This is a genomic window from Brevibacterium sp. LAARM2_SD2, assembly GCF_057364785.1.
This window is the reverse complement of sequence record NZ_JBNFOM010000018.1, coordinates 1-57,671: the sequence shown is the minus strand read 5'-3', so window position 1 is coordinate 57,671 and position 57,671 is coordinate 1. Positions and strand designations below refer to the sequence as shown.

Here is a 57,671-nt window from a genome sequence, read left to right as displayed (position 1 = left end):
TCCCGGTTCGTCGACCGGATCGCCCCGGCGCTGCCATGGCTCGCCTCGGTGGCGATCGCCTACATCGTCGCCATCGTCGTCGCCGGTTCGGCCGGGTCGATCGCCACGGCGGGCATCCTCGTGCTGCTCGCGGTCATCACGCACAATGTGCTCGGGCTCGCTGTGGGCTACGGCGTGGCCGCCGCGTGCCGTCTCGACACGCCGACCCGCCGGGCGCTCTCGTTCGAGGTCGGTCTGCAGAACTCCGGGCTCGCCTCGACGCTCGCGACGACGTACTTCTCTCCGCTCGCGGCGCTGCCGGGTGCCGTCTTCAGCGTGTGGCACAACGTCTCCGGTGCCGTTCTCGCCTCGATCTTCGCACGTCTGCCCTACGGCAAGCCCCCGTCGGATGCGTCACACACCGCGCCCACGCGGCAGGACGCGTGAGGGCTCACATCCACTTGACGCCGTCGACCTCGAATTCGCGGATGCGATGGGCGATCATCTCGGCGAGGAGGTCAGCGGGGATCTCCTCGTCATAGGGCAGCTTGATCGAGCCCTTGCCCGTGTCGAAGCCGGAAAGCCGATCCGCGAAGGCCTCCTTCGTGCTCGGAGTGAAGACGAAATTCGCATGGTGCGTGTACCCGGCGAAGACGAAGAGGATCGAGTCGAGGAAGTACGCGGGGTTGCCCCATTTGATGCCCTCGCCGGCGGTCGGGGCGTGCTCCCGGCTGAGATCGCGCAGCTGCGTGAGAAAGTCGCGCTGGGACTCAGAGTCGAAGGTCGCGATGTATTCGTCGACGGTGCCCGGCTTGCTGAGATCGACGCGTTTGATCATCGCCGCTCCCCGTCGTCAGTTTCGCCGTCGTCTGGCGCGGTCGCGTCCGAGGGCTCAGCCGCCTCGGTGCGCTCAGCGGCCTCAGACTGCCCGGAACCGAGGGTCCCCGCCTGCTCGGATCCGAGCGTCCCCGCCTGCTCCGATCCGGGCGACTCCGGGCGCTCCGGCCCGATCGTGCCGAGGAACTCATTGTCGGGACCGGCGAGCACATGCTCGAACGCGGCGAGGTTCCGGGTCGACTCCCCGCGGCTGACCCGCCACGCCCACTCCTTCTTCATCCCCGTGAGGAACCCGATGAGGAGAAGTTCGTTGAACGATTCGTCGGCGACGGTGAGGAACTCCCCCAGCAGTCCGTCGAGGTCATCGAGCAGCCGAAGAGCGGGAACCGTGGCTCTGAGGTAGACGTCGCCGAGGTGGTCGACCCCGAACGCGGTCGCCGCGAGTTTCATGTTCTTCCGCAGCAGCCAGCGGTTGAACTCCGCGGCGTTCTCATCCGGGTGGCGGATGACGAACGCGGCGAGCTCGGCGGTCCTGGCCGAGATGACGATCGAGACCGTCGTCTTGAGCTTCCGCTCGCCGGGCAGCACGACCGCGATCGACGAGTCGTCGACGCTGTCGACCTCAACCTCGTTCGCTGACGCCCACTCGGTGATGCCGGACATGATCGCACTCGTCGGCGTCTCGCTCGTCGCCGCCGGGGTCCCCGGGTGTGCGGACTCGGGCCCTGTCATCAGCGCGATCCCCCGCACAGGCCGGGAGCGGCGAGGTCCCGCGAGGCCGGTTCGGCCGCCTCGGCGAGGGCGTCGAGCACCGTCGCCACCGTCGTGTGCCAGTCGAACCGCTGCGAACGGGCCACCGCGTGCTCGCCGAGTTCGGCGCGCAGCTGCGCGTCGCCGAGCAGCCGCTCGAGGGTGAGCGCCCAATGGCGCGGATTGTGGTCGGCGATGAGGAGACCGGAGAAGCCGTTCTCGACGACCTCCGGCAGACCGCCCACCGCCGAGGCGATCGCGGGCAGTCCCGAGGCCGCGGCCTCGGCTGCAACGAGCCCGAAGGATTCGCTGCGGGACGGGACGAGGAGGACATCGGCGGCACGGTAGTAGGTGACGAGATCGGCCGCCGGCACCGGCTGCCTGACCTCGATGCGCGGGTCGACGGCGACCGCCGCCGAGAGCGCGGCGTGGAAGTCCGCGGTGTGGAGATCAGAGGTTCGGGGATCCGCGGTCCGAAGGCCCGTCGTCCGGCGTTCGGGTGCCGCGGCCTCAGCGCCGAGGTGGTCGGAGGAATCGGCCGGTTCGGTCCACCCCGAGGCGGCGCCGAGGAGGATCCCGCGGGTGGACGCCGCCAGCGCGGGGTTGTTCTCCTGCAGGCAGGCGAGGGCATCGACGACGACGTCGGTGCCCTTGATGAACTGCATCCGCCCGACGTAGAGGACGAGATGCTCGTCGGCGGCGATGCCGAGCTCCCGCCGCGCCGCAGCCCGGGACCCGGGTGAGAAGAGATCATGGTCGACGCCCGGGCGGGCGACGATGACGGAGTCCGGAGCCGCGCCGAGCTCCCCGATGAGGTCGCGGCGTTCGGCCGGGGTGTTGGCGACGAGGAGGTCGACGCGGTGGGCGATGCGCTCCTCGGCCCGCAGGCGTCGGGGCGATTCGTCCTCGGTCTCCGAGTCCCGGTTCTTCACGGCGCCGATCGTGTGCATGCTCGCGATGAGCTGCGGGCGGGTCCGGGTGGCATCGTTGCCCGTGACGAGCGCCTGTGCCCGCAGGGCCGCCTCGGCGGAGATCCAGTAGTGCGCCCACACGAGGTCAGCGGCGGCGTACGCGGGATGCGCGGCGAGCATGCGGGCGAGGTCGTCGATCCGACCGGCGAGCGCTTCCTTCGTCGTGGCGTCCGTGCGCAGGAAGTGGAGGCGGATGTTCTCGGACAGCGTCACGGTCTCGGCGTCGGCCTGTTCGGTTCCGTTCCCGTTCGGGTCGGCGGTGAAGACGTCGACCACGTGCCCCATGGCGGCAAGTGCCCTGACCGTATGGTCGACGTAGACGTTCATCCCGCCCGCGTCGCCCTGCCCAGGCTGCGCCGCGGGTGAGGTGTGGAGGGAGAGGACGGAGATGTGCACGGTCGCCAGTCTAGCCAAAGAACTCGCTGAGGATTCGGCGGACCTCATGGCGGCCGCGCCACAGGATCGATCCGGCGGGCAGGACCTCGAGGCGTGAACCGGGGACGGCGGCGGCGATCTCCTCGGCGATGAAGACGGGGTGAGCGGGGTCGTCCTCATGGGTGAGGACGAGCACCTCGCCCGCGAACTCGCGCAGCCGGGTGAGTCCGGCATCGAACTCGGCGGGGTCGCGACGCCGGCGGCGGCGATCTCGAGGGCGAGACCGAGCCCGTCGGACATGTCGGTGTGGACGAGGTTCTCCGCCTTCGCCCGCGTCCACGCGCGGGCCGGGACGAGGTCGGCCACCTCGGCGGGTTCGCGGGTGAGCATGAGCTCGGTGATGCCGTCGACGTCACCGGCGGCGACGAGATCGCGCAGGGACTCGAGGTACGCGGTGTGGGCGTGAGCCACCTCGGCGGGGAAGCCGGCGAACGATGCGGGCAGGACGAGCGCGACCTTCTCCAGCCCGGCGACGGCCGGGTGCCCGGTGCTCAGCAGCCGGAGGAGACCTCCGGCGGACATCGAGACGCCGAGGGCGCGCGTCGCGGAGGTCGCGGTGAGAGCGTCGGCGAGCGCCTCGGCGATGAGGGCGTAGTCCCACCGGGCCCGGGCGAGGGTCGGCCGCCGTGGCCGAAGAGGTGGAGGAAGTGCTTCGTTCCCGTGATGCCGGTGCCGAACGGGCGGGTGTCGCGGATCGCGCCGGCGAATCCGTGGCTGAAGAGGGTGTGAGGCTCGCCGGTGCCGAACGTCGAGATGTACCCGGTCTCGGGACCGGGGAGGTTGGCGTCGCTCATGCGCGGGTCAGGCGTTCCGGTTCCGCGGGTCGACGGCCTTGATCTTCGGGCGCACGTCGGTGAGGTAGACGATCGCGCCGACGAGGGCGAGGAGGTTGAGGAAGATGATGCTCTGGCCCAGCGGCGGCAGGGCGATGAGGGCGAGCGCGAGGCCGACCCCGAGGAGGATCACCCAGAACTTCTTGCTCTGCTTGTCCACGGCCCGGTAATTCTCATCCTTGTACCGGAGCGCATCGACGAACGCCCACAGCTGGACGCCGAACGCAGCGACCGTGAGGGCGAGAAAGACGAGGCGCTGAAAGTCAGCAATGAGTTCCATGCCCACCAGGGTAGCAACCGCCGGTGGCGACGGCATCGGGGCAACTCACAGGATGCCCGAGACCCGCAGACCCGCGCACACGCCCATGGCGAGGACGACGCAGACGAGCATCGGCACCCGCAGGATCGCGGCGAGCACACCGACGCCGACGCCGATGAGACGCGCCGGATCGGCGAGCTCGCGACCGTCGAAGATCGCCGTCGTCGCGAAGACGGCGCCGATGAGGACGACGGTGGCCCGGTCCATCCACTTCGTCACCCGGGAGGTCGGTGCGTCGGGGACGACGTCCGCGCCGGTGGCGTCCGGGGCGTTCGCCGAGGCGGGTGTGCCCGGGGTGGTCGTGCTTGTGTTCGCCGAGGCAGTTGTGCCCTGGGTGGATGTGTTCGGGGTGGTTGTGTTGTTCGCCGAGGTGGTCGTGCCCGTCGTGGCTGCGCTCGCCGAGGCGGGGGCGTGGTCGGTGCCGACGGCGACGAGGGCGCGGCGCTTGCCGCGGGTGGCCAGGGCCGCCCCGACCTTGACCCCGGCGAAGCGCATGACGTACGTGCCGATGGCAAGCGCGGCGAGCGCGATGAGGAAGGTCGTCGCGGTCATCGGGTGGCCTCGCTCTCGGGTGCGGTCGTGGTCGGGGCGCCAGGCATCTTCCGCGAGCGGACTGCGCGGCGGACCAGCCAGCCGAGGGCGAGAACGGCGAACACCGACAGGGAGGTCACCGCGCCGAGGCCGAGCGGCAGGATCGGCGTGAGCAGCACGGCGACGAGGATGCCCGCCAAGGTCAGGCAGAGCGTCTTCCGGTTCTTCAGGTCGCCGCGGATGAGGCAGAAGAGGATGATCGGGAACGCGGCGTCGAGCCCGAGCATGTCCGCGTCGATGACGGTCCCGAGCCATTGGCCGACGACGGCACCGGAGGGCCACATCAGCGCGATCGCCGCCCCCATGAGGAGGAAGGCGTGCCAGCGCTGGCGGTCGCCGACACCGGTCCGGGCGACCGCGGTCGATTCGTCATTGATCCAGTGGGCGGCGATGAGCGCCCGCCAGTCCTGCGGGAAGAAGGGACCGACGGCCATGCCGAACGCGAAGTTCCGCGAGTTGACGAGGAGACCGGCGAGCACGGCGAGCACCGGGGCACCGCCCGCGGCGATGACGCCGACGAAGGTGAATTCGGCAGCCCCGCCGAGTGCGAAGGCCGCGAGCAGCAGCGTCTGCCACCACGCGAATCCTGCGGTCGCCGAGATCGCGCCGTAGGACAGGGCGACGGCGACGATCGTCACCGTGATGATCGCGACGGCGCGGTAGGTCGACGCCGGAAGCACGCGATCGATCGTACGGAATGGTGAACTCATGTTCACCATAGTGCACACTCGCCAGTTCGTTCGTCAACCCGAACGAGGAACCGCTCTGGTGAACACCACGGTAGGATGGTGGCATGAGTGCAGCTTCGAACGATTCGTCTCTCACCGACCACGCCGGCGACGTCGGTCGCGCCGACGTCGACCGTACCGACGAGGTCGCCGACTCTGCTGCCGATGGTTCGTCCCCAGGCGACTCCTCCCCCGGTGAGGTCGTCCCGGAGGACTCGCGGACGCCGCGGGCCCAGGTCGCTGCGGCGGTGCGGCGCGAACGCCAGCGCGCCGGCCTCTCCCTCTCGGAGGTGGCGCGCCGCGCCGGCATCGGCAAGTCGACGATGTCCGGCCTCGAGGCGGGCACCGCCAATCCGAGCCTCGAGACGATGTGGGCCCTGGCCGCCGCCCTCGACATCCCGCTCTCCCGACTGCTCGACCCTCCACAGCATGAGGTCGCCCTCCACCATGTCCGCGACATGCCGAGCCTGCCTTCGACGAGCGCGAACTACGTCGCGACGCTGCTCTCGACGTCCCCTCCGACCGCGCGGCGCGACATCTACTTCATCGCCGCCGAACCGGGCGAGTCACGCAACTCCCACCCGCATCCGGCGGGCACGATCGAGCACGTCATCGTCGGCCGCGGGGCGGCGCGGATCGAGGCGCTCGGTCAGTCGTACGAACTCGTCGCCGGCGACTATCTCGTCCATCCCGGCGATCAGCCGCACACGTTCACCGCGCTCGAACCCGGCACGAACTGCATTTTCGTCATCGAGAGCTGACGGCCTCGTCATCGAGAACTGACGGGAACTGTCATCGAGAGCCGACGACTGCCTCGGCGAACTCTGACGGGCGCCCCCATCGCGAGCTGACGGGACGCGTCACTCCACGGGCGGGCCGTCGGCGTTGTCCTCGGCCAGCGAGGGCAGCCGGTCGTGGGCGGCGTCGTTCGTCAGACCGGCCGCCTGAAGGAGATCGGCGGCCACCGGCCGCAGGAGCAGCACGAGGGATTCGTCGTGGATGTCCCAGCTCTTCTCCGCCCGCGGATCGAGTTCGCCTGCGGCCTCGGACAGGGCCACCTCGGCGAGGGAGCGGTCAGTGCCCCGCCGCAGCGCGATCTCGAGCTTCTTCGCCCCGTCGGCCAGGGATTCGACGTAGTCGGCGATGATCGGCTTCTTCACCCCGAGCTCGGTGATGCCGACGACCCTGCGCGCGATGACGCGGATCGTGCGCATCGCCCGGTCGGAGTAGGTGTGGGCGCGGGAGAGTCGGGTCACCTCGGCGGCATGGCGGCGTCCGCGCGCATTGATCTTCGCGGCCTCCTTCGACACCTGGAGCGACGACCCCCACGAATCGATGATGTCCTGAGTCTCGCGGGCACGGGTGAGCGCCCGCATCGCGAGTTCGGTGTCGGCCTCCCGCAGCGCCCGCGACATCATCGTCAGGACACTGCTCACCTCGTCGAGGAGGTTCGCCGCGAGCGCCCGCGGGACCTTGCGGGCGTCGCGGGGCATGATGAGGGCGAGGATGATCGCGAAGAGCGAGCCGACGAGGGCGTCGAGGGTGCGCGGGAACGGCAGGGTCGTCGCGGTCGCGGGAACGACGACGACGTAGACGGACTGGACGGCGATCTGCGTGATGAAGATGCCGCCGGAGTTGAGGACCGTGCCGATGACGAGACCGATGATGAGCGTGAGGGCGAGCTGCCAGATCCCGGAGCCGTAGATGTTGACGAGCACCTCGCCGACGAGCACCCCGAAGGTCGCGCCGAAGCCGATCTCCAGCGACCGGCGCAGGCGGCGGTCGGCGACGGGGCCGATGCCCACGGCCGCGGCGACGGCGGCGAGGAACGGGTAGGGATGGCCGAGGACGTAGACGCAGAACGCGTACGCGGCGGTCGCGGCGATGGGGATCTGGATGAGCTGTCCGAAGTTCGCGCCGACGCGTTTGAATCCCATGCGCAGACGGTGGGCGATGATGTTGAACCCTTGCTTGGCCAGCCCGCTGACCTCGACTTTCGCCATGCTTTCCGACCCCCTCCCGCGCTCGCTGTACTCAGATTACCGGAATTGTGACATGCTAATGTCGGTGCGCCGAGGAGGCTGAAGAATGACGACGAACCTGACCCGAGACGAAGCGCAGAGCCGATCTCATCTGCTCAAGGTCAAGACTTACACCGTCCATCTCGATGTGAGCAATGCCGAGTCCGATGCTGATACGTTCCTCTCCCGCACCGTCGTCGAGTTCAAGGCTCGCGCCGACGCCCAGACCTTCATCGACCTCATCGCCGACTCCGTCTCCCTCGTCCAGATCAATGGGGAGGACCTCTCCCCCGCCGAGGTGTTCGACGGCGCCCGCATCACGTTTCCCGTCCGTGAGGGGAAGAACACGCTGACGGTCGAGGCGAAGGCGCGGTATTCGACCTCGGGTGAGGGTCTGCACCGGTTCACCGACGCCGCCGACGGCAAGGTCTACCTCTACTCACAGTTCGAACCGACCGATGCCCGGAGGGTGTTCGCGAACTTCGACCAGCCCGATCTCAAGGCGAAGTTCGTCTTCAGCGTCACCGCACCCGAGGCGTTCCAGGTGCTGTCGAATCAGGCCGAGACGAGCCGTGAGGCCACCGGCGACGATGCCGTGACCCATTACTTCGCGCCGACGCTCAAGCAGTCGAGCTACATCACGTGCATCACCGCAGGCCCCTATGAGGGGGCGACGGACACGTGGACGGACCCGGTGACGAAGGAGACGGTCGACCTCGGCGTGTGGACGCGGGCGTCCCTCGTCGATCATCTCGATGCCTCCGACATCCTCGGGATCACGAAGGCCGGTCTCGACTTCTTCAGCGCCGAGTTCGACTACCCCTACCCGTGGGGCAAGTACGATCAGATCTTCGTTCCGGAGTACAACCTCGGCGCGATGGAGAATCCCGGGCTCGTCACCTTCACGGATGCGATGATCTTCCGCGACAAGGTCACCGACGCGATGTACGAGTCGCGGGCGAACGTCATCCTCCACGAGATGGCGCACATGTGGTTCGGCGATCTCGTGACGATGAAGTGGTGGGACGACCTGTGGCTCAAGGAGTCGTTCGCCGATTACATGGGCGGGTTGGCGCTCGCCGAGGCGACGCGGTTCACCGACGGCTGGGTGACGTTCGCGCTGCGCCGCAAGGCGTGGGCGTATATGCAGGATCTCTACCCGACGACGCATCCGATCGTCGCCGACATCCCCGACGTCGAGGCGGCGAAGCTCAATTTCGACGGCATCACGTACGCCAAGGGCGCCTCGGTGCTCAAGCAGCTCGTCGCGTACGTCGGGCGGGAGGCGTTCTTCGCCGGGTCCCGGCTCTACTTCAAGCGCTTCGCGTTCGGGAATACGGAGTTGGCGGACTTCCTCGAATGCCTCGCCGAGGCGGCTCCGGAGCGTGACATCGCCGGCTGGGCGGACGCGTGGCTGGGGACCTCGGGGGTCTCGGAGCTCTCGCTCGCCCTGACGACGGGGGACGACGCCGGGTCGACCGGCGATGCCGGGTCGGCTGGCGGTGCCGGGTCGGCTGGCGCTGCCGGATCGTCGCAGGATGGTGCTTCCGGACGGAGCGCCGCGTCATCGCGGGGCGCTGGGGCCGCGCGCGATGCTGCCCGGGCGAGCATCACGGGAGCGCGGATCTCGCAGTCGGATTCGGCGGAAGGCGCGAAGCTGCTGCGGCCGCACACTCTCGAGATCGCGACCCTCGGTCGGGCCGGGCGCGACATCGTGCCGCTCGATTCGGTGGTCTTCGACTTCGATGGGGAGTCCGCCGAGGTGGAGCAGCTCATCGGTCGCACGCGCGGTGACATCGCCCTCCTCAACTACGGCGACCACGACTATGCGCGGGTGCGCCTCGACGAAGCGTCGACGGAGACGGCGGTGACCGCGGTGTCGCGGATCAAGGATCCGCTGTCGCGGGCGCTCGTGTGGTCGGCTCTCGACAATGCGGTGCGCGACGGGCTGCTGCCGGTGCAGAGGTATCTCACGGCGTATGCGCGCAGCCTCGGCAAGGAGAGCAATCCGGGCATCATGGCCGGTCTGAGTCAGACGGCTCTGCTCTGCCTCGATCAGTGGGTGGCCGAACGCAATTTCGAGACGGCGATCTCCGGGCTGCTCGGAGCGGCCCTCGATGCGCTTGCGACGGCGAAGTCGGGGTCGGATGCACAGCTGCATCTCGCGAATCTCGTCCTCTCGCTGACCGCCCGCACGGCGCGCTGCATCGAGGCCAACCCGTCGATCGCCATGGGTCGCGCGTTCGCCACGCAGGTGCTCTCTGTGCCGGTGGGTGAGGAGATCGACAGCATGAGCCCCGAGGTCGCCGAGGAGGCGGCACCGGAGACGCCGCCCGTGGCCGAGGCAGATACTGCATCCGGTGCGAGTGCTGCCTCCGACGCCAGTGCTGCGTCCGGTGCGAGTGCTGCGTCCGACGCCAGTGCTGACGGCTCCCGCGTTGACCGCGCAGCGGCTGCCGGCAAGGGTGCGGACTCGGGCTCGGCCACTGCCTCGCGGCGCACCTCTGCACGGGCTGGGGCGAGCGGTCCCGCGGAGCATGCGGCTGCCTCGCTGCCGTTCCGGGGGCTCATCAACGATCATGCCCTGCGATGGAACGCGCTCACCGCGCTCGTCAGTCTCGGGTGGGCGGACCAGACGGACATCGCCCGGGAGACCCACCTCGACCAGAGTTCCTCGGGTCGACTGCGCGCCGAGACCGCGAGTGCGGCTCTGCCTCTGCCGATCGTCAAGATGCGCGCGTGGGAGGCGATCCTCGATGCGGCCCAGTTGAGCAACGATGTGCTCTCGGCGATCATCTCCGGATTCGTCGCCCCCTCGGCGCTGCCGATCACCGAGGTCTACGTCGACGAGTACTTCGAGCGGCTGCGCGGGTTCTGGGCGGACAATTCGATCGAGATCGCGCGGCGGCTCGTGCTCGGGCTCTACCCGCGCTGGTCGGATGACGAAGAGGGAGTCGTCGAGCGGACCGACGCGTGGCTCGAGGAGAACGCCGATGCGCCGGCAGCCCTGCGGCGCCTGCTCATCGAGCGCCGCGACGACCTGGCGCGGGCGATCTTCCTCAAGTCCCGCCAGACCTCGCGGCACTGAGCTCACCGTCGAGCGGCCAGACCGGCCCGGTCTGCGGACTGGCCCCCACCTCGGCGAACTGCCCACCACCTCGGCGGACTGGCTCCCGTCGAATGCCGGAAGCCGGCCGCGGGATGACTGCGGCCGGCTTCAGCGCGGGAACGAACGGATGCGCATCAGATGATGCGGCGGGCTCCGGAGAACTCGTTGCCCTTGTCCCAGTCCTTCCAGTCGACGACGTAGACCGTCTTCGAGGCGTTGGGCGAGTGGATCATCTTGCCGTCGCCGATGTACATGCCGACGTGGTGGACGGTGCCCGAGCTCGTCGAGAAGAAGAGCAGGTCGCCGGCCTTGAGGTCCTTCGACGACACCTCCTTGCCGACCTTCGCCTGGTCGCCGGAGTCGCGCGGGATGTCGATGCCGTGGGCGCGGTAGATGCTGTACGTGAAGCCTGAGCAGTCGAAGCCGTAGGCGGAGACACCGGCCCACAGGTAGCGGAGGCCGTCGAACTGCTTCGCGGTCTCGACGAGGTCGTCGCCGGAGGGCTTGGCGGGCTTGTCGCCAGCCTCGTAGACGGCGACGTCGTTGACGTCGATCCACGCTGCGCCGCCGCCGGGCAGCGCCACGCGCACGTCCTCGACGTCCTGGGCGATGAGGGGAAGCTCGACGTTGAAGCTCGGGTCGGCTCCCGTGTCCTTCGTGAACTCGATGCCTTCGAGCTCGGCCGTCTTCGCGGTGACGACAGCGCGCGGCTGGTCCTTCTTCAGGGAGCCGAAGCGGTCGTTCTCGACGAGCTGCTTCGTCGGCAGCCAGCCGGGGTAGCCCTTGTCGTCCTTCGGGGTGGACTGGTCGTTGACGGCGACCTTCGCCCAGTCGCCCTTGATGTCGAGGACGGTGACGGGCGAGCCGTAGACGGCCTGGGTCTCGGTCTTGCCGGTCAGGCCACGGCGCACCTCGGTGTCCTTGAGGTTGTCGTTCCATTTGTCGAGGTCGACGGGCTTGCCGAGCGCCGGTTCGTCGACCTTGCGCGGGGAGGACGTGTCCTTCCACAGCGTGGCGACGGTGACGTCGACGTAGGCGGTCTCGCCCTTCTCGATCTTGCCGTCGGTGATGGGTTCGAGTTCCTGTCCGGGCACGACGGAGGCCGCCATGGTGGACGAGGAGTTCGTCGAAGTCAGATTGCTCGAGATGGCAGGAGCGCCGGCACTGAGCACGAGCCCGAGTCCGAGCGCCGCCGAAACAGCGATTCTGGTACGCATTGATTCTCTTTCGGTCTGCGGGAACGACCCGAGGTCGCACCCGCGCGGGGGAAGCCGCCGAATGTTCATTTCTCTGCGTTCCGTCACCCCGCGCACCGACCTGTCTCGGTCGATTCTCAGGGCATCGAAACGATGCACGCAGACGATTCTACTGTCTGACCCGGATATTGTCTCGGGTCAGACGGTGAACAGTCCGTTTCTCGGACTGCCTCTCACCGTTGGAGTTCACCGCTGGGGCTCGCAGCTCGGGCTCGCAGCTCAGGCTCACAGCTCGGGCTCACCGCAGGATCTCACCGGCGAGCAGCTCGAGGGTCTGGATCCGTGCGGCATCCTCGCGCAGGCCCTCGCCGTCCATGGCGCCGGCCACGGGCTGGAGCATGACCTCATCGACTTCGAAGCGGGCGGCGAGCTCCTCGATCTGGGTCGTCGCCGACTGCGGGTCGCCGATGATCCAGTTCTTCGACAGCTCTTCGGCGACCATGCGCTCCTGATCGGTCATCACCGACCGCACGTCATCGCCGGCCAGTCGCAGCGGTCCCATCGCCCCTCCGGTGCGCAGCCGAGCCATCTGCAGCATGAAGGGTTCGGACCGCAGCCGGGCCTCCTCCTCGGTGGGTGAGACGACGGCGTTGACGGTGACGAAGGTGCGCGGCTCATCACCGTAGGCGCCAGGCGTGAAGTTGTCACGGTAGATCTTCATGCCCGTCGTCGCGCCGGCGGCGAAGTGGTTGGCGAAGACGTAGGGCATGCCGAGTTCCGCGGCGAGGCGCGCCGAGTATCCCGAGGATCCGAGCAACCATGGCAGCACCTGGGTGCCCGGGACGGGTGCGGGAGTCGCGCGCAGCGTGTGTTCGCGTCCGCCGTGCAGCGGGATGCGCACGCCCTCGGCGGTCATCAGGGCCAGGGTGTCGATGACGTGCTGGGGGAACTGCTCGACGGGGTCGATGGTCTGACCGTTCCGGTCGACCATCCGTCCTTCGCCGAGGTGGCCCCGCATCGCCGCCGAGGTGATCGGATCCGTGCCCGGTGCCCGTCCGATGCCCAGGTCGATGCGGTCTCCGTAGATCGCTGCGAGGAGGGAGAAGAGTTCGGCGACGGCGAGTGGGGCGTGGTTGGGCAGCATCACTCCTCCGGAGCCCAGCCGGATGCGTTCGGTGCCCTGGCCGAGGTACATGAGTTCGGCTCCGGGCATCGTCGAGGCGATCGACGGCATGTTGTGGTGTTCGGCGACCCAGTAGCGGGTGTATCCGAGTGCATCGGCGGCGCGGACGAGTTCGTGGGACGCGGCGAAGGTGTCCGAGGTGGTCTGCCCGACGCGGACGGGCACGAGATCGAGAAGGGAAAGCTCCATGTTCAGGCCAACAGTCGCCTTGACGCGATCATTCCATGACCTGGCTCACACACGGCGCTGACCAGGATCGTTCGACTGTCCAGGACCGATCGCCTGACCAAGATCGATCATTTAGCCAAGGGGCGCCCGTCCGACGGTCGCCTGTCCGAGGGTCGTCTGTTGGAGGGGCGACTATTAGAGCGTCGTCCGATAGAGGCGAGGGCACACCCGTCCCCTCATGCCGTGGTGGCGCTGCTATCCGAAGAGGGTGTCGGCGATGTCGTCGGCGATGAAACGGGTGTGGAGGATCGGCCGTCGCGCAGGGTCGATGGTCGCCGGAGGCACCCACGCGGCCCTGCCGTCGAAGAGCATGATCGTCTCCCAGTCGGTTCGGTCGATGAGGTGGTGGTGATAGCTGCACGCGAGGGTGAGGTTGTTGATGTTGGTCTTGCCGCCCTCGGAGAACGGCACGATATGGTGTGCTTCGCACCAGCCCGGCGGAGTCTCGCAGCCGGGGAACGTGCAGCCTTTGTCTCGTGCGGCGAGAATCGCCAGTTGGTTCTTGTTGGCGTACCGGTTCTCGGTCTCGACGCTCACTGTGCGGCCCTTCTCGCTCATGAGGTGGAAGAAGACGGTCCCGTTGAGTCCTTCGCGGACAGCGGTGTCGATGGGGAAGCTCTCGGCGGCTCCGGTTGTCGCACGACCGCTTCCTGTGGCGATGTCCTCGGCCTTTGCGGTGACGACGAGCGCGAACGGGGCACCTGCTCCGACGTGATCCATTTCGATGCTGCCGATGATCGTGGCGAACCGCTCGTAGATGCGGTTGCGCACGGACGGTTGCGCTCCGGCCATGGGCACAGCGATGCCGTCGTCGCGCATTCCGTACCCCGCAGGGACATCCGCGGCCCGCGAACTCTGGGCCGCCGCGACAGGAAGCTGCTGCGGAGTCGGATCGACGGCGTCGTAACGGTCGCCGCAGAGCACTTCGGAGAACAGTTGGACGACGTCGTCCGCCGCATCGTCGGCGCTCGGATCGCCACTGCGCCTCGGGTCTCCAATTCCGGTCGGATCACCGCTGCCGTGTGCCTCATTGTTACCGATGGCCTCACTGCTGCTGACCCCACCGCCGTGACGTGCATCGTCATCGCTGCTCGAGCCCACATCGTCACCGGCTGACTGCACGCCCGTGCCCGGCTCCTCGCCATCGGCTGGCTGAGTGCCGTCGGCGCACGAGTCGACGCCGCTCTCGGACTCGGACTGCATGCGTGACGTGAGCAGCCCGTGCATGATTCCACCGACCACGGCGTCCAAGCGACCCCTGAGATCCCAGGTTCCGTCCTTGCGGGCGCGCAGATGAACGGCGAAGTCCTCTCGGGGAGTGTCGTCCTTGGGCAGCTCGCCATCGGGATCAAGCCATTTGAGGATCTCGTCGAAGAGGATCCTTAAGTCTTTGACGTGCACGGCCGGCGCTTTGTCGACGAGGATGCTCTCCGCTTCGAGTCGCTGCGCCTCTGTGACCGAGCGTGGAAGCTCTTCGATGAAGCGGGTGATCAGACCGGCCTGCACCGTTGACAGCCGTCCGGAGCGCAGTCCCTCAGCGATCGCCGGGTTGACGGGTTCGAGCGATTCCCCTGAGGTGGTCACCCGCTTGCCCAGATTGTCGGCCAGATCGACGCGTCGTGACGCTTCTCGCGAGGACACCCCGCAGCGATCCCGCACGAGGTCCCTCGTCGACTTCGCGCCGTAGTCCCGTGGAGCACCGACCCGCTGGAACACGGAGAGGGTGACGACTGAGAGCGCTTCGGCGAGGCGGTTGATCGTCTCGATGCCGTCGAGCATCGCGATCGCCTCATCGGGACCCATCGGTCGCGCGAAGCACTCCAATTCGTCGACGAGCGTGCGCAGACTCTCGATGCTCCCGGTCATCTCCGGTGCAAGCGACGAGAGATCGGCCCATGCTTCGTCGTTGAGCAGAGGGTGGACCGCCGAGACGGTCGACTGCGCATCGTCGGCAACATCAGTGTCGACGTTCTCAGGGTCGGACGACGCCGTCTCGTCGGGAAAAGGATCGCCGGGTTCGGCAGGTGGTCCGGACACCCTGTCGTGCATGGTCCGGTCGGAGATCGAGCTGGCGAAGCCCAACCCCACCTCGCCGTCGGCCGGTGCCGGCCCGAGCGAGCCGAGCACACCCCGCTGCCGCTCGATGAGATCGTTCTGCCGGTGGGCGGCCGATTCGTCCCAGTCTGAGCACTCCGCAGGGATCCACCACGCGTCGGGGCCGGCCGCGGAATCGGGAGCATCGCCGCTCGACCGCCGCCTGTCGAGCTTGCGCTGACGACTGCCGTTCGGAACCCGACTTCCGGCCGCACGCGAGCGGCACGACATCCGCTTGCGGCGTGCGCTCCGTTGATCGCGACTGCGATCCGGGGTGAGGGTCATGTCCTCGAGGTCCGTCCGTCGTCCTGTGGTTCCTGTGTGATCCATATTACATCCGCGGATGGGATATGTGAAGAGTGATGTACGAATTATTTAGATAATTTTCTCGAGTTTGAATTCATTGCCTCAGCGATTTTCTCGCACCTCTCACCTCGTGCACCGCCGAGAACAGGGCAGTTATTGCAGTTATCGCAAACACGATTGCAGACACGACCGCCTCCGAGCACACTGGTCCCTGTCCACCGATCTCTGCACTGTCCGCATCCAGAAGCGAGGGAACTGTCATGACCGCTGCCACTCAGTCCATCACCGCCGACGTCGCCATCGTCGGAGGGGGTGCCGCCGGCCTCGCCACGGCGATCGCGCTGGCGCGCTCCCTGCGCCGGGTCGTCGTCATCGACGCCGGTTCACCGCGCAACCGCACGAGCGCCCATGCCCACAATGTGCTCGGGCACGAGGGCATCAGCCCGCTCGATCTCGTCGCGAAGGGCCGGACGGAGGCTGAGGGTTACGGAGTCACGTTCATCGACGCCGCCGTGACCGGCGCACAGAGCACCCCCGCCGAGGCGGCTCGCCCCCACCAGGAGAATGCCCCGACCGATGTGCAGGCTCCCGCCGAGGCGGCACCCACCGTGACCGGCGCGCACAGCGCCCCCACCGAAGCAGCTCGCCCCCATCGATTCACCCTCGACACCTCAGCCGGCGTGCAAGTCTCTGCGCAGCACGTCGTCATCGCCACCGGCATCACCGATGAGCTACCGGACATCCCCGGTCTCGCCGAGGGATGGGGCGACACCGTCCTCCACTGCCCCTACTGCCACGGCTATGAGGTGCGCGGACAGAGCATCGGCGTCATCGGCACCACCGCCCTGTCGTACCACCAGGCGATGATGTTCTCCCAGCTCAGCGACCGGGTGACTTTCATCAGGCACGCTGCGCCGGAGCCGACGGCCGAGCAGGCGGCGATGCTCGACAACCTCGGCATCGCCTTCGTCGATGCGCAGGTCGACGCGGTGCACAGGACCGAGGCGGGCACCGAGGTGACGCTGAGGTCTGCCGCCACCGCCTCGGCGCTCACTGCCTCCGCGATCACCCTCGAAGCGCTGGCCGTCGGCCCGTTCTTCCGCGCCAACGGCGAGGTCTTCACCCAGCTCGGCGGCACGGTCGTCGAGGATCCGAGCGGCATGGGGTCAGCGATCACCGCGGATCCGACGGGCCGCACCGACGTCCCGGGTGTGTGGGCCGTCGGGAACGTCGCGGACATGTCTGCGATGCTCGGTGCGAGCGCGGCCAGCGGCGTGCGGGCCGGCGCGATGATCAACTACGAGCTCATCCAGAGCGCCCTCGCCGGCTGAGCCACGTCACCGGGCGGAACCTCATCCGACGGGCACACAGCCCAGCGCGCAACCCGGCACCCAACACAGTGCTCGGCGCACAGCTCAGCCCGCAATCAAGCACCCAGCCCAGCACTCAGCCCTCAGCTCAGTACTCCGCCTTGACGCAGAGCACGGGGCACACGGCGTCGATGATGACCTTCTGGACCGTCGATCCCAGGAGGAATTTGCCCACCGGGGTGCGCTTGCGGGTGCCGAGCACGACGAGCTGAGCCCCCACCTCGGCGGCGGTGGCGATGATCTGCTCCGCCGGGTCGAGTTCGCTGCCCGGGGAGCGGATCTCGCCGCTCACCCCCGCCTCGGCGAGGATGGACTCCACCTCCGCGACCTCCTTCTCACCGAGGCGGTGGGAGTCCCGCCGCACGACCGGCCTGGAGGCGTTGACGACGATGACGCTGCTGTCGTGCTTCTTCGCCTCCGCGATCGCGGTGTCGAGGGCCGCGCGCCCGTCCGGGGTGTTGACGTAGCCGACGATGATGGTCATGGTTCACCTTCGCATTCGGTTCGCTGCCGCCCGATCCGGGCGGACGTGAGCAGGGTAGGTGGGGCAGGGTTCGGTCGTGCCTCGCCGAGGCGGTCGGAGCGCTTCGCACGACCTCGCCGAGGCGGTCGGAACTCTTCCGCACGACCCTGACCGGGGAGGGCGACGCTCCCCCGCCGGCAGATCCGGGACGACACGGTCATCACGTGAGGTCGTCCGGGTGGCGGAAGCGGGTGCTGCGGCCCTTGACCGAGCGGTTCCACAGCCAGGTGATCGCCCAGAGGACCACGCCGATGCCAACGAGCGCCAGCGCGATCTGATACTGGATGAGATCGTCGAGGCGCGCCCACGGTCCGACGAGGAACGCGCACGTGAAGACGCCGAGCCACGGCAGGTAGGTCGGCGATCGGAAGTGCTCGTGATCGACCGGTTGGCGGCGCAGCACGAGCACTGCGACGTTGACGACCGCGAAGACGGTGAGGAGCAGCAGCGAGGTCGTGCCGCCGAGGGAGGCGGTGACGGTCTCGGGCAGGATGTTCGTCACCGCGACGATGAGGGCGAACGCGATGAGGGTCGTGAAGATGATCGACACCCACGGCGATCGGCGGTTCTTCAGCACCTTCGCGAACACCGGCGGCAGCACGTTCTGCTTCGCCATGCCGTAGAGGAGGCGGCTGGCCATGAGCATGTTGATGAGCGCCGAGTTCGCGACGGCGAACATCGTCATGAACGGGAAGATCGCGTCGATCGGGATCCCCGGCGCACCGGCGCGCACGACGTCGAGGAGCGGGGTCTCGCTCGTCGCGAGCTGACCGATCGGGACGGCCGCCACGGCGACGATCGAGACGAGGACGTAGATGACGCCGGTGATCGACAGGCCCGTGAGCATGATCTTCGGGAAGATCCGCGGATCCTTCGTCTCCTCGACCATGTTGACCGAGTCCTCGAAGCCGACCATCGAGAAGAAGGCGAGCGCTGTGGCTCCGGTGATCGCGAGGAACACGCTCTTGTCCTCGGCGGTCTCGAAGACGACGACGCGGGAGAAGTCGGCGGTGCCGGAGCCGAGGGCGAAGAAGCCGACGACGATGACGAGCAGGAGGCCGGTGAGTTCGATGAGGGTGAGGACGACGTTGAACCACACGCTCTCGGAGACCCCGCGCAGGTTGATCGCCGCGACGAGGGCGAGGAAGCCGAGCGCGATCCACATCACCCCGGTGCCCGAGATGTCCCAGCCGAAGCCGGCGACCATGTTCGCCGCGAAGACGTTCGACGCCGTCGACGCCGAGGTGATGCCCGAGCTGAGCACGGCGAAGGCGACGAGGAACGTGATGAAGTGGATCCCGAACGCCTTGTGCGCATAGAGCGCGGCACCGGCGGCGCGCGGGTACTTCGTGACGAGCTCCATGTACGAGCATGCCGTGATGAGTGCCACGGCGAAGGCGAGGAGGACCGGCGCCCACCCGGCTCCGCCGACCTGACCGGCGACGGTGCCGGTCAGGGCGTAGACGCCCGTGCCGAGGATGTCTCCGACGATGAAGAGGAGAAGCAGCTTGGGCCCCATCACCCGTTTCAGGGTCTCCGGCTGCTCACCGCCCTTCGAGGTGTCCGCTGACGCTGTCTCGCTGTGACTCACGATTCCTCCGTAGTCGTCTCGAGGCGCTCAGTCCGCAGTCGGTCACCCGCGCTGGTCACGGACCACGGTGAGGAACGCGGTGAAGAGCCTCTTCGCTTCGACGAGGCTGTCGCCCTCACGCTCCTCGGCCTCTCTTTCGAGTGTGTCCTTATTAAACCCCAGTTTGGCCAGCTTCTCCTCGTCCCACCGCGAGATATTCTGCGCGGTCGCCTCGGGATGGAACTGCGTGCCCCACGCCCGCCCGATTCGGAAGGCCTGGATGCGGCACGCTGGGCTCGTCGCGAGGAGCACCGCCTCGGCGTGGAGGTCGACGATCCGATCGACGTGGCTCTCGAGGAACGCGGGCCGCGCGGACACCGCGGAGAACACGGGATCCTCGGCGGCCGCCTCGGTGAGGTCGATCCATGTGTACCCCTTCTCCGGGGTTCCCGACTGCGCCTGCACGGTGCCGCCGGCGACGTGGGCGATGAGCTGCCGCCGAGGCAGACGCCCAGCTGCGGGAGGTCGTTGTCGAGTGCGCGACGGACGAGGTCGGCTTCGCCGCGCAGCCAGGGAGCGCGGTCGGTCTCGTCGGGCATGAGTCCGCCGCCGAGGAGGATGAGGCCGTCGACGCGGTCGAGCTCGGTCGGTTCGGGCACCCCGGTCTCGGGAGCGATGCGGACGTCGGCGTCGATGCCGGCCTCGGCGAGCCAGTCGGCGAACTTCCCCGGCGGGGAGTCGACGTCGTTGACGATGACGAGGACGCGGGGTGCGGGTGAACTCGGCTGGGTCGGAGTGGAGGCGGTGCCCGGCGCAGCCTCGGTGGTCGCAGCGACGTCGGCCGCCGCGGTGGTCGCGGTGACGCCGGCGGCCGCCTCGGTGGTCGCGGTGACGGCGGTGGTCGCCCCGGCGCCCGCCCCAGCCCCCACTCCGGCCCCAGCCGCAGTCCTTGTCACGACTCCCCCAGGAACGACACGTACGCGTCCTCGTGCGCCTCGAGAACGCGCATGACGTTGTCGAAGCCGAGCTTGCGCAGGTCCGGCTCCGACCAGCCTCGGCGGGAGAGTTCGGCGAAGAGGTTCGGGTACTGGCCGGCGTCGCCGAGTCCGATCGGCAGCTCATCGACGCCGCAGATGTCCCCGCCGAGCCCGACGTGGTCGATGCCGATCCGCTCGCGCACGTAGTCGCAGTGGTCGGCGACATCGGCCACGGTCACCTTAGGCGCGGTGCCGGCCTCCCCGGCCTCCGCCCAGTCCCAGCGTTCGCGCGAGACGAACGACGGGACGAAGGTCATCATCGCCACTCCCCCGTTGCCGGGCAGGCGGTCGAGGACGTCGTCGGGGATGTTGCGCGGGTGCGGGTTGAGGCCGCGGGCGCACGAATGGCTGAAGATCACCGGCAGCGTGCTGAGGTCGAGGGACTGGTGCATGACGCTTGGCGCGACGTGGGAGAGGTCGACGATCATGCCGATCCGGTTCATCTCCGCCACGACCTCGCGGCCGAAGGCGGTGAGGCCGTCGTGCCGGGGTTCATCGGTCGCCGAGTCCGCCCACGAATGCGTCGTCGACCATGTCAGCGTCATGTACCGCGCGCCCGCGCGGGCATAGCTGCGCAGCATCGCCAGCGATTCGTCGATCTGCTGGCCGCCCTCGACGCCCATGAGCGAGGCGACGCGGCCGGCATCCCGGGCGGCGGCCACCTCGGCGGCGGTGCGGGTGAACTTCAGACGCTCGGGGTACGCGGCGACGAAGCGGCGGACCGCGTCGATCTGCTCCCACGTCGCGACGACGGCGTCGGCCCCGGTGATCGACGAATGGACGTACACCGACCAGAACTGCGCGGCGACATGACCGTCCCGCAGCTGATCCATCGTCGTGAACGGCGAGATCTGCGGGTCGTTGAGCCCGTCGACGCTGTAGTCGCGCTCCTCCCGCAACCACCATGCGAGGTCGTTGTGTCCGTCGAAGACGTCGATGCTCATCTGTGTCCTTTCGCGGCGGGGAGGGCGATCCTCGCCGAGGTGGTCGCGGGGTGGGGGCTTGTCGTCGGGTGGGGCTTGTCGCAGGGTCAGGCTTGTCGTCGGGTGGGGCTTGTCGCGGGGTCGGGCTAGTCGTTGCGTGGTCGCGGGCAGTGGGCGCGTGCGTACGCCCAGGTTACGCCTCCGGTGCCCCGATCAAGCGGCAGCGCGGATCTGTGTCCGTGCACGCGCCCACATCCGCACTGCCGCTTGATCGAGCGGGCCTGGGGTCGGCAGGGCCTGCGGTCGGGAGAGTCCGCACCGCACCGCGCGCCGGCCGGACGTGATGCCCCGGCGCAGGGTGGCGGGGCGAGTCCTGTGGCGGCGCGGCAGGGCCGGCGCTCCGCGTCACCCGAGGCCGGACATGATCTGCGCCGAGGCGAGGCCGAGGAAGGTCCCGAGGAACGTTCCCATGAGCGCGAAGAGCACGCCGACGGGCACGAGCTGGCGATTGAATGCCCCGGCCACCACCGGCGCCGAGGCGATGCCGCCGATGTTCGCGGTGCTCGCCACGGCGATGCTGAAGAGCTCGGTCTTCGTCAGCTTCGCGTAGACGAGCATGATGGCGGCGTGGACGACGATGACGATGAGACCGGCGACGAGGTAGAGCGGGGCCTGCGTGAGCGAGGTGAAGTCGGAGCCCGAGGCGATGATGCCGATGATGATGTAGAGCATGATCGTTGCGAGTTCGCTCGAGCCGCGCACCCGGCCGAACCGCGTCGAGCCGATGATGAGCCCGAGGACGCTGACGATGAGGATCGTCCACGTCGAGGCGTTGATGACGGTGCCGATCTCCGGCAGCAGCTCGCCCGCTCGGATCGCGAGGGCGGAGACGAGAAGGGCGAATCCGAGGAGCCCGAAGAGCGCGGGCATCGTCAGCGGCTTCTCCTCGTCCTCGGCCGTCGAGGCGACCTCGAGCTTCGAGGTGTCCGCCTTCGTCCAGCGGTTGAAGCGGTCGGAGACCGTCACGGACGAGAAGATCAGCAGCAGCCAGAACGAGTAGATGACGGTGTCGACGATGAGCACGTACCCGAAGACGTCCTCGGGCGCCTGGAGGATCTCCTGCACCGCGACCATGTTCGCCGACCCGCCCGTCCACGACGCGTTGAGGGCACCGAGCGCCTTCCACGCCTCGGGGTCGAGGACCGAGCGGAGGATGAGATAGCTGACGAGGAAGCCGGCGACGATGCTCGCGGCGGTCACGGCGAACGTGAGGAGCAGCTTGGGACCGAGCCGGATGATCTGCCGGATGTCGCACTTGAAGAGGAGAAGGAGGATCATCGCCGGCAGCAGGGCCGTGCGCAGGCCGTCGCCCACCTCGGTGACGGAGTCGGAGTGGTCGAAGACGCCGACCGTGTTGAGCAGGGCCGCGATGATGTAGAGGAAGACGAAGCCGGGCACGTAGGCGAAGATCCGGAAGCGGCCGCTGTGGCCGGCGATGACGAGGGCGGCGGCGATCGCGATGAGCACGCTGATGAAGAGGAAGCCGTCGGAGATCATGGGGTGGTCCTTCAGTCGGGGAAGCAGTGGGGCTGGGTTGTCAGTGGTGCTGGGCGGGTGGCTGGGCTTGGTAGCCGGTGGCGCTGGGTGGTCGGTGGCGCTGTCAGAGGAAGCGGTGGATGGCGTCACCGGCGGCGCGCATGACCGGCATGACCTCGACGACGCGGTCCGTCCCCTTCTCCCAGTTCGCGAAGACCGCGTAGGCGACCCGGCGCCGAGGCGTCATGACGATGCCCGCGTCCGCGCGGATCGAACTGTCCGTCCCGGTCTTGTTCCACACCCAGACATCACGCTGATAGTGGTAGTGGGCGAGCGGATCGAGGTCGAACGCCGAGGCGACCATCGAGGTGTCCGCGCCGGCACCCAGCCAGCGACGGAAGATCTCATTCGTCGACTCGTCCCAGAACTCGTCCGCGGCGTGGCGGGCCATGAAGTCGCTGAGCTCGGCGGCGGTGCCGGTCGACAGGGTGCGCGGGGCCTGCGCGGCCGCGGCCAGCGGAGGAAGTCATGGAGCCCGGAGTTCCGGTAGCCGAGTGCGGCGACCTGCCGGGCGACGTTCTCGAGTCCGACGCGGCGGATGAGGACGTTGGTCGCGAAGTTGTCGCTGAACGCCCCGATGAGGACCGCGACGTCGTAGATGCTCAGGTCGTTCTGCTCCATGAGGTACCAGATGCCCGACTCGTCGACGCGCTCCGATGGTCTGCGGCTCAGCCGCTCCGCGAGGTCGAGCGTCCCGTCGACGGACATCTGCAGAGCTGTGTGGAGGAGGAAGACCTTGCCCATGCTCGCGGTGTCGAGCTCGTCCTCGGCATGGTGCGCGAAGACCCGCTCCCCGCTGTCGACGTCGAAGGCGAGCGCGCTGAAGCGCACCCCGGGCAAACTGTCGAAGCCGATGTCGCTCGTCGTCTCATTCATCTCGTCGCCCTCCGACTTCTCTGCTCGTTGATCCGTCTCTGTTCGTTCATCCGTCTGTTATCGCTCATCGTTCGACCCACATCCGCGGCCGCTGCCCCATCCGCGCCTCGAGTCTCACGTCGACGCCGAGCGGGGTGCTCGGCGCATCGGGGTCGTGGCCGAACCCCATCTCCGAGACGATCGGGATCCCCGCCTCGCCGAGGAAGTCGAGGACGAGAGCCTCGATCTCGTCGATCGGCGCGCAGTCGATCCACGACCCGAGGACGAGGGCATCCGCCGAGGCGAACCACCCGCCGCGGACGAGCTGGACGAGGAGGTTGTCGAGACGGTAGAGCTCTTCATCGACGTCCTCGAGCATCGCGATCGCCGGTCCTCGAGTCGCACGCCGGGTGCGGACGTCGGCAAGTTCCGGGCTGCCCAGGCCCGCCGCGACGAGACTGAGGTTGCCGCCGACGAACCGCCCGACCGCCGTGCCCGGCACGAGTGTCCGCGCGCGAGTGACTGGAGTGGTGTCCGCAGACGTGGTGTCCGCGGACGTGCCGTCCGACTGGGCCTGCGAGCGCGAGTCCCGCAATCCCCAGGACGAAATGGTCCGAGAATCGGCCGAATTCTCCGACCATTTCGTCCTCGAGTCGTCGCCGGCAGCGCCGGTTCGCGAGGCGGTGGCGTCCGCTGGCGATCTCCCGGACGCAGAGTGTCGATTCTCGCGCCCCGCATCGACACTTTGCGTCCTCGATTCGGGCCGAGCGGCGCCGCCGGGGGCGCTGGGGTGCGCGTGTGCGGCTTCCTCCGGAGTGCCGGGGTTCGAGGTCTGTGCGTCCGGGGCCCCGGTCGCGTCGGGCGGGAAGCCGAGTTCGCGCCCGCCCCAGGGGGCGAAGAGCCACGAGGCCACCTCGGCGGGGACGACGGTCGACTCCTTGAACGGGTCGTTGCCGGGCATCGGACAGAAGAGCGTCGCGACGCCGAGGTGGTGGTCCCAGGCCTGGTGAAGCGCGGTGATGTCCGAGGACCCGGTGAGCAGCTTGGGTCGTCCGTCGGGGCGCAGTCCGTGGCGGGCCAGGTGGGCGAAGTCGAGGCCGTCGAGCAGTCGCATCGCCCCGTAGCCCCCGCGCAGTGCGATGACCGCCGCGGCCGTGGGGTCGCACCACGCGTCGACGAGGTCGGCGCGGCGCTGCTCATCGGTGCCGGCGAGGTAGTTGACGCGCGGATGCCGGGCGCGCAGATGAGCGCCCGGTACGACGTTGAGACCCCACGCCTCGAGCTGGGAGATCGCCCGCTGCAGCGAGTCCTCGTCCGCGGGGCCCGAGGGGGCGATGAGACGCACGGTGTCCCCGGGGACCAGAGGCGCGGAATCGAGGTAGGGGCTGGTCATGCGTCGTCGGTTCCCGCAGGATCCGCGGTCCGCTGCGCCGAGACGCCCTGCGCGGTGGCGTCTGGTGCGGTCACACCCGGTGCCGCGCCATCCGACGACGCAGCACCTCCCGGCACCGTCGCACCCGACCGGACGAGGCTCTGGCTGCCCAGGCGGGGCACGGCGGCGAGGAGTTCGCGCGTGTAGGCGTGCTGGGGGTCGGCGAGGACCGTGTCGACGGGTCCGTATTCGACGATCTCTCCCTGCTTCATCACCGCCACCGTATCAGCGATGTTCCAGGCCAGGCCCAGGTCGTGGGTGATGATGAGCGCACTCATCCCGAGGTTCTTCTTCAGCGCGAGGAAGAGGGAGAGGATCTCTCCGCGCACCGAGGCGTCGAGGGAGGCGACCGGCTCGTCGGCGAGGAGGACCTGTGGGTCGAGCGCGAGGGCACCGGCGATGACGACGCGCTGCCGCTGACCGCCGGAGAGCTCCTGCGGAATCGACTCGAGGTAGTCCGCAGCCGGGGTCAGTTCCGCGGCCTCGAGCGCTCCGATGACCTTCGCGTACTCGTCCTCGGTCAGCCCCTGGACCTGGAGTCCCTCGGCGACGGCTTCGTAGACGCTGCGCTTCGGATTGAGCGACCCCGACGGGTCCTGGAGGACCATCTGCACCTGGCGTCGGAATGCCCGCAGGTCCTTGGCCTTCGTCGGCAGCGGCCGGCCGGCGAAGGCGATCCGCGATCCCGGGTCGGTCTCCTGCAGACCGAGGAGTGAGCGCGCCAGCGTCGTCTTCCCCGACCCCGACTGACCGACGACGGCGAGGATCTCGGCCTGCGCAGGGCGAGGTCGACGCCGTGGACGGCTCTCTCCCGACCCTGCCGGGTGTCGAAGGTGACGCTGAGGTTCTGCGCCTCGAGCACCACCTCGTCGGTCATCGTGAACGGGTCGGTCAGCCGCACCTCGGCGGGTTTGGCGGTCCGCGGACGCAGCCGCGACTCCTCGTCCCCGATCTGCGGGAACGCCCCGGCCAGCTGCTTGGTGTACTCCTCCCGGGGGCGCAGGCACACGTCGTCGCTGGGACCGTATTCGACGATCCGGCCGTCCTTCATGATCGCGAGGTTCTCGCACACCGCGGAGAGCACGGCGAGATCGTGGCTGATCATCAGCAGCGAGATGCCGCGGTCGGCGACGAGGTCGGCGAGCCCGGTGAGGATCTGCTTCTGCACGATGACGTCGAGGGCGGTGGTCGGCTCGTCGGCGATGATGATGTCGGGTTCGCACGCAAGCGCCATCGCGATCATGATCCGCTGCTTCTGCCCGCCCGAGAGCTCGTGCGGGTAGGCCTCGGCCTTCGCCGGGTCGAGGTCGACCTCGCGGAGGAGCTCGAGCATCCGCGCCCGACGCTTCTCGGGCGTCGTCCACGTGCCCTTGGCGTGGTGTTCGAGGGCTTCGATGATCTGCCGGCCGACCCGGCGGACGGGGTTGAGGGAGTGGAGTGCGCCCTGGAAGACGATCGACGCCTGCGCCCAGCGCACTGCACGGATCTGCCCGAAGCTGAGATCGGAGATGTCCTGGCCGCCGAGGCGGACGTGCCCGGTCACCTTCGCCGACTTCGGCAGCAGCCGCAGCGCGGACATCACGAGCGTCGACTTCCCCGAGCCCGACTCACCGGCGATGCCGAGGGTCGACCCGCTCGGCAGGTCGAGGCTGACGTCGATGACGGCGGGCACGTCGCCGCGCGAGGACGAGGAGCGGTAGGTGATCGAGACGTCGTCGAAGCTGAGATCGGTCATCGGCTGCTCCTCAGGGTCGGATTGATGATCGCTTCGAGCGCCCGGCCGACCATCGTGAACGCGAGGACGACGAGGAGGATCGCGATGCCCGGCGGCAGCACGTACCACCAGTATCCCGAGGTCGCCGCCGAGGCGTCCATCGAGTTCTTGAGGATCGTCCCCCACGATTCCGAACCGGGTCCCCGAGGCCGAGGAACGCGAGCGTCGACTCCGCGATGATCGCGCTGCCGACCATGAGCGTCGTGTTCGCGAGCACGAGCGGCATGACCGCGGGCAGCAGGTGCTTGACGAGGATGTGCCGATGTCCGGCACCGAGGATGCGCGCCCGTTCGATGTAGAGCCGGGATTCGACGCTGAGGGTCTGCGAGCGCACGATCCGGGCCGTCGACGCCCACGAGGCGATGCCGATCGCGACGACGATCGTGAAGACCCCGCGGTCGAGGACGGTGGAGAGGACGATGGCGAGCAGCAGGGAGGGCAGGACGAGGAAGAAGTCGATGAGGCGCATGACGACGGCCCCGACGATGCCGGTGAAGTGTCCGCCGGCCAAGCCCATGAGCGTGCCGATGACCATCGACATCAGGGTCGCGGCGACGCCGACGAGGAGGGAGACGCGCGAGCCCCAGACGATGCGCGCCCAGATCTCGCGGCCGAGGTCGTCGGTGCCGAGCGGGTGGGCGAGGCTCGGCGGGGCGTAGCGCGGAACGTCGAGCTGCTTCGTCACGTCGAGCATCGAGGCCGGAGCGATGACGGGAGCGAAGATCGCCATGAGGACGAAGAGGAGGAGGACGATCGCCCCGATCATCGCCGGGGTGTCGGTGCGGAAGGCGCGCCAGTTGCGGCGGAGACTGCGCAGACGGCGTTCGCGGACGAGCTTCGCACTGTCGAAGCCGGCGGCACCGCCGCGGGTGGCAGCAGACCGTCCGGGCTCGGTGCCCGGGGACTGTGCGGACCCGGTCGTCGGGGACGATGCGGGCTGGGTGCCCGGGGTCGATGCGGTTCCGGGGGCCGCCTCGGCGCGGTGATCGTTGTCCATCACGCTCTCCTCACTCTCGGATCGAGCCAGCGGTAGACGAGGTCGGCGGCGAGGTTCATGACGATGATGATCGCGGAGAACACGACGAACGTGCCCTGGAGGAGGGGCAGGTCGGGTCCGCTGATCGCGTCGAAGGTGAGCTTTCCGAGGCCCGGCCAGGAGAAGATCGCCTCGACGGTGACGGCGCCGGCGATGAGTCCGCCGAGGTGGAGGAAGACGACCGTGACCGTGGGCAGGAGCGCGTTGGGCACGGCGTGCCGGCGGCGGACCTCGTCCTCGGTGAGGCCCTTCGCGCGGGCGGTCGTGAGGTAGTCCTCGGACATCTCCTCGATGAGGGAGGCGCGCATGACCATGAGGAACTGCGCGTAGACGACGGCGACGAGGGTGATGACCGGGAGGATGAGGTGGCGGATGACGTCGATGATCGCCTCCGGTGACCACGGGTCGAGCCCGGGCGTGATCATCCCGCCGGTCGGCAGCCATTGGAGGGTGCCGCCGAAGACCATGAGGAGGATGAGGCCGAGCCAGAACGTCGGGACCGACCAGAAGACGAGGGCGGTGGAGGAGGCGAGCTTGTCGAAGAGCGAGTTGCGCCGCCACGCCGAGAGCTGTCCGAGCCAGAGGCCGAGGACGATGGCGATGACCGCGGCGGTGGCGGTGAGGAGCAGGGTCGGGCCGAGGTACTCGCCGATGAGCGCGGACACGGGTTTGCGGTAGACGTAGCTCTCGCCGAGGTTGCCCGTGACGATGCCGACGAGGTAGTCCCAGAACTGGACGATGAGCGGTTTGTCGAGGCCGTATTGGCTGCGCAGCTCGGCGATCTGGGCCGGGCTCATCGGCCGTTCCTTGGCGATCTTGAGCACGGGGTCGCCGGGGAGCAGCCGGAAGGCGAAGAAGCCGAGGACGATGACGAGGACCATCGAGATCGCCGAGCCGCCGAGTTTGCGGAGGAAGTACGCGGCGAACGAGGCGCCCTTCGGCGGTTCGTCGGTGTCGATGGGGGTGCCGAGACCGTCGACGGCGGGGCCCGGGGTGGCTGGTCCGGTGGTGGCTGGGTCCGAAGTCCCGGGGTCTGGGGCGGCGGGGGTCGAAGTCCCGTGGTCGCCGGGGCCTCCGGAGGGATTGTTCGTCGATGCTGTCACGGGTGCGCTCCTGATGGAGAGGGGGCCGCTCCGGCCACCGCCGAGGTGGTGCTCGGGCAGTGCGTTCCGGTGCGTGATCTGCCGGTCGGCTGCCCGCCGGCGGGGTTCCCGTCGAGGCGGGGGCCCTGCCGGCGGTGACCGGAGCGGCCGGGGTGGGACGGGTCGACTACTCGCGGTCGTCGGCGTTCCTGCGTCCGCGGGTGGCGAACCAGAGGACTCCGCCACCGCCGACGATGACGGCGATCGCGATGCCGACCCAGGCGCCCGCGCTCAGTCCGCCTCCGTCAGAGGCACCGGCGGCTTCGCTCGCCGGTTCGACCGAGGTGTAGCCCCAGTAGCCGACCTGGTTGGCGATCGCACCGCCGTCGCTCGGCTGCTTCGTGAAGCCGGTGAACTTGTCCGAACGGTAGGCCTCGAGCTGGTTGGGGTACCAGAGAACGATCGAGGGAGTGTCCTCGTAGTTGATCTCGAGGGCCTGACGGACGAGGTCGGCGCGCTTGCCCTGGTCGAGTTCGATGTGCTGGGCCTGGTAGAGCTTGTCGAACTCGGGGTTGCAGTAGCCGTCCTGCGTGGTGCCGCCGTTGCCTTCGGCGTCGGGGCGGTTGCCGCACGTGTTGATGCTCAGCTGGTAGTCCGGATCGGGGTTGATCGACCAGCCGGAGAAGTAGAGGTCGTAGTCGCCCTTCGTGGTGAGCTCGGAGACGGTGTCGGAGTCGCTCGATTCGTTCTTCAGCTGGATGCCGATGTCCTTCATCCACGGTTCGAGGAACTTCGCGGTGTTCTGCTCGATCGGCTCGGCGGCGTCGGTGAGGAAGCGGAGTTCGAGCTTCTTGCCGTCCTTCTCCCGGATTCCGTCGGCTCCGGGGGTCCACCCGGCTTCGTCGAGGAGGGATTTCGCCTTCTCGACGTCGAACCCGGTGATCACAGGGTCATCGGCCGGCAGAGCCCAGGTCGAGTACACCGAGGGGATGAAGCTCGTCGCGGGCTGGGCGTAGTCCTGCATGACCTGCTTGCGCAGCGTCTCGGTGTCGATGCCGGCGCGGATCGCCTGCCGGACCTTCACGTCCTTGAGCGCCTCGTTGCCGGTGCCGAACTCCTTGCCCTCGGCGTCGGCGAGGCCGGAGTTGATGGAGATGCTGTTGAAGCGGCGGCCGCGACCGTCGTTGAGTTCGACGCCGTCGGCCCCTTCGAGGGCGGTGAACTGCTCCGGGGAGAGCAGCGTGATCATGTCGACCTCACCCGAGCGGACGGCCTGCACCTGAGCATCGGAGTTCGTGTAGTACCGGTACTGGATGCCGTCGAGCTTGGGCTTGCCGCGCCAGAAGTTCGGGTTGGCCTTGAGCGTGACCGATTTGTTCGCCTCGTAGCTCTCGAGCTGGAAGGGTCCCGAGCCGACGGTGTTCGCATCGTTCTTGAACTCGCCCGGGTTGTCGATTGTCGACCAGATGTGCTCGGGGACGATGGGGATCTCCTGGCCGGGATTGTTCGCCTGCGGATTCTTCAGCGTGATGACGACGGTCCCGTCGTCGGGCGCTTCGACCTTCTCGAAGTTCTCGACGAGGCTGCCGTTGGCGACCGCGAGATCCTCGTTCTCCATCATCTGCGTGTAGGTCCACGCGACGTCGTTCGCCGTCAGCGGTTCACCGTCGGACCACTTCATGTCCGGGCGGATGCTGTACGTCCACACCTTGCCGTCGTCGTCGGTCGACCATTCGGTCGCCAGGCCCTCGGTGATCGAACCGTCCTTCGCGTCGTTGGCGACGAGGTTCTCGTACATGTAGCGGAAGGTGTTCGTCGGGAGGAGGTAGAAGGAGGTGAACGGGTTGAACGAGTCGATGAAGCCGTCGGTGGCGATGCGCAGCGTCGTCGCATCCGCGGAGCCGCCGTCGGTCGGTTGGGGTTCTGTCGTCTGAGCGCTTGCCGGTGCCGTCGCCAGCCCGGCGGCGAGCGCGATCGCGGCAAGTCCCGCGACCGTTCTGCCGAGCCCCCTGCGCAGCGTGCTGTGGGTGAACATCATCGTCCTTCCGGTCGTCATCGAACCATCGGCGCAGGTGAGACCCTGCTCACATCTCATCCTAGGACGCAATGCGGGCTGAGGGACGGAAATGCGCGCCGTGGCTCGCTCCCTTTCCTACTGCACCGTAGGGCCGGACCACCACCGAAAGACTGGACGACCGGATCAGAGCGGCGAGATCTCCGGCTCCCCGCCTCGGCGAGGACATGACCCTAGAGCCTGATCCCCGATTCGGCATCGAAGAGGTGAAGCCTCTCCGGGTCCGGGTGCGCGCGGATCGTCTCACCCTTGCGCGGAGCGCGCTCCGTGGGCACCCGGACGACGACCAACTCCGCCTCCCCGGCATCGGCAGGTCGACCGTGGACGAAGGTGTCCGCACCGAGCACCTCCACCATTTCCACTCGCAGGCGAATTCCGCGCTCGCCCAGTCGAAGGTCCTCCGGTCTGATCCCCACCGTGATGGTGTCCCCGGAGGAGGCCTGCAGCGCCTCCCTGGGCACCGGAATGACCGCGTCACCGAAGACGGCACCGGCTTCCATCTTCTCCGCCTGCACGAGGTTCATCGCAGGCGAACCGATGAACCCCGCCACGAAGACATTCGCCGGTCGCGAGTACATCACCGACGGAGAGTCGACCTGTTGCAGCTGACCGTCGTTGAGGACCGCGATCCTGTCCCCCATCGTCAGTGCTTCCGTCTGATCGTGGGTGACGTACACAGTGGTGACCCCGAGACGCGACTGCAGCGAAGCGATCTGCGAGCGCATCTGCACGCGCAGTTTGGCATCGAGATTCGACAGCGGCTCGTCCATGAGGAACACCCTGGGCTCTCGCACGATGGCCCTTCCCATCGCCACCCTCTGTCGCTGTCCGCCCGACAGCGCTTTGGGCTTTCGGTCGAGGTATTCGCCGAGGTCGAGCAGCTCTGCGGCATCGCGGACACGGGCTCTGCGCTGCGCAGCGGGAACTCCGGCGATCTTGAGGGCGAAGCCCATGTTGTCTCCCACACTCATGTGCGGATAGAGAGCGTAGTTCTGGAACACCATGGCGATGTCCCGCTCGTTGGGCGGGACATCGGTGATGTCTCGGTCGCCGATGAGGATCCGTCCGTCGCTCACCTCTTCGAGGCCCGCCAGCATCCGCAGGCTCGTGGACTTGCCACAGCCGGACGGTCCGACGAGAACGATGAACTCGCCGTCCTCGACGTGGAGGTCGAGGCCGTCGACTGCGGGCTTCCGGCCGGGCTGATAGACCCGACTCGCGCCGTCATATGTCACTGTCGCCATGGCGTGCGCCCTTCATCCTCTCGTGTTCTCACCGGTGTCGGGATCTCGCAGCCATACGGTCGCAGCGCCGGGGAGAGTGCCGTCGCCAGGCAGCTCCTCGCTCGAGAGCAGGATGTCACCGTCCGGCAGCGGCACCGATTGCGGGCCGAAATTCGTCACACTGACCCAGCCGCCCGGCCGCCGGAATCCGACGACCTCGTCTCCGAGTTCGAGCCACTCCAGCTGCTCGCTCTCTCTCAGCTCGCTGCGCAGTCGCAGCGCACGGCGATACAGCCACAGAGTCGACGACGGGTCGCCCTCCTCCCGCTCGGCAGAGTACTCGGCGAACCAGTCAGGTTGCGGCAGATGCGGCGCTGCGTCTCCGAAGCCGAATGCCGGTCCTTCTGATGTCCACGGCAACGGCACTCGACAGCCGTCGCGGCCGAGCTCCACGCCGCGGCTGCGGAAGAACGTCGGATCCTGTCGTGCGGCCTCGGGGATGTCCGGCACCTCGTGCAGCCCGAGTTCCTCGCCTTGGTACAGATAGGCCGAACCTGGCAGGGCGAGCTGCAGCAGCGTGGCCGCGCGCGCCCGGCGCAGACCCAGAGCAGCGTCGAGTTCGGGCGCGGTTCCCCCGGAGAGCAGCCATTCCCGCCCCATGCGCTCACTGTCTCCGGAGACCGGCAGTCCGTAGCGCGTGGCGTGACGGACGACATCGTGGTTGGAGAACACCCACGTGGTCGATGATCCCGAGGCGGCCGCCAGTTCGAGGTTCGACGTGATGACGCTTCGGAAGACCCGGGGGTCGAAGTCGGCGCGCAGCAGATCGAAGCTGAAGGCCTGCCCCAATCCGTCCTGGCCGGCGTAGCGAGCCCGGCGATCGGGATCCACCCACGCTTCCGCGACTCCGATCAGGGGCGGATCATAGCTGCGGAATAGTCGCCTCCATTCCGCATAGATGTCGTGAACGTCGTCTCGGTCCCAGAGCGGATGCTGTCCGTCGTGAGGCAGGGCGTCGAGTTCGGCCTGAGTCGGCAGAGGCTCTCCCTCCGGGGGAAGGTCCTTGGCCAGACCGTGGGCGACATCCACGCGGAAACCGTCGACTCCGCGGTCGGCCCAGAAGCGCAGAGTGGCGAGGAAGTCTGCACGCACGTCCGGGTTGTTCCAGTCGAGGTCGGGCTGTTCGGGGGCGAAGTTGTGGAGATACCACTGGCCGTCCCCCACCGGTTCCCAGGCGGAGCCGCCGAAGATCGATGTCCAGTCCGACGGGGGCAGTTCCCCTCGCTCCCCGCGTCCGTCTCTGAAGAGGTAGCGTCCCCGTTCCGGGGAGCCCTTGCCTGCGGCGAGCGCTGCCCGGAACCATTCGTGCCTGTCCGACGTATGGTTGGGCACGATGTCGACGATGATGCGGATTCCGACGTCGTGCAGTGCTGCGGTCAGGGCGTCGAACTCGGCGAGCGTGCCGAGTCGCGGGTCCACATCGCGGTAGTCGTCGACATCATAGCCGCCGTCTGCGAGCGCGGACGGGTAGAACGGGCTGAGCCAGACAGCGTCGATGCCCAGAGCGCTGAGGTAGGGCACCTTCTCGATGATTCCGGCGAGATCGCCGATGCCGTTGGCGTCGGAGTCGGCGAAGCTGCGCGGGTAGATCTGGTAGACGGCGGCCTGACGCCACCAATCGTGGTCGTGGAGGAGCGCGGTCGAGCGCGAACGCGATTCTGAGGTCTGGAGCATTGTGGTATTCCTGTCCTGTTCGTACCGGAGACGGGAGCTGAGGCGGGCTGTGACCGGGGACGACTCCGCGGTGGAGCATCGGGGCCGAGACCACCTGGACGGCGGCGCACGGTTGGGAGGTCCCTGTCTGATCACTTCACCGCTCCCTGGGTCACTCCGGACATCACCCAACGCTGCGTGAAGAGGTAGACGATGACGCCGGCGCCATCGCCATGAGATACGACGAGAAGGCGATGTGGTAGTTGTTGCTGAACTGAGTCTGGAAGATCGACTGCACGACGGGGAGGGTCTGCAGACTCGGATCGGCGATGATGAGCGAGGGCATCATGAAGTCGTTCCAGGAGGCGAGGAAGGAGAAGATGCCGACCGTCGCGCTCATCGGCGCGAGAAGCGGGAAGACGATCCGCCAGAAGACCTGAGTAGTCGACGCACCGTCGATCCGCGCACTCTCCTCGAGCTCTTCCGGAAGGCTGCGCAGGAACGCGGTGTAGAGCATGACGGAGAACGACAGCTGGAACAGGATGTGGAGGACGGCCACTCCGAGTGGATTCGCCAGGCCGACCATGCCGGTCAGCTTCACCTGTGACAGCGCGAGGACCGGGAACGGCAGGAACATCGCGGCCAGGAGGTAGAAGAAGGACCAGCGGAACAGTCTGCGATGCCAGTTCCGTGAGATCGCGTAGGCGGCCATGGAGCTGAGAAGGATGGTTCCGACGACGGAGACGGTCGTCACGAACACGGAGATTGCGAAGGCTCGAGGGAAGTTCGTCAGCGACCACGCCTCGACGATGCCCTCGAGACTCGGAGGAGCAGGCAGTGCGAACGCCTCACCATCGACAGCTTGGGAACCCGACTTCAACGCCATCGAGACAGTGACGTAGAGCGGAACCAGGACTGTCAGCGAGCATGCTGCGAGCAGCACGGTGAGACCGACTCCCCGACGCCGCCGGCGTCGTGTTCCCGCCTTGGTGCGGTCGGCGTCGAGACTGCGCGGTGAGGTTCGGACAGCGGAGTCGGGGAGCACAGTGGGTGTTGCAGACATCAGGAGCCGGCCTTTCCGCGGGAGAGCCGCAGTTGGATGAGGGCGATGCCGAGTGCGATGAGGAAGAAGATCACTGAGTTCGCCATCTGGTAGGCGTAATCGCCGTTGTCGAAGCCGCGGAAGATCATCATCGCCACCGACCGGGTTGACGTGCCCGGTCCGCCGTCGGTGAGGCCGACGATGACGTCGTACGAATTGAGGAAGTTCTTGAACCCGATCACCACGTTGATGGCGATGTAGCCGGCCATCAGGGGCAGGGTGATGGAGCGCAGCCGGGACCACGACGTCGCTCCGTCGAGCGCCGCTGCTTCGTACACCTCCGCGGGGATGGAGACGAGTCCGGCGATGTAGATGAGCATGGCGGAGGGGACGGCCTGCCACGCCGTGACGATGACGATCGAGATCCATGCGAGATCGGGATCGGAGAGGATGCTCTCTTCGAGGAATCCGAGTCCCCCGGCCGATGCCGCGGCGGGCACCGTGCGTGAGAAGAGGAAGTTGAAGACGAACGCGATGATGATCCCTGACAGCACCATCGGCAGGACGAACACTGCTCGAAGCGCATTCTTGGCGCGGATTCGCGAAGTCAGGCCGATGGCGAGAAGCAGAGCGATGACGTTGACGAGAATCACGGTGACCACCGCGACGCCGATCGTGAAGCCATATGCGCCGAGAATGGCAGGATCGCTGAAGAGAACCGCGTAATTGGTGAGACCGACGAAGTTCCACTCCCCGAACCCGATCGAGTCGGTGAAGCTGAAGAAGACGCCCATCACCGCTGGGACAGTGAGTGCCAGGGTGAAGGCGAGCACCGCAGGCAGCAGAAAGAGGAAATGGACGGCCTCGGCGCCCCGTCTGCGGCGCCGAACATGATGGCGGTTGCCGGCCCGGCTCTCTGTGGTCATCGTTCTCCTCATCGTTGAGTTCGGTTCATGACCGGCGGGCCAATCTGGCCCAGTCGTCGTCGAGGGTGGAGAGAACTCCTTCGAGATCGGCCCCGAGCACGAGGCCCTGCATGTAGTTCTCGAACGGAATCGTGCGGGGAATGGCCGTGGACGCCCCCTGGTAGAAGGCCCCGCGGTCGACGTACGACTGCATCTCAACGAGTCGCTCGTCGGTGACAGGCGGCGCCCCGGCGCGCACTCCGAAACCGAGGTTCTCGGCGTTGTACGTGTCCTGTATCGCGGGGTCGAGCAGAAAGGCTGCCAGCTCGCGGGCTCCATCGGGATTGCGCGCGGCCTCGGGAATCCAGAGTGCGAGGTCGATGTTGACGCGCACCCTGAGATCGTCCGCGTCCTCGGTCATCGGCAGGGGGAAGGTCCCGATGTCGAGGCCGGCATTCGTCTTGGCGATCTCGCCGAGCGCCCACGGGCCGTGCAGATACATCGCACCCTCGCCTCGGGCGAAGGCGAGGTTGCCGTCTCCGTAGCCCAGACTCGCCGCGTTCCGGTTCGAGTAGGCGGCGAGCTCGAGCATCTTCGACAGCGGACCGTGGAAGTCCTTGCTGAAGGACACCGGGGCCGTCGGACCGAGGTCGTCTCCCTGTGCCCGCAGCTGCGCGAAGAAATCGGCGATGTTCAGCCCGCCACCCAGGCTGTAATCGGCGAGTCCCTGCGACACGGTCCACGCGTCGGTGTAAGTGCTGATGAGAGGCGTCACCCCTGCATCCTGGAATGTCCCGCACGCTTCCAGCAGCTCGGTCCAGGTCCGGGGCACCTCGACCCCGCACCGGTCGAACAGCTCGCGATTGTAGAGAACGGAGGCCGCCATCAGGGAGTAGGGGATGACACTGGTTCGCCCGGGATAGCCGGGATACTGGTCGACCAGACCCTGGATCTCGGGCGCGACGGCCGCTGCCTCTGGCAGATCCGAGAGGTCGGAGAGCGCGCCGCGCTCCTGGAAGCGCGCCATCTCGAAGTTGTAATTGAGACAGCCGAGATCGGGCGGGGCACTGCGGGCGAAGCCTCCCGACAGATTGGATGCGGTGTCATGAACTGCGCGGAGCCCGGTGCCTTCGGCGTTGAACGCAGCGACGAGTTCGCGGAAATAGGGGATGGCCTCGGGCTTCGACTGGTACAGCGTGACGGTGGGCCGACCGCTCACACCTCCGGAGCAGCCGCCGAGGGACAGCATGGTTCCGGCCGCAGCGGCGGCGAGGAACCCCCGTCGCGTTGCGACGAATGGTAGAGAGTCTGCCGGTGATCGGGACACGTCGTTGTCTCCTGATGGTCAAGCGCGAATGCTTCACGCTGTTTCTATAGCGCTTAAATATACCTCCTAAATTAATTAAATCAAGCGACCTGCTCCCGGGGCTGTGCATTCGTCAGTCCGAGAGGCGAGCCCGCAGCAGGTCGCGGACGGCTTCGAGTGCGACGGCGATGGCTCCGTCGACCACGGCATCGCCGCCCAGCTTCGAGGGCACGATCCTCACCGGCATCGGCGCGTAGTCGGCCACCATCTCCTCTGCGCGGCGCAGAAGGATCTCGTCCTCAAGCGCCGTGGCCCCGCTGACGACCACGACCTGCGGGTTGAGCAGGCTCGACAGGGTCGCCACGACCCGCGCCAAACGATCCGACAGGTCATCGACCAACCGCAGCGCCGCCGGTCTCCCCGCTGCGGCCTGCGCGATGAGTTCGTGGGGGTCCAAGGGCAGCGGTGCCTCATCCACTCCCCTGGCGTTCTCCCGCTCTGCCCACTTCCGGGCGAGTCGGCCCAGCCCCTCGGTCGAACGCACACCTTCGACGTGCTCGAGGTAGACCATCTCTCCGGCTCCGCCGCGTGCACCGGTGAGAAGGTGTCCGCCGTCGACGATTCCTGCTCCGAACCGCTCTCCGGCCAAGAGCATGACGAAGTCCCCCGCGGCGTCGACGGCGCCCGCATGGCGTTCGGCGATGGCCGCGAGGTTGGCATCGTTGTGGACCGAGACTGCCCAGTCGAGGTCGTGCAGCACCTCCTGCAGGTCCACTTCCACTTCCCGCCAGAACGGGTCCTCCATCGCCATCGAGCCCTCGGCGGCGATGGGCGCGGCGAATCCGAAGCAGATGGTCCGCACCTGCTCATGGTCTGCCTCCGCCCCTGCGATCGCCCGATCGATGGCGGTGCGCACCTGCGCAGCGCGACTCCGGCTCGCATCATCGGCAAAGCGGATGCGGGCTCCGCCCAGACGACGACCGGTGACATCGGCGACTGCCACGGACACGGAATTCAGCCCCGCGTCGACACCGACACAGAGGGCATCGCGCGCTCGGGGGAAGAAGCGCTTGCCGGGGCGACCGCTGCCGCTCTGCCGGTCGGGCGGCCCCTGGACGATGAGTCCGCGGCGCTGCAGATCCTCGCACTGCGCGAGGACTGTGGCTCGCGTGAGTCCGGTCTGAGAGATGAGATCGTTCGTCGACATCCCCTCGAGCGGATCACCGGCCCAGAGCCGGTCGAGCACGAGCCGCTCATTCCACTCGCGCACGGTGTGGCGCGGGCCGTCCGCCGCTGAGATGGACTGATGCCCCAACGGCTGTCCTCTCTCCGTCGTCACCATCACCTCAGAGTATCCGGTGACGGGGCGATCCGGAGCCGAGTGACGGTCGCTTCTGCCGACTGGTGTTCCGCGCTGCGCGGGTGCAGAGTTCGCCACCGACCGGATCAGAGCCGCGAGATCTCCGGCTCCCCCGCCTCGGCGAGGATCTCAGCGATCGTCTGCCCACGCCGGATGAGCGAGAACTCCACCCCGGCGCCGAGGCGGTTCTCCGACTCCGCGGAACCGGGGACTCCGCGCGCAGTCGCCACCATGCGATAGCCGTACACGGGCACGCGCGGCAGGAGGTTGTAGGAGAACGGATTCGAGAAGTAGTACGCGCCGGTGTCGGGCACGGCGACAAGATCGCCGACGTCGAGGCGGGACAGGTCCCGGTTCTCGGCGAGGAGGTCACCGGCGAAGCACGCCGGTCCTGCGACGTCGGTGGGGACCGCCTCGGCGCGTTTCGGGGCGCCGTCGACGTCGAACGGAAGGATCCGCAGCGGCCAGTCCGCGGGAGCGTAGGCGGTGCGGGTGGCGACCTGCACGCCCGCATGGGTCATCGCGATGTGCCGCCCACCGGTCGTCTTCGCGGTTTCGACGCGGGTGAGGATCGTGCCGGCCTTCGCGAGCAGGGAGCGGCCGAACTCGGTGACGATGTCGAACTCGTTGAGGGCAGGGACGACCACGTCGAGGACCTCACGGTAGGCCGCGAAGGTCGGGGTCACCTCGTCGCTGGTGAAGTTGACCGGCAGGCCGCCGCCGATGTCGATGCGGGTGACCTGGCGAGCACCCGCCCTCGTGTTGACCTCGCGGGCGAGGTCGACGGCCGCGGCGATCCCCGCTGCCGCCTGGTCGAGGGTGATGCCCTGCGACCCCGAATGGACGTGGATCTGGGTCAGCCACGGGCGCGCGAGGTAGGCCTCGATGAGGGCGTCGCGGGCGCCCGGGTCGGCGATCCCGATGCCGAACTTCGACGTCTGCGTCGCCGTGCTCATCGCGCCGATCGCACCGACCCCGGACTGCGGGTTGATCCTCACCCCGATCACCGAGGTGGTGCGATCGTCGACGAGCTCGTCGAGTCGGGCGAGCTCCTCCCAGCTGTCAGCATTGACGGAGATGCCGAGGGCGAGCGCGCGGCGCAGCTCGCTCATCGTCTTCGCGGGCGAGTCGAAGACGATCGTCTCGGGCCGGAACCCGGCGGACAGGGCGAGTTCGAGTTCGCCGGGACTCGCGACCTCGCAACCGGCTCCCGCCTCGGCGTAGAACCGGAGCAGCGGCAGCAGGGGCACGGCCTTGCAGGCGACGGCGTGGAGGACCGTCGTGCCGGACTTCACGGCAGGGTCCGTCGCGGTGGGGTCCGAGTCCGCGCTCGCAGCGGGCCCGGCGTCCGACGTCGGGGCGGGGTCCGTGTCCGAGGTCGCGGTGGGGTCGGTGGCTGCCGTCGCAGGAGGCTCGAACGCCGCGGTCAACTGCGCGAACGCGGCGGCCACCTCGTCGAGGTCGATGAGGCCGAGCACGGGACTGTCGTCGGTGAGCGCCGGAACGTCGCCGCGAACAGGCGGCTCGGTCGACGAGTTCGCAGCGATCGCCGCGATGGCGCGGGTGCGGCGCTCGGTCAGGGTGGCGGTGTCGCGGTGCGGGCTGTCCATGGGGTCCTTCACGGTCACGTCGTCGTCCGGATCCGCACCGAGGACGGTGCCGGGCCTCCGAGACCATCATGGCATCCGCTCCCGACACGCCGGCACGCGCCCCCGGCACCCCGCCTCAGACGTTTCCTCAGACGTTGCTCAGCTGGACGGGCACGGACTCCCACCACCAGCCTGACTCGCGGTCCCAGCGCCCGGTCTCATCGAGGACATCCTCGATGCGCTCGCGTGTCGTCGCGCCGCCGTACTGGACTTCGATGATCGCGCCGCCGCACCGATCGACCACGTGGACGTCGGCATCGTCGATGGCGGGGAACTCCGCTGCCGCCCGTTCGGCGACCCGGCGGCTCGGCACCTCGTCGCAGTGGACCTTCGAGGGCACGTTGTCGAAGATAACGTCCTGGACCGTGAACGAGGAGATCACCCGCCCGCAGACGAACGCGCCGACGATGAGCGCGGCGAGACCGCTGCCGACCGCGATGGCGATGCCGCGGACGAGTCGTCTACGCGCGATGACCGCCACCGGTGAGAAGGCGATCATCAGGTGCCGCCACAGTGCCGCTCGCCGGCGCTGCGTCATGCGGCAGCTGCCGGCCGAGGCGGCGATCGACTCTGATGAGCACACGCAGTCCGACGATCATGAGCGCGATGATGAGAACCGCGGACGCTGCCGCGAAGAGGATCATGAGGATTCCCAGCAGGTCCGCCGGCAACGACAATTCCACAGATTGCTCCTTCCACCGCACGATCGGCGGATGCGATGACCGCACGTCTGCGCGGCCTCCCCCACTGTGCCCGGCTCGGGCGAGCCTGTCATCGCCTAAAAGGATGAAATCGCCGGGTGAGCTTCAGGTGAGCGTCAGCGCCCTCGCCTCACTCCGGTGAGTAGAACTTGAACTGGATCGCGCGGACGACGACCTGCGCGAGGTTCTTCGCACCGAGTTTGATCCGCAGATTCCGCGCATGCGACTTCACGGTGTGGAGCGAGACGAACTGCGCCTCGGCGATCTCGCCGTAGTCCATGCCCGCACACAGCTGCCGCAGGAGGATGAGCTCCTTGTCGGTGAGGACGGGTGCCGCCTCGGGGGCTTCGGGCAGCGGATCGCCGCTGAGCACGATGTCCGCGGCGAGTGAGCGCAGCAGCGCCGGCGAATCCCCGCCGAGCGCGGCCTTGACGACGCCGACGAGCTCCGCGTCCGAGGCCGTCTTGTTCACCGCGGCCAGGGCACCGGCCTCGAGGGCGCGCGCGATCCCCGGACCCGGGGAGACCGTCGTGAGGAGGACGATCCGCGCGCTCGGCTCGACGTCGATGATCTGCGCGGTCGCGTCGACCCCGCTCATCCCCGGCGGCATGTTGACGTCCATGAGCACGAGGTCAGGGCGGAACCGGATGAACGCCTCGACCGCGTCCTCCCCCGAATGCCGGGGGTCGAGCACCGTGAGCGTCCCGTCGTCGCTGAGAGCCGCAGCGATCGCCCGCGTCGTCCACCGGTCATCATCGACGATGAGCACCGAGGCGGGGCCGGGGTGTGCGGGAACGCGCGGTGCCGGCTCCTCCGCCTCCGGGTCGGTTCCGCTCATGCGCGACGGGTCGGTCCCGCTCACGCGCGACGTCATCCGCGACGGCTTCCGCTGTGCTGCCGTTCCCCGTGCGCGGGCTCCGAGCGCAGGCGCAGCTCGTCGCTGCCGGAGGCACCCGACATCGAGAGCGCCCCGGTCGCCGAATGCTCAGGCGAACGGACACCGGACTCATTGCGGCTGGAAAGCGCACGGTCGTCGGCAGCGGCGCGCACGTCCGCCAGCCCACCAGAACCGCCGTCCCTGGAATCACCGCGCTGCCCGGCACTACGAGGCCCGGCACCACCGCGCGGCCCGGCACCATCAGCACGCGCCACCTCAGCGAAATCCTCACTCACGCATTCGGCGGCTCCGCGCTCACCGGCTCCGCGCTCACCGGCACCGCGGTCACCGGCAGCCGCCTCGGCGCCGTCACCGCTCAGCCGCACCGGATGGACCACCTCGACGACGACCCGACCGTCGGGGGCCGTCGCCACCGTGCAGTCCCCGCCGAGGGCCTGCGCGCGCACCTGCAGCGAGCGCGGCACGACGGTGAGATCCGCCTCGGCGCTGTTGATGCTGCGATAGTGGAGGTCGACGCGGTCGGTCGCACTGCGCAGCGCGGCGACATCGAGGCGGGACTCCGTGCCGGGCGTCGAGTAGCGGATGACGTTCGTCGCGAGTTCGAGGATGAAGGCCGTGAAATGCTCGCCGACCTCGCGAGAGGCGTGAGCGGGGAGGTCACCGACCGTCGTCGCCAGCCGCACCCCGCCGGCTGCGCTGCCGTCCCTGATCGCCGAGGTGAGGAGGTAGGCCTCGGCCTGCAGTTCGATCCGCGAGGTGTCGGGAGCATCCGCCTGCAGGCGACCGATGAGCTGGCGCAGGCGCTTCGAGGCCTCCGCGTTGACCATCGCGAGCTCGGCGATCATCCGATCCGTGCCCGGGGCCTGCGGGGCCCGGCCGAGGGACTTGATGATCGCCGCCTCGGTGGACAGGGAATGGGAGATCGTGTCGTGGGTGTCGGAGGTGAAGCGCGTGCGCAGCGCCTCCACGGTGCGCGCATGCTCGCGCGCCGCCGTCTCGCGTCGGGTGATCTCGCGCCGGAAGCGCAGTTCGATGACCCCGGCCGCGAGGCCGAGCACCGAGGTCATCAGCCACCCGTAGCCGAGGTCGATGAGTCCCGGCAGTCCCTCGTCGTAGGCGCCGAGCTGCGTCGCGACCCCGATGTAGGCGAGCAGGCCGAGCGACGCCGCCGCGAACGACCACCAGCGGAAATAGCTGAGCAGGACGCCTGCGGAGAGGATGAGCGCCTCGGGGAACATGTTCTCGAGGTCGGGGTAGAGCCACAGGTAGCCGATGCCGGCCGCCGTGGCGATGAGCGCCACCGTCCGCGGCGCGAAAGGCGTGACGATGAGCAGCGCATACGCGGCGATGAGCAGGCCGACATAGAGCGGTTCGTCGGTCTCGAACGACCCGGGGACGAGGACCGTGAGGCCCATGATGAGGGCGAGGGCGCGAATCGGCAGATCGACGAAGCGGGGGCCGCGCAGGAATCCCCACACGCGCGCCCAGCGGCCCTCCGGCCGCTCGTCTGTCGTCGCACCCATGACTATAAGTGTCCTACATTTGCGGCGAGTTCGCAGGAAGAGCGCACACGACCCTGCTCACACCGGCGCGGTCTCCCCACGGCGGGCCGGTGAGGCCTCCGCGGGGAGTCCGGGTGAGCAGGGTCGTGACAGGAGCGGCGACGCGGCGTTCACCGCCGCCGGGTGTCAGCCGAGGAGTTCGGCGAGTCCCGCCTCGAGGACGTCGAACGCATCGTTCAGCAGCTCGTCGGAGATCGTCAGCGGCGGCAGGAACCGCAGGACGTTGCCGAAGGTGCCCGTCGTGAGGACGAGGACGCCGTTCTTCGCCGCGTAGGCCGCGAGGTCCTTGACGAGTTCGGGGTTCGGGTCGATCGAGTCGCGACCCACGAACTCGGCGGCGACCATCGCCCCGCGGCCGCGGATGTCGCCGATCTCCGGGTACGTGTCCTGGAGCTTGACGAGGCGGTCGGTGATGAGCTCGCCGATCTGCGTCGCCCGCTCGAGGAGACCGTCGTTCTCGTACGCCTCGATCGCACCGAGGGCAGCCGCACACGCGGTGGGGTTGCCGCCGTAGGTGCCGCCGAGGCGGCCGGGACCGACCGAGTCCATGATCTCTGCGCGACCGGTGACCGCCGAGAGCGGCAGACCGCCGGCGATGCCCTTCGCCGTGGTGATGAGATCGGGGACGATCTCCTCCCACTCGCTGGCGAACATCTTGCCGGTGCGGGCGAAGCCGGCCTGGACCTCGTCGGCGACGAAGACGATGCCGTTCTCCCGCGCGTACTCGACGAGCGTCGGGAGGAAGCCCTCGGCCGGGACGATGAAGCCGCCCTCGCCCTGGATGGGCTCGATGACGATCGCGGCGACGTTCTCCGCGCCGATCTGCTTGTCGATCATCGTCATCACGCGCTTGGCCGCCTCTTCGCCGCTGACCTTCGTGCCGGCGGCATCGTTGTCGCGGAAGGGGTACGACATGGGCGCGCGGTAGACTTCACCGGCGAACGGGCCGAACCCGGCCTTGTAGGGATGAGCCTTCGCGGTCATCGCCATCGTGAGGTTGGTGCGACCGTGGTACGCGTGGTCGAAGACGACGACCGCGTCACGGTTCGTGTGCGCGCGGGCGATCTTCACGGCGTTCTCAACCGCCTCGGCGCCGGAGTTGAGGAGCACGGTGCGCTTCTCGTGGTCACCGGGGGTGAGACGGTTGAGCGCCTCGGCGACCTCGACGTAGCTCTCGTAGGGGTTGACCATGAAGCACGTGTGCGTGAACGCCTCGAGCTGTTCGGTCGCGGCCTTGACGACGCGGGGGTTCGCGTTGCCCGCGGTGGTCACGGCGATGCCGGATCCCAGGTCGATGAGCTGATTGCCGTCGACGTCCTTGAGGATTCCTCCGCCTGCGGCGACCACGTAGGCCGGAAGGCTCGATCCGACGCCGGTCGCGACGGCGGTCGATCGCCGGGCCTCGATCTCACGGGACTTCGGTCCCGGGATCTCGGTGACGATCTTGCGTTCCTGCGGCAGAGCTTCGCCGCCAATTTCCAAAGCTGTCATAACGGGAACAATAGAGTGTGGCGACGGTTCTTGTCATTCCGAGTCCGGCAGGTGAGCAGAACCCGCAATCAGGGGCCCGGAGAGGTGCGGAATCCGTCGTCACGCCTCTGCCGCGACCGACGTCATTCGGGGGTCACCAGCACGTCCTCTGAGCACGGTTGATCCCCGCGCCGAGGCGGCCGCCGGGCGCGCTCGCGCGTGCCCTCACGCGATCGAGCGGCTCAGCGGTGCTGATTCCGCATGTCGACATCCTTGTTCCGCCCCGGCAGGCTGCGTTCGCGTCCGCGTTCGGGGGCGACGATGATCTCCTGCGCCCCGGTGACGATCCCGCCCTCGCCGAGGTCGACGGTGAGCGGGGCGTCGGCGGCGACGGTGCGCTTGACGACGGCGAGGCCGATCGGCCCGAGCTCGTAGTGCTGGGCCACCGAGGTGAGCTCCCCGACGGGACGCTGCGTGCCGCGCACGGTGCTCATCACCTCGGCGCCGGGGTCGGGGTGGATGTGGCCCGACCCGTCGAGGTGGACGAAGACGAGGCGCCGAGGCGGCTGTCCGAGGTTGTGGACCCGGGCCACCGCTTCCTGACCGCGGTAGCAGCCCTTCGCGAGGTGGACGGAGGTGCGGAGCAGGTCGAGCTCGCCGACGAGCGACTTGTGGTCGATCTCGCTGCGTCCCGGCCGCCACGCGGCCACGCGCAGAGCCTCCCACGAGTCGAAGCCGGCCATCCGGAACTCGCTCGCCGGGGTGGTCGCCAGCTCCGCGCGGGCGACGATGCCGATGACGAAGGGGGTCTCGAGACCGGGGTGCTCACTGCCGGCGACATCGAGTCCGAGGTCGACCTCGGCGTAGGAGGCGGATCCGGTGCCGATGTGCGGCCACGGATCGGCCCAGACCTGCGTCACGGGCAGTGCCTCGGGCAGGCTGCGGATCGCTCCGATGGCCTGGTAGTCGGCGCTGACATCCTCGATCGTCACGCGCATCATGAAGACCATGCGGCGGAGGAAGTCGAGGGTCTCGTCAGTGCGCAGATCGCTGAGCGCCCACAGCGCTTCGCCGTCGTCGATGAGCTTGAGCCAGCCCTCGATGCGCCCGTTGGGGTCGAGGACGAGGGTCTCGGTCGCGATGCCCGGGGCCAGGGTGTCGAGCTTCTGCGTCGTGATCGAGTTGAGCCAGGTGAGCCGGTCGGCGCCGGTGAGGCGGAGGACGCGGAGGTGGGCGAGGTCGACGATCGCGCCGCGTTCGGCGAGCGCACGCTGCTCGCGCAGGGGCTCACCGTAGTGCATCGGGGTCTGCGCCAGATCACCGGTGCCGAGGACCGCGGACGAGCTCAGTCCGCGCGGCAGCGAGGAAGGACGCGGGGGTGTCGCGGTGTCTGGGTCCGGAGTCGGGTTCCCGGTCATCTCAGCTGAGCTTCTTCAGCCTCGCCGAGGAGTGGGTGGCGAGTTCGTGGCCGAGGGCGGCCATGTCCCACGCCCACATGAGTTCGCCGCCGACGAGTCCGTACATCCGCGTCGAGGCGGTGTACTCCTTCGCGGTCTTCGTCCGGGCGACGACGTCGGTGGAGAGGTCGATGCGCGGGCCCTTGACGTAGCCGGCGTAGAGCTCCATGACACCGTGCGGGTGGACGATCTCGGCTTCGATCTCGAAGGCGTCGTCGTTCGTCCGCAGGGTCTCGACGGCCGCCGCCGAGGTGAAGCTCGGCTCCTCGGTGGGCACGAGCATGCCCGGTCCGACGTCGCCGTTGTCGCGGGGACGCACGAGCTGCCAGATGCCGGTCTCCAGGGTCAGCGTCGCGTCGAGCTCGCCCTCCTCGGTGAGCAGCCACGCATGCGCGGTGTACTGGAGGTACGGAGTACCCGGGTGCGCGACGAACTCGATGCGCTGGCCGAACTGCTTCTCAGGGGTGTCGGCGTATCCGACGACGCCGACGCCTTCCCACGAGCCGATGAGCCACGAGAGGGGAACGAGTTCCGGGTTGACGGAGGCGTCGATCTCGATCATGTGTCTCAGCGATTCACGACGATGAGGGACTTGACGACCTTGTAGGCGACGCCGAGGGCGCCGAGCGCGGCAACGCCGACGAGTCCGGAGAAGACGATTTCGAGAAGCACGAGGTTTTCTTCCATGCCGTCGAGTCTACAGTCCCGTCCCTGACCTCAGCCAACCGCTCTCCCGCGGCAGGTGACCCGGCAAGGATGGTGACTAGAGGGCGATGCGCTCGAGGGCGTAGACGACGACGCCGCCGAGGGCGATGGGGGTGGCGCCGAGGGCGAGCTGGACAGCGAAGCTGCGGGCCTTCTCGACGTTGCGCTTGGCCGCGAGGTTCTGCGCGAGCTCGAGGTTCGTCGCCTGATACCTCGCGTAGGCGATGAGTCCGAGCATCCGGTCGACACCGGCGACGAGGAGGCCCATGACGGCGCCGAGGACGAGGGCGATCGGCAGCCCGATCGTCGAATCGAGGACGAGCACGGACACGATCCCGGCACTCGCCGTCGCCATCGCCACCGCGAGCGGTGAGGTGTAGATCGCCGGCCACGGCAGCGCGGTCATGCATTCGGCGATGATGAGGGCGGCGAGGCCGACGACGATGACCTGCTTGTCACCGGGCACCGTCGCCGCCGCCACCCACGTGCTCGCCGAGAGGACGATGACGACGCCGGCCACTTGCGCCGACACGTTCGCCACGGCGTCCGAGGCGCCCATGCCGCGGGTGAGGTTCTGGACGAAGGTCCACAGCAGCCCGAGGCCGGCGAGCACCGGCAGCCAGTCGAGGTAGGGGGCGGAGTCGTCACGCCATGCGGCGAAGAGACCCGCGAAGCCGAAGAGGGCGAGCATGATCGAGGTCGCGCGCGGCTGCGGGGAGTCCGTCAGCCGCGGCCAGCCGTAGGAGACGCCGAGGACGATGAGCCCCGTCGCGAGCAGGAAGAGCGTGTAGCCCCAGTACACCGACCCGCTCAGGGCGACGGCGAGGGCAAGCGCGACTGCTACTCGTATCCATCTGATCACTCATCTATCGTGCCCTATCGGCCCGGCGTGCGACGATTCCCGCACCGCTCGGCCGCCATCTGTCCGCCGTCGTCGCCGACCGCCCGAAGCGCCGCCGACCGCCGAATGACGGGACGCCTCGCACCCGGCTGAGCACGCTCGATATACTCTCCCTCAAGCCGAACACGGAAGACCACAGGGGGCAGGCAGAGCATGAGGATCCTGCACATCTGCCCCGCCCTGGAACCCGCGACGCCGCTCGTTCCGCAGTCCCTCGAATACCTCGGCCATCACGTCGAGCGCATCGGCCTCGACATGCTGGCCGCGACGACGACCGACGCCGAGGTGGCCCTCGTCGACGCGTGCCTCGACCTCTCGCTGGCCCCGCGGATCGCCGCGGCGCTCGAGACCGCGGGCCTGCGCCTGCCGATCATCGTCGTCCTCAGCGAAGGCGGGCTGGCCACGGCATCGGCGCGGTGGGCCGTCACCGACATCCTCCTCTCCACGGCCGGCCCGCCGAGGTGGAGGCCCGGCTGCGACTGGCCCGTGACCGCGCGGGCACCGCGAGCGTCCAGGGTGCCATCCGCTCCGGGGCGAGCTCGGCACCGGCGGGGTCGGGGCGAACGGGTCGGGCGCGGCGAGCGGCTGGAACGAGAACGGCGAGCCGATGGTCGTCGTCAGCGGCGCGCTGCGCATCGACGAGACCTCGTTCACCGCCGACCTCGGCGGTCGCGCACTCGACCTCACCTACCGCGAGTTCTCCCTGCTCAAGTTCTTCGCGATGCACCCCGAGCGCGTGTTCACCCGCGACGAGATCCTCCTCGGCGTCTGGGGCGACGACTACTACGGGGGCACCCGCACCGTCGACGTCCACGTCCGCCGGCTGCGGGCGAAGCTCGGCAAGGACCTCGAGAACGCGATCCACACCGTCCGCAACGTCGGCTACCGCTTCAGCCCCGACGCCGGCGCCGAGGAGGACGAGGCCCCGGACGCAGAGCCCGCAGCAGAGACCCAGTCGAGAGACACGGAGATGAGTGCATGAGAATCGTCGCGAGCGGAGCCGTCACCGGCACCCCGATCGACACCGTCACCGAGGCGGAGCTGTCCTTCCTCGATCGCGTGACCGCCCACGACGGGGCGGCGGAGATCTCCGGCGGCCTGCTCGCGATCGCCACCGGTGAGGACACCGCCCATGACGCGCAGACCGCTTCGAGCGTGTGGCGCGTCTACGACGACGCAGCGTCCACCGACGCAACCGACAACACAGCCACCGACGCCCTCGCCGCCCAACTCATCGGCTTCGGCATCCGGGCCCGGCAGGGCGAGAGGCACGCCGCGGAGTTCCTCATCGACCCCGACCACCGCGGTCGCGGCCACGGCGAGGCCCTGCTCACCGCGATTCTCGCCGAGGAGCCGAGCGCCTGGTGCTGGTCGCACGGCGACGACCCGGCCGCCAGGCATCTCGCCGCCCGGCACGGCCTCAGCCGCGACCGGGTGCTCTATCAGATGCGCACCGACCCCGACCTCACGCTCGACGACCTTCCGACGGTCACGCCGCCGGAGGGCGTGACGATCCGCTCGTTCGCCCCGGGCGACGAAGCCGGATGGCTGCGGGTCAACAACGCCGCCTTCGACTGGCACCCCGAGCAGGGCCACCAGACGCTCGACGACATCGCGTCGATCGTCGGCGCCGACGGCTTCGATCCAGCAACCGTGGTCATCGCCGCCCGCACCGTCGACGGCACCGACACCGTCATCGGCTTCCATGAGACGAAGCTCACGGACACGGAAGCGGGCGACCGCCTCGGCGAGGTCTACGTCGTCGGAGTCGACCCCGGCGTCCATGCCAAGGGCGTGGGCCGGGCGCTCACGATCGAGGGCATGCGGCGGATGGTCACGGCCGGGGCGACCGCGATCGAGCTCTACGTCGAATCGGACAACGCCCCGGCGCTAGGCTTGTACGAGCGGCTGGGATTCCACGTCGCGGTGGCGCATGTGTCGTATGCGCCGGCCACACCGGCTCAGAGCACCCAGGAGCAGTTGGATGTATGACGTCATCGCCGCCGGGCAGGAACTCGACCTGCCCTCCCCCGAGGACCGCTTCCTCGACCGGGAGCTGAGCTGGCTCGCCTTCAACGAACGCGTCCTCGACCTCGCCTCCGACCCCGAGGTTCCCCTCCTCGAACGCGTGCGCTTCCTCTCGATCTTCGCAACGAACCTCGACGAGTTCTTCATGGTCCGCGTCGCCGGGCTCAAGCGCCGCATCAACACCGGCCTCGCCGTGCCCACGGTCACCGGACGCATGCCCCAGCAGGTCATGCACGCGATCAACATCCGGGCGCATGAGCTCATGACCCGGCACGCGGAGCTGCTGAAGAACGAGATCGGCCCGCTCCTCGACGCCGAGGCGATCACGAAGGTCTCGATGGACGAGCTCACCGAATCCGAGCGCGCCCGCGTCGACGAGTTCTTCGCCGGACACGTCTACCCCGTCCTCACCCCGCTCGCCGTCGATCCCGCGCACCCGTTCCCCTACATCTCGGGACTCTCGCTCAACCTCGGCGTGCTGCTGCGCTACCCGGACTCCGGCAAGGAGCTCTTCGCCCGGGTCAAGGTGCCCCCGCGTCTGCCCCGGTTCTTCAATGTCGCCGAGGTGACCGACCGACCCGCCGGACGCGACGTCCCCGCCCGCTTCGTCGCGCTCGAGGACATCATCGCCGCCCACCTCGACGCCCTGTTCGAGGGCATGGAGGTCATCCACCATTCGACGTTCCGCGTCACCCGCAACGAGGACCTCGAGGTCGAGGAGGACGACGCGGAGAACCTCCTCAAGGCTTTGGAGAAGGAGCTGCTGCGGCGTCGCTTCGGCCCGGCGGTGCGCGTCGAGATCACCGAGGACATCCACCCCCGGGTGCGGGAGATGCTCAAGGACGAACTCGGCATCGACGAGTCCGAGATCTACCAGCTGCCCACCCCGCTCGACCTCTCCGGCATGGCCGACATCGCCGATGTCCCGCGCGACGACCTCCACTTCCCGAAGATGGTCCCGCAGATGAACAAGGACCTCTCGCTGCGCGAATCGAGCGACCAGGTCGACGTGTTCGCCGCCGTTTCGAGCCGGGACATCCTCCTCCACCACCCGTACGACTCGTTCTCCACGAGCGTCCAGGCGTTCCTCGAGCAGGCGGCCGCGGACAAGAACGTGCTCGCGATCAAGCAGACGCTCTACCGCACCTCCGGCGACTCGCCGATCATCGACGCCCTCGTCGACGCCGCCCAGTCGGGCATCCAGGTCCTCGCCGTCGTCGAGATCAAGGCCCGGTTCGACGAGGAGGCCAACATCACGTGGGCCCGCAAGCTCGAACGCGCCGGCGTCCACGTCGTCTACGGCATCGTCGGGCTCAAGACCCACGCGAAGCTCTCCCTCGTCGTCCGGCAGGAGGCCGAGGGGCTGGCCCGCTACTGCCACGTCGGAACCGGCAACTACCACCCGAAGACCGCGCGCCTCTACGAGGACTTCGGGCTGCTGACGAAGGACAAGGCCGTCGCCGACGACCTCACGAAGCTGTTCAACCAGCTCTCCGGCTACGCCCCGCGGGCCGAGTACTCCCGTCTCCTCGTCGCCCCCACTCGGGTGCGCGCCGGTCTCATCGAGCTCATCGAGTCCGAGATCAGGATCGCCGAGGCGGGTGGTGCCGGCAGCGTGCGGATCAAGGTGAACTCGATCGTCGACGAGGCGATCATCGACGCCCTCTACCGCGCGTCGGCGGCCGGCGTGGAGGTCGAGGTCTTCGTCCGCGGGATCTGCGCCCTGCGCCCGGGCATCCCGGGGCTGAGTGAGAACATCACCGTCCGCTCCGTGCTCGGACGCTTCCTCGAGCACTCCCGCGCGTTCGTCTTCGGCAACGGCGGCGACCCGATCGTCTACATCGGCTCGGCGGACATGATGCACCGCAACCTCGACCGCCGCGTCGAGACGCTCATCGAACTCGTCGCCCCGAACCACAAGGCGGAGATCATCGAGCTCTTCGACCTCGCGTTCGCCCCGACCACCTCGGCGTTCGAACTCGCCGGGGACGGCGTGTGGACGCGGACGACGCACGCACCCGACGGTGCGGAGCTCACCGACTACCAGACGGAGCTCATCCGCCGCCACCGCAAGCGCCGTCTGATCGGAGAGGACGCGTGAGCCCTTCGACGGTCGATTCCGCGCAGGCATCATCGCGGGTCACCGCCGACATCCTCGCCGCCGGCGCGGTGTGCTGGCGCAACGGCGCCGAGGGCATCGAGGTCGCCCTCATCCACCGGCCCCGGTACAACGACTGGTCGTGGCCCAAGGGCAAGGTCGAACCCGGGGAGACGCTGCCGGAGGCCGCGATCCGCGAGGTCAGGGAGGAGACGGGCTTCGAGATCCAGCTCGGGGTCCCGCTGCCGACGGCCGAGTACATGGTCGGCGGGCGCAACCTCAAGAAGGTCTTCTACTGGTCGGCCCAGGTCAAGGGGGAGGCGACGTTCGCGCCGCTCAACCGCCGGGAGGTCGATGAGGCCGTATGGCTGCCGATCGCGCTGGCCCGCACGAAGCTGACGTCGTATGCCGACCGCGACCAGCTCGACGCCCTCGAGAAGTACGACGAGACGGACGCGCTGCGGGCGTGGCCGCTCATCCTCGTCCGCCACGGCAAGGCGTTCCCGCGGGCGAAGTGGTACGAGACCGAGCACGTCCGCCCCCTGCTCGCCCTCGGCACCCGGCAGGCGATGGCCCTGACCGGTCTGCTCGCGGCGTGGGAGGTGAAGAAGCTCGTCTCGAGTCCGTGGAAGCGGTGCGTGGCGACCCTCGCCCCGTTCTCCGCGGCGACCGGCAAGTCGATCAAGAAGGTCGCGACGCTGAGCGAGAAGGCGACCGCCGCGAACCCGGAGAAGACGGCGCGCTACATCGAGAAGCTGCTCGAGAAGGGCCGGCCGACGGCGTTCTGCACGCATCGACCCGTGCTGCCGACGATCCTCGAGGTCTTCGCCCGGCACTCCCCCAAGCGCATCGCCCAGACCCTGCCGACCGACGATCCCTACCTCAAACCCGGTGAGATCCTCGTCGCCTATGTCCGGCCCGGCACGGTCCCGCGCATCGTCGACGTCGAGCGCTTCCGCCCCATCGACGCGTGAGCGCGACGCCGGGTGCGACCGCGGGTCCTGCTGCCGCGGTCTCACGGGACGAAGCAGCACCGGATACGGCACGGTCGAGGCCTGGGCACAGCAGCCTCGGCGTCGAGTCTTTCACGAATCCCCGCCCGCATGTGACCGAGCACTCAGCACGGCTCCAATGCTTCAGCTCCCATTCACCTTCCATTCACTGAGCCACTCCCCTCGCTTTACACATCATCCTTAGCGTTGTCGGTGAACGTTCGGGATCGCTCGAAAACGTGTGCTCAATCAGAAAGGCAACTTCGTGAAGCTGAAGCATCTTGCCCCCTCCGCTGCATTCCTCGCAGTCGGCGCTCTCACCCTCTCGGCGTGTGGCGGAACCTCCGCCACCGGCGAATCCGCCAGCGGCGGCGGCGAAAGCGACCTGCAGGGCACTCTCACCGGCATCGGCGCCTCCTCGCAGAAGGCGGCGATGGATGCGTGGACAGCCGACTTCACCTCCCAGAACTCCGGCGTCACGGTCAACTACTCGCCCGACGGCTCGGGTGCCGGCCGCGAGCAGTTCCTCGCCGGCAACGCGCAGTTCGCCGGTTCCGACGCCTACCTCGACGACGAAGAGATCGCCCAGACGCAGGAAGTCTGCGGCCCCGACGGAGCCTTCGAGTTCCCCGTCTACATCTCCCCGATCGCCGTGGCGTTCAACGTCGAGGGCGTCGACTCGCTCAACCTCTCGCCCGCCACGATCGCCGGCATCTTCAAGGGCGACATCACGAACTGGAACGACGAGGCCATCGCCGCCGACAACCCGGATGCGACCCTGCCCGACCTCAACATCACCGCCGTGCACCGCGCCGACGACTCGGGCACCACGGAGAACTTCACCGAGTACCTCAAGGCGACCGCCGGTGACGTCTGGGACGAGGATCCCGACGGCAACTGGCCCGGCGCCTACGGCGGCGAAGCCGCCCAGGGCACCGACGGCGTCGTCCAGACCGTGACCGACACCAACGGTGCGATCGGCTACGCCGACGCCTCGGCCGTCGGTTCGCTCACCTCGGCGAAGGTCAAGGTCGGCGAGGAATTCGTCGAGCTCTCCCCGGAGGCCGCCTCGAAGGTCCTCGACGCCTCGGAGACGGTCTCGGGCCGTGGTGAGGGCGACCTCGCCTTCGACCTCGCTCGCGACACCACCGAGTCGGGCGCCTACCCGATCGTCCTCGTCTCCTACCACATCGTGTGCTCGTCCTACTCGGACCAGAACACCGTCGACATGGTCAAGGCGTGGGAGCAGTACGTCGTCTCGGAAGAGGGACAGGCCTCGGCTGCTGAGTCGGCCGGTTCCGCTCCGATCTCGAGCGACCTCCGCGACCAGATCAACTCCGTCCTCGACACCATCCAGGTCTCCGGCTGAAACTGACGCTTTGACCTGCCATTCTGTACAGTCGAAGAGCGGCGTAGCTCCCGCTACGCCGCTCTTCGGTGCCCACGATCCGCTGCGGATCCCCACCTGCGACATGAGGAGCAGCTGTGCCGACCAGCACACAGACCACTGAGGCAGACCCGGCCGGCGCGCCTCAGCCGAGCGCCCAGGCGGCCCCGGCCAGGGCGCCCAAGGCCGTTGTCCGGCCCGGCGACCGCATCTTCTCCGGCGCGACGCTCGCCGCCGGCATCCTGATCCTTCTCACCCTGGCCGGCGTCGCCCTCTTCCTCCTCGCGCAGTCGAGCGAAACGATCGAGGCCCAGCTCACCGATCCGAGCGCGATCACCGGCGGCAACGGCTTCTTCGCCTATGTGTGGCCGCTCGTCATCGGCACGCTCGTGTCCTCGGCGATCGCCCTCGTCGTCGCGACCCCGTTCGCGCTCGGCATCGCGCTCTTCACGACGCACATGGCTCCGCGCCGGCTCGCCCCGGCCCTCGGCTACGTCATCGACCTGCTCGCCGCCATCCCCTCGGTCGTCTACGGCCTCTGGGGCCTCACGCTCGCCGGCAACCTCACCGGCTTCTACGGGTGGCTCGCAACGTGGTTCGGGTGGATCCCGATCTTCGCCCCCGGCGCCGACGGCGCGATCTCGAGCACCGGTCGCACGCTGCTCACCGCCTCCCTCGTTCTCTCGATCATGATCCTGCCGATCATCACCTCGCTGACCCGCGAGATCTTCCTCCAGACCCCGCGCCTGCAGGAGGAGGCGGCGCTCGCGCTCGGCGCCACCCGCTGGGAGATGATCCGCATGGCAGTGCTGCCGTTCGGCAAGTCGGGCATCGCCTCGGCGACGATGCTCGGACTCGGCCGCGCCCTCGGTGAGACGATGGCCGTCGCGATGATCCTCTCCCCCGGCCTGCTCACCGCGTCGCTGCTCGTCAGCGGCAACCAGACCATCGCCTCGGAGATCGCGCAGAACTTCCCTGAGGCCGCAGGACTGCGCCTGTCCGAGCTCATCTCGATCGGCCTCGTCCTCTTCGTCATCACCCTGCTGGTGAACATGGCGGCCCGCGCAATCGTTGCCAAGACTTCCGTGAAGGGCAGTTGATGATGTTGACGACCTCGGACAATGCGACAACCAAGACCCGTTCGCTGACGTCGAAGCAGCTGCCCAAGGCGACCCCCTGGATCATCGCGGCGGCCTCGATCATCGTCGGCATCGGCATCACCGTCGTGGCGACCGGCGGCTTCTCCGTCGCCATCGCCGCGATCATCGCCGGCGTCATCAACCTCGCCGCGGTGCTCATCATCTCCGGCGCCTACGAGGGTCGGCGCAAAGCCGTCGACCGCGTCGCCACGACGATCGTCACCTCGACCTTCGTCCTCGCGTGCGTGCCCCTCGTGTCGCTGCTGTGGCTGACCGTTTCGAAGGGCGGAGCGGCGATCAACGTCGATCTGCTCACCCGCACGATGCTCGGCATGAAGGGCGTGCTCGACCAGCAGTACGTCGCCGGTGAGGCCTCCCTGGCCGGCGGCTTCTACCACGCGATCGTCGGCACCGTGCTCATCACGTTCGCCGCCTGCGTGATCTCCATCCCGATCGGTGTGCTCACCGCGATCTACCTCGTCGAGTACGCGGGCAAGAACCGCCTCGGCAAGGCCATCACCTTCCTCGTCGACGTGATGACGGGCATCCCGTCGATCGTCGCCGGTCTCTTCGCCTTCGCGCTCTTCTCGACGATCCTCGGGCTCGTCATGCCGGATGCGACAGGCAGCGCGAAGACGGGCTTCACCGCCTCGGTGGCGCTGTCGGTGCTGATGATCCCGATCGTCGTGCGCAACACCGAGGAGATCCTCCGCCTGGTGCCGATGGACCTCCGTGAGGCCTCGTACGCTCTCGGCGTGCCGAAGTGGAAGACGATCGTCAAGGTCGTCCTCCCGACCTCGGTCTCCGGCATCCTCTCCGGTGTGACGATCGCGATCGCCCGCGTCATCGGCGAGACCGCCCCGATCATGGTCACCGCCGGATTCGCGAAGACGCTCAACTGGAACCTCTTCTCCGGCTGGATGTCGACGCTGCCGACCTACATCTATGATTCGCAGCTGCGACCGTGTCCCCGGGTGACGCGGCGCTGGCGAGCTCCGAGCGCGCGTGGGCCGCGGCCCTCGTCCTCGTCATCCTCGTCATGCTCCTCAACCTGCTGGCCCGCTTCATCGCCAAGGTCCTCGCCCCCAAGGCCGGCCGATGAACTGACCGACACGCAGCCCCGGCGGGCGATGTCAGGCGCCGGCCGCCTCGGCGCGGATCCCCGCACCACACGCTTCACGCTTCACACGTCTCCAGAGAGGTGACACCACATGTCCAAGCAGATCGACATCAAGGATCTCGACATCTACTACGGCGACTTCCAGGCCGTCGACGATGTCTCCATGCACATCAAACCGCGGTCGGTGACCGCGTTCATCGGCCCCTCCGGCTGCGGCAAGTCGACCGTGCTGCGCACGCTCAACCGCATGCACGAGGTCATCCCCGGCGCCAGCGTCAAGGGTGAGGTCCTCATGGACGGCAACAACATCTACGGCGCCGGCGTCGACCCGGTCAACGTCCGCCGCGAGGTCGGCATGGTCTTCCAGCGGGCCAACCCGTTCCCGACGATGAGCATCAAGGAGAACGTGCTCGCCGGGGTGCGCCTCAACAACAAGCGCATGTCGAAGACCGACGCCGACGATCTCACCGAACGCGCGCTCAAGGGCGCGAACCTGTGGAACGAGGTCAAGGACCGTCTCAACCTGCCCGGCTCGGGACTCTCCGGCGGCCAGCAGCAGCGTCTGTGCATCGCCCGCGCGATCGCCGTCGAGCCCGAGGTCCTCCTCATGGACGAGCCCTGCTCGGCCCTCGACCCGATCTCGACGCTGGCGATCGAGGACCTCATCAACGACCTCAAGGACAAGTACACAGTCGTCATCGTCACCCACAACATGCAGCAGGCCGCGCGCGTGTCGGACAAGACGGCGTTCTTCAACATCGCCGGCACCGGCAAGCCCGGCAAGCTCATCGAGTTCAACGACACCTCGACGATCTTCTCCAACCCGGACAAGGAAGAGACCGAGAACTACATCTCCGGTCGCTTCGGATGATCCTGCACCGCTGGCGGAGGCCTCGCTGACGCACTCGTCAGTGGCGGCCTCGTCGGTGGCGTTGGCGTCGCTGACGTACCGCTGAGTGAGAGAGCCGGATCGGGCATCGTGCCCGGTCCGGCTCTTCGCATCTGCCCTGCCGCCGTGCTTCCTCGGACGCCGGACGACAGTGGACTGAGCCGCTCCCCTCCGCCGAGACCGCCACTTGTCACTGAGACCGCCGGCCAGAACCGTCGGTCTCGGCGACAAGTGGCGGTCTCGGCGCGGGTCGTCGCCGGGGCGGGGGCGGGGT

The 57,671-nt window shown here is 68.3% G+C and carries 47 protein-coding genes and 5 pseudogenes (1 of these 52 running past the window's edge); 13 read left to right on the top strand and 39 right to left on the bottom strand.

What is annotated here, in order from left to right; genetic code table 11:
* Positions 1-426 carry the 3' portion of a bile acid:sodium symporter family protein gene (locus AC2W7K_RS12290; protein ID WP_198499617.1) on the top strand. Its footprint begins 594 nt before the window's first position, so the window shows 426 of its 1,020 coding nt (coding positions 595-1,020); its start codon lies beyond the left edge, outside the window; the stop codon is at positions 424-426.
* Positions 427-430: 4 nt separating this feature from the next.
* Here AC2W7K_RS12290 and AC2W7K_RS12285 read toward each other — a convergent pair whose 3' ends face one another.
* From AC2W7K_RS12285 to AC2W7K_RS12255, 7 genes are read right to left on the bottom strand one after another with little or no spacing between them, the layout of a single operon-like run.
* The gene (locus AC2W7K_RS12285) at positions 431-817 is read right to left on the bottom strand and encodes an iron chaperone (RefSeq protein ID WP_198499618.1); all 387 of its coding nucleotides are present in this window, start codon (positions 815-817) and stop codon (positions 431-433) included.
* Positions 814-1,548 (bottom strand): YbjN domain-containing protein, encoded by a 735-nt coding sequence (locus AC2W7K_RS12280; protein WP_198499619.1) that lies wholly within the window; start codon positions 1,546-1,548, stop codon positions 814-816. The genes AC2W7K_RS12285 and AC2W7K_RS12280 overlap by 4 nt, the downstream gene beginning before the upstream one ends.
* Positions 1,548-3,494, bottom strand: coding sequence for a glycosyltransferase (locus tag AC2W7K_RS12275; protein WP_486006236.1), 1,947 nt, complete (start codon positions 3,492-3,494; stop codon positions 1,548-1,550). Before AC2W7K_RS12275 ends, AC2W7K_RS12280 begins: the two co-directional genes overlap by 1 nt.
* The gene (locus tag AC2W7K_RS12270) at positions 3,464-3,766 is read right to left on the bottom strand and encodes a hypothetical protein (RefSeq protein WP_486006235.1); all 303 of its coding nucleotides are present in this window, start codon (positions 3,764-3,766) and stop codon (positions 3,464-3,466) included. The genes AC2W7K_RS12275 and AC2W7K_RS12270 overlap by 31 nt, the downstream gene beginning before the upstream one ends.
* A 7-nt stretch (positions 3,767-3,773) precedes the next feature.
* On the bottom strand, positions 3,774-4,085 hold the full coding sequence (locus AC2W7K_RS12265) for a DUF2516 family protein (RefSeq protein ID WP_137825690.1): 312 nt from the start codon (positions 4,083-4,085) through the stop codon (positions 3,774-3,776).
* 45 nt (positions 4,086-4,130) lie between these two features.
* Positions 4,131-4,676: an AzlD domain-containing protein gene (locus AC2W7K_RS12260; RefSeq protein WP_198499621.1), complete on the bottom strand. Its 546-nt coding sequence runs from the start codon at positions 4,674-4,676 to the stop codon at positions 4,131-4,133.
* Positions 4,673-5,425, bottom strand: coding sequence for an AzlC family ABC transporter permease (locus AC2W7K_RS12255; protein WP_198499622.1), 753 nt, complete (start codon positions 5,423-5,425; stop codon positions 4,673-4,675). The genes AC2W7K_RS12260 and AC2W7K_RS12255 overlap by 4 nt, the downstream gene beginning before the upstream one ends.
* 83 nt (positions 5,426-5,508) lie before the next feature.
* Between AC2W7K_RS12255 and AC2W7K_RS12250 the strand changes: the two genes are divergently transcribed.
* Positions 5,509-6,204, top strand: coding sequence for a helix-turn-helix domain-containing protein (locus tag AC2W7K_RS12250; RefSeq protein ID WP_486006234.1), 696 nt, complete (start codon positions 5,509-5,511; stop codon positions 6,202-6,204).
* Positions 6,205-6,303: 99 nt separating this feature from the next.
* Here the strand turns inward: AC2W7K_RS12250 and AC2W7K_RS12245 are convergent, their stop codons facing one another.
* Positions 6,304-7,446 (bottom strand): FUSC family protein, encoded by a 1,143-nt coding sequence (locus AC2W7K_RS12245; RefSeq protein WP_486006233.1) that lies wholly within the window; start codon positions 7,444-7,446, stop codon positions 6,304-6,306.
* An 85-nt stretch (positions 7,447-7,531) separates the two neighbouring features.
* On the opposite strand from AC2W7K_RS12245, the gene pepN reads away from it, so the two are divergent.
* Complete coding sequence (gene pepN / locus AC2W7K_RS12240; protein WP_486006232.1) at positions 7,532-10,552, top strand: aminopeptidase N; 3,021 nt, start codon at positions 7,532-7,534, stop codon at positions 10,550-10,552.
* A 155-nt stretch (positions 10,553-10,707) separates the two neighbouring features.
* On the opposite strand, the gene AC2W7K_RS12235 is transcribed toward pepN, so the two are convergent.
* The 3 genes from AC2W7K_RS12235 to AC2W7K_RS12225 form a co-directional block, all read right to left on the bottom strand.
* Complete coding sequence (locus AC2W7K_RS12235) at positions 10,708-11,790, bottom strand: C40 family peptidase (protein WP_486006231.1); 1,083 nt, start codon at positions 11,788-11,790, stop codon at positions 10,708-10,710.
* A gap of 277 nt (positions 11,791-12,067) precedes the next feature.
* Positions 12,068-13,141 (bottom strand): LLM class flavin-dependent oxidoreductase, encoded by a 1,074-nt coding sequence (locus tag AC2W7K_RS12230; RefSeq protein ID WP_198499626.1) that lies wholly within the window; start codon positions 13,139-13,141, stop codon positions 12,068-12,070.
* Positions 13,142-13,375: 234 nt separating this feature from the next.
* The gene (locus AC2W7K_RS12225) at positions 13,376-15,559 is read right to left on the bottom strand and encodes an HNH endonuclease signature motif containing protein (RefSeq protein ID WP_198499627.1); all 2,184 of its coding nucleotides are present in this window, start codon (positions 15,557-15,559) and stop codon (positions 13,376-13,378) included.
* A gap of 281 nt (positions 15,560-15,840) precedes the next feature.
* On the opposite strand from AC2W7K_RS12225, the gene AC2W7K_RS12220 reads away from it, so the two are divergent.
* Complete coding sequence (locus AC2W7K_RS12220; protein WP_198499628.1) at positions 15,841-16,911, top strand: NAD(P)/FAD-dependent oxidoreductase; 1,071 nt, start codon at positions 15,841-15,843, stop codon at positions 16,909-16,911.
* A 127-nt stretch (positions 16,912-17,038) separates the two neighbouring features.
* On the opposite strand, the gene AC2W7K_RS12215 is transcribed toward AC2W7K_RS12220, so the two are convergent.
* The 28 genes and pseudogenes from AC2W7K_RS12215 to AC2W7K_RS12080 all read right to left on the bottom strand — a co-directional run bounded on the left by AC2W7K_RS12215 (position 17,039) and on the right by AC2W7K_RS12080 (position 47,705).
* Positions 17,039-17,434: a universal stress protein gene (locus AC2W7K_RS12215; RefSeq protein ID WP_198499629.1), complete on the bottom strand. Its 396-nt coding sequence runs from the start codon at positions 17,432-17,434 to the stop codon at positions 17,039-17,041.
* 199 nt (positions 17,435-17,633) lie between these two features.
* Positions 17,634-19,064: an APC family permease gene (locus tag AC2W7K_RS12210; protein WP_198499630.1), complete on the bottom strand. Its 1,431-nt coding sequence runs from the start codon at positions 19,062-19,064 to the stop codon at positions 17,634-17,636.
* A gap of 42 nt (positions 19,065-19,106) precedes the next feature.
* Positions 19,107-19,508 carry a type 1 glutamine amidotransferase gene (locus AC2W7K_RS12205; protein ID WP_486006230.1) on the bottom strand — a complete coding sequence of 134 codons (402 nt, stop codon included), beginning with the start codon at positions 19,506-19,508 and terminating at the stop codon, positions 19,107-19,109.
* Positions 19,509-19,995: 487 nt separating this feature from the next.
* Entirely contained in the window at positions 19,996-21,024 is a 1,029-nt protein-coding gene (locus AC2W7K_RS12200; RefSeq protein WP_211978778.1) for a dipeptidase, read from the bottom strand.
* A gap of 384 nt (positions 21,025-21,408) precedes the next feature.
* A complete protein-coding gene (locus tag AC2W7K_RS12195; protein ID WP_198499632.1) occupies positions 21,409-22,560 on the bottom strand; it encodes a DUF819 family protein in 1,152 nt (383 codons plus the stop codon).
* 103 nt (positions 22,561-22,663) lie between these two features.
* On the bottom strand, positions 22,664-22,990 hold the full coding sequence (locus AC2W7K_RS12190; RefSeq protein ID WP_486006229.1) for a serine hydrolase: 327 nt from the start codon (positions 22,988-22,990) through the stop codon (positions 22,664-22,666).
* 131 nt (positions 22,991-23,121) lie between these two features.
* Positions 23,122-23,475 (bottom strand): annotated as a pseudogene (locus tag AC2W7K_RS12185) (serine hydrolase); the annotation flags it as partial.
* A gap of 64 nt (positions 23,476-23,539) precedes the next feature.
* Entirely contained in the window at positions 23,540-24,847 is a 1,308-nt protein-coding gene (locus tag AC2W7K_RS12180) for a S66 peptidase family protein (RefSeq protein WP_232623700.1), read from the bottom strand.
* Positions 24,844-25,893: an ABC transporter ATP-binding protein gene (locus tag AC2W7K_RS12175; protein WP_486006228.1), complete on the bottom strand. Its 1,050-nt coding sequence runs from the start codon at positions 25,891-25,893 to the stop codon at positions 24,844-24,846. The genes AC2W7K_RS12180 and AC2W7K_RS12175 overlap by 4 nt, the downstream gene beginning before the upstream one ends.
* Positions 25,894-26,129: 236 nt before the next feature.
* Positions 26,130-26,621: pseudogene (locus tag AC2W7K_RS12170) on the bottom strand (ATP-binding cassette domain-containing protein); the annotation flags it as partial.
* A gap of 10 nt (positions 26,622-26,631) precedes the next feature.
* Positions 26,632-27,657, bottom strand: coding sequence for an ABC transporter permease (locus AC2W7K_RS12165; protein WP_486006227.1), 1,026 nt, complete (start codon positions 27,655-27,657; stop codon positions 26,632-26,634).
* Positions 27,657-28,799, bottom strand: a complete 1,143-nt coding sequence (locus AC2W7K_RS12160) for an ABC transporter permease (RefSeq protein WP_232623701.1) — start codon at positions 28,797-28,799, stop codon at positions 27,657-27,659. Before AC2W7K_RS12160 ends, AC2W7K_RS12165 begins: the two co-directional genes overlap by 1 nt.
* A 166-nt stretch (positions 28,800-28,965) precedes the next feature.
* Complete coding sequence (locus AC2W7K_RS12155) at positions 28,966-30,834, bottom strand: ABC transporter substrate-binding protein (protein WP_232623702.1); 1,869 nt, start codon at positions 30,832-30,834, stop codon at positions 28,966-28,968.
* 191 nt (positions 30,835-31,025) lie between these two features.
* A complete protein-coding gene (locus AC2W7K_RS12150) occupies positions 31,026-32,096 on the bottom strand; it encodes an ABC transporter ATP-binding protein (RefSeq protein ID WP_198499636.1) in 1,071 nt (356 codons plus the stop codon).
* 12 nt (positions 32,097-32,108) lie between these two features.
* Positions 32,109-33,809, bottom strand: a complete 1,701-nt coding sequence (locus AC2W7K_RS12145; protein ID WP_198499637.1) for a glycoside hydrolase family 13 protein — start codon at positions 33,807-33,809, stop codon at positions 32,109-32,111.
* Between the two features lie 131 nt (positions 33,810-33,940).
* Positions 33,941-34,851, bottom strand: a pseudogene (locus AC2W7K_RS12140) (carbohydrate ABC transporter permease).
* On the bottom strand, positions 34,851-35,756 hold the full coding sequence (locus AC2W7K_RS12135) for a carbohydrate ABC transporter permease (RefSeq protein WP_198499639.1): 906 nt from the start codon (positions 35,754-35,756) through the stop codon (positions 34,851-34,853). Before AC2W7K_RS12135 ends, AC2W7K_RS12140 begins: the two are co-directional and overlap by 1 nt.
* A gap of 25 nt (positions 35,757-35,781) precedes the next feature.
* Positions 35,782-37,062 carry an ABC transporter substrate-binding protein gene (locus AC2W7K_RS12130; RefSeq protein WP_198499640.1) on the bottom strand — a complete coding sequence of 427 codons (1,281 nt, stop codon included), beginning with the start codon at positions 37,060-37,062 and terminating at the stop codon, positions 35,782-35,784.
* A gap of 112 nt (positions 37,063-37,174) precedes the next feature.
* A complete protein-coding gene (locus tag AC2W7K_RS12125) occupies positions 37,175-38,356 on the bottom strand; it encodes an ROK family protein (RefSeq protein WP_198499641.1) in 1,182 nt (393 codons plus the stop codon).
* Positions 38,357-38,487: 131 nt separating this feature from the next.
* Positions 38,488-40,011 carry a type III PLP-dependent enzyme domain-containing protein gene (locus tag AC2W7K_RS12120; RefSeq protein WP_198499642.1) on the bottom strand — a complete coding sequence of 508 codons (1,524 nt, stop codon included), beginning with the start codon at positions 40,009-40,011 and terminating at the stop codon, positions 38,488-38,490.
* 127 nt (positions 40,012-40,138) lie between these two features.
* Positions 40,139-40,549 (bottom strand): hypothetical protein, encoded by a 411-nt coding sequence (locus AC2W7K_RS12115; protein WP_198499643.1) that lies wholly within the window; start codon positions 40,547-40,549, stop codon positions 40,139-40,141.
* Positions 40,512-40,733, bottom strand: coding sequence for a hypothetical protein (locus AC2W7K_RS12110; RefSeq protein WP_198499644.1), 222 nt, complete (start codon positions 40,731-40,733; stop codon positions 40,512-40,514). The genes AC2W7K_RS12115 and AC2W7K_RS12110 overlap by 38 nt, the downstream gene beginning before the upstream one ends.
* 148 nt (positions 40,734-40,881) lie before the next feature.
* On the bottom strand, positions 40,882-41,589 hold the full coding sequence (locus AC2W7K_RS12105) for a response regulator transcription factor (RefSeq protein ID WP_198499645.1): 708 nt from the start codon (positions 41,587-41,589) through the stop codon (positions 40,882-40,884).
* A 32-nt stretch (positions 41,590-41,621) separates the two neighbouring features.
* Positions 41,622-43,172 carry a sensor histidine kinase gene (locus AC2W7K_RS12100; RefSeq protein WP_486006226.1) on the bottom strand — a complete coding sequence of 517 codons (1,551 nt, stop codon included), beginning with the start codon at positions 43,170-43,172 and terminating at the stop codon, positions 41,622-41,624.
* Positions 43,173-43,337: 165 nt separating this feature from the next.
* Entirely contained in the window at positions 43,338-44,702 is a 1,365-nt protein-coding gene (gene gabT / locus AC2W7K_RS12095) for a 4-aminobutyrate--2-oxoglutarate transaminase (protein WP_376871421.1), read from the bottom strand.
* Positions 44,703-44,923: 221 nt separating this feature from the next.
* The gene (gene ygfZ / locus AC2W7K_RS12090; RefSeq protein ID WP_376871424.1) at positions 44,924-46,099 is read right to left on the bottom strand and encodes a CAF17-like 4Fe-4S cluster assembly/insertion protein YgfZ; all 1,176 of its coding nucleotides are present in this window, start codon (positions 46,097-46,099) and stop codon (positions 44,924-44,926) included.
* Between the two features lies 1 nt (position 46,100).
* Positions 46,101-46,700 carry a heme-binding beta-barrel domain-containing protein gene (locus AC2W7K_RS12085; protein ID WP_198499649.1) on the bottom strand — a complete coding sequence of 200 codons (600 nt, stop codon included), beginning with the start codon at positions 46,698-46,700 and terminating at the stop codon, positions 46,101-46,103.
* Between the two features lie 201 nt (positions 46,701-46,901).
* Complete coding sequence (locus tag AC2W7K_RS12080; RefSeq protein WP_232623703.1) at positions 46,902-47,705, bottom strand: ammonia permease; 804 nt, start codon at positions 47,703-47,705, stop codon at positions 46,902-46,904.
* A 192-nt stretch (positions 47,706-47,897) separates the two neighbouring features.
* On the opposite strand from AC2W7K_RS12080, the pseudogene AC2W7K_RS12075 reads away from it, so the two are divergent.
* From AC2W7K_RS12075 to pstB, 9 genes and pseudogenes are all read left to right on the top strand, one after another.
* A pseudogene (locus AC2W7K_RS12075) lies at positions 47,898-48,140 on the top strand (winged helix-turn-helix domain-containing protein); the annotation flags it as partial.
* 211 nt (positions 48,141-48,351) lie between these two features.
* A complete protein-coding gene (locus tag AC2W7K_RS12070; RefSeq protein WP_486006240.1) occupies positions 48,352-48,726 on the top strand; it encodes a winged helix-turn-helix domain-containing protein in 375 nt (124 codons plus the stop codon).
* Positions 48,723-49,736, top strand: a complete 1,014-nt coding sequence (mshD, locus tag AC2W7K_RS12065; RefSeq protein WP_486006239.1) for a mycothiol synthase — start codon at positions 48,723-48,725, stop codon at positions 49,734-49,736. Before AC2W7K_RS12070 ends, mshD begins: the two co-directional genes overlap by 4 nt.
* Complete coding sequence (locus tag AC2W7K_RS12060; RefSeq protein ID WP_198499652.1) at positions 49,729-51,873, top strand: RNA degradosome polyphosphate kinase; 2,145 nt, start codon at positions 49,729-49,731, stop codon at positions 51,871-51,873. The genes mshD and AC2W7K_RS12060 overlap by 8 nt, the downstream gene beginning before the upstream one ends.
* Positions 51,870-52,844 (top strand): NUDIX hydrolase, encoded by a 975-nt coding sequence (locus tag AC2W7K_RS12055; protein WP_486006225.1) that lies wholly within the window; start codon positions 51,870-51,872, stop codon positions 52,842-52,844. The genes AC2W7K_RS12060 and AC2W7K_RS12055 overlap by 4 nt, the downstream gene beginning before the upstream one ends.
* 283 nt (positions 52,845-53,127) lie before the next feature.
* Positions 53,128-54,231 (top strand): phosphate ABC transporter substrate-binding protein PstS, encoded by a 1,104-nt coding sequence (pstS, locus tag AC2W7K_RS12050; protein ID WP_198499653.1) that lies wholly within the window; start codon positions 53,128-53,130, stop codon positions 54,229-54,231.
* 227 nt (positions 54,232-54,458) lie between these two features.
* Positions 54,459-55,349, top strand: coding sequence for a phosphate ABC transporter permease subunit PstC (gene pstC / locus AC2W7K_RS12045; protein ID WP_198500788.1), 891 nt, complete (start codon positions 54,459-54,461; stop codon positions 55,347-55,349).
* A gap of 2 nt (positions 55,350-55,351) precedes the next feature.
* Positions 55,352-56,490: pseudogene (pstA, locus tag AC2W7K_RS12040) on the top strand (phosphate ABC transporter permease PstA).
* 109 nt (positions 56,491-56,599) lie between these two features.
* Positions 56,600-57,379: a phosphate ABC transporter ATP-binding protein PstB gene (gene pstB, locus AC2W7K_RS12035; RefSeq protein ID WP_198499655.1), complete on the top strand. Its 780-nt coding sequence runs from the start codon at positions 56,600-56,602 to the stop codon at positions 57,377-57,379.
* Positions 57,380-57,671 lie beyond the last annotated feature (292 nt).

Bases quoted from the DNA above. Each gene is read 5' to 3' on its own strand.
- AC2W7K_RS12180 (WP_232623700.1), bottom strand. From the start codon at position 24,847: ATGACCAGCCCCTACCTCGATTCCGCGCCTCTGGTCCCCGGGGACACC.
- AC2W7K_RS12070 (WP_486006240.1), top strand. From the start codon at position 48,352: ATGGTCGTCGTCAGCGGCGCGCTGCGCATCGACGAGACCTCGTTCACC.
- AC2W7K_RS12280 (WP_198499619.1), bottom strand. From the start codon at position 1,548: ATGACAGGGCCCGAGTCCGCACACCCGGGGACCCCGGCGGCGACGAGC.
- AC2W7K_RS12250 (WP_486006234.1), top strand. From the start codon at position 5,509: ATGAGTGCAGCTTCGAACGATTCGTCTCTCACCGACCACGCCGGCGAC.
- ygfZ (WP_376871424.1), bottom strand. From the start codon at position 46,099: ATGACCGGGAACCCGACTCCGGACCCAGACACCGCGACACCCCCGCGT.
- AC2W7K_RS12275 (WP_486006236.1), bottom strand. From the start codon at position 3,494: ATGTCCGCCGGAGGTCTCCTCCGGCTGCTGAGCACCGGGCACCCGGCC.
- AC2W7K_RS12100 (WP_486006226.1), bottom strand. From the start codon at position 43,172: ATGGGTGCGACGACAGACGAGCGGCCGGAGGGCCGCTGGGCGCGCGTG.
- AC2W7K_RS12225 (WP_198499627.1), bottom strand. From the start codon at position 15,559: ATGACCCTCACCCCGGATCGCAGTCGCGATCAACGGAGCGCACGCCGC.
- pepN (WP_486006232.1), top strand. From the start codon at position 7,532: ATGACGACGAACCTGACCCGAGACGAAGCGCAGAGCCGATCTCATCTG.
- AC2W7K_RS12135 (WP_198499639.1), bottom strand. From the start codon at position 35,756: ATGACCACAGAGAGCCGGGCCGGCAACCGCCATCATGTTCGGCGCCGC.
- AC2W7K_RS12145 (WP_198499637.1), bottom strand. From the start codon at position 33,809: ATGCTCCAGACCTCAGAATCGCGTTCGCGCTCGACCGCGCTCCTCCAC.
- pstB (WP_198499655.1), top strand. From the start codon at position 56,600: ATGTCCAAGCAGATCGACATCAAGGATCTCGACATCTACTACGGCGAC.
- AC2W7K_RS12190 (WP_486006229.1), bottom strand. From the start codon at position 22,990: ATGGCCCGCCACGCCGCGGACGAGTTCTGGGACGAGTCGACGAATGAG.
- mshD (WP_486006239.1), top strand. From the start codon at position 48,723: ATGAGAATCGTCGCGAGCGGAGCCGTCACCGGCACCCCGATCGACACC.
- AC2W7K_RS12230 (WP_198499626.1), bottom strand. From the start codon at position 13,141: ATGGAGCTTTCCCTTCTCGATCTCGTGCCCGTCCGCGTCGGGCAGACC.
- AC2W7K_RS12265 (WP_137825690.1), bottom strand. From the start codon at position 4,085: ATGGAACTCATTGCTGACTTTCAGCGCCTCGTCTTTCTCGCCCTCACG.
- AC2W7K_RS12285 (WP_198499618.1), bottom strand. From the start codon at position 817: ATGATCAAACGCGTCGATCTCAGCAAGCCGGGCACCGTCGACGAATAC.
- AC2W7K_RS12120 (WP_198499642.1), bottom strand. From the start codon at position 40,011: ATGGACAGCCCGCACCGCGACACCGCCACCCTGACCGAGCGCCGCACC.
- AC2W7K_RS12150 (WP_198499636.1), bottom strand. From the start codon at position 32,096: ATGGCGACAGTGACATATGACGGCGCGAGTCGGGTCTATCAGCCCGGC.
- AC2W7K_RS12155 (WP_232623702.1), bottom strand. From the start codon at position 30,834: ATGACGACCGGAAGGACGATGATGTTCACCCACAGCACGCTGCGCAGG.
- AC2W7K_RS12105 (WP_198499645.1), bottom strand. From the start codon at position 41,589: ATGAGCGGAACCGACCCGGAGGCGGAGGAGCCGGCACCGCGCGTTCCC.
- gabT (WP_376871421.1), bottom strand. From the start codon at position 44,702: ATGACAGCTTTGGAAATTGGCGGCGAAGCTCTGCCGCAGGAACGCAAG.
- AC2W7K_RS12215 (WP_198499629.1), bottom strand. From the start codon at position 17,434: ATGACCATCATCGTCGGCTACGTCAACACCCCGGACGGGCGCGCGGCC.
- AC2W7K_RS12115 (WP_198499643.1), bottom strand. From the start codon at position 40,549: ATGATCGCCTTCTCACCGGTGGCGGTCATCGCGCGTAGACGACTCGTC.
- AC2W7K_RS12195 (WP_198499632.1), bottom strand. From the start codon at position 22,560: ATGATCTCCGACGGCTTCCTCTTCATCAGCGTGCTCATCGCGATCGCC.
- AC2W7K_RS12085 (WP_198499649.1), bottom strand. From the start codon at position 46,700: ATGATCGAGATCGACGCCTCCGTCAACCCGGAACTCGTTCCCCTCTCG.
- AC2W7K_RS12255 (WP_198499622.1), bottom strand. From the start codon at position 5,425: ATGAGTTCACCATTCCGTACGATCGATCGCGTGCTTCCGGCGTCGACC.
- AC2W7K_RS12260 (WP_198499621.1), bottom strand. From the start codon at position 4,676: ATGACCGCGACGACCTTCCTCATCGCGCTCGCCGCGCTTGCCATCGGC.
- AC2W7K_RS12200 (WP_211978778.1), bottom strand. From the start codon at position 21,024: ATGAGCATCGACGTCTTCGACGGACACAACGACCTCGCATGGTGGTTG.
- AC2W7K_RS12270 (WP_486006235.1), bottom strand. From the start codon at position 3,766: ATGAGCGACGCCAACCTCCCCGGTCCCGAGACCGGGTACATCTCGACG.
- AC2W7K_RS12060 (WP_198499652.1), top strand. From the start codon at position 49,729: ATGTATGACGTCATCGCCGCCGGGCAGGAACTCGACCTGCCCTCCCCC.
- AC2W7K_RS12245 (WP_486006233.1), bottom strand. From the start codon at position 7,446: ATGGCGAAAGTCGAGGTCAGCGGGCTGGCCAAGCAAGGGTTCAACATC.
- AC2W7K_RS12165 (WP_486006227.1), bottom strand. From the start codon at position 27,657: ATGGACAACGATCACCGCGCCGAGGCGGCCCCCGGAACCGCATCGACC.
- AC2W7K_RS12235 (WP_486006231.1), bottom strand. From the start codon at position 11,790: ATGCGTACCAGAATCGCTGTTTCGGCGGCGCTCGGACTCGGGCTCGTG.
- AC2W7K_RS12220 (WP_198499628.1), top strand. From the start codon at position 15,841: ATGACCGCTGCCACTCAGTCCATCACCGCCGACGTCGCCATCGTCGGA.